Source organism: Pseudomonas sp. LB-090624 (assembly GCF_003205205.1).
GTDB lineage: Bacteria > Pseudomonadota > Gammaproteobacteria > Pseudomonadales > Pseudomonadaceae > Aquipseudomonas.
The window spans coordinates 56531-101360 of the sequence record NZ_QJRL01000021.1 but is presented as its reverse complement, the minus strand read 5'-3'; the positions used below and the strand labels follow the sequence as shown (position 1 = coordinate 101360).

Below are 44830 nucleotides of genomic sequence, written 5' to 3'. Positions count from 1 at the left end.
CCTCTACCGCCGTACCCTTACCAAGCCACCCCGCATGGCATGCGGTTGCGCAATGGCCGGGTGTGTTGGGCGTGGGGTTTAGGGTGTGGCAGAAATCGAGCGCCGCCCGCGCGGCGCATCGCGAGCTGCGCTCGCTCCTACATTTGTTTCGGGCCAGTCACGCCTGTGACAGGCGCGCGCGACCGCCTTGTTTTACGACGCGATATCGCGACATGCGCCCAGGCGTACGCGCGCAAATCCCCCAGAAATAACTGGCCAGAAACAACCGTAGGAGCGAGCGCAGCTCGCGATGCGCCGCGCGGGCGGCGCTCGATCTTCCACGCGACGCACCTCAACCGCCATACCCTTACGAAGCCACACCGCATGGCATGAGGTTGCGCAATGGCCGGGTATGTTTGGCTAGAAACCCGCCTCCAGACCCAGCAGGTCCTGCACCGTCTGCCGTCGGCGAATCATCCGCAGTGCGCCGTTCTCGATCAGAAACTCCGGCAGCAGCGGCCGGCTGTTGTAGTTCGACGACATAGACGCGCCGTAGGCCCCGGCATCGTGAATCACCAACAGGTCGCCCACCTGTGCCTGGGGCAGGTCCTGCGGGGTCAGCTCCTGGTCATCTTGCGTGAACACGTCACCCGATTCACACAACGGCCCTGCCACCACGGTCGGCTGCCTTGGGCGGTCCACCGGCTGGCCGTTGGCATCGAGCAGGGTCATGCCGTGGTAGGCACCGTACATCGCCGGGCGCATGAGGTCGTTGAAGCCGGCGTCAATCATGACGAAGGTATTGCGGCCCACTTGCTTCACGGCACGGACTTCGGCCACCAGGTAGCCCGACTCCGCCACCAGGAAGCGCCCGGGTTCGATCTCCATGCGCACCGGGTGGCCGAGCATCGCTTCGATCTCCTTGCGCGCCACCGCCCAGGTCTGCGCATAACGCTGCAGGTCGACCGGTTTGTCGGTGCTGCGGTAAGGGGTGGAAAGCCCGCCGCCGATGGAGAACGCCTCGATGTCCACGCCCAGGCGGCCGATCAGCTCGATCATCGAGCGGGCGACCTGTTCCAGGTGCTGGTAATCGACCCCGGAGCCAATGTGCATGTGCACGCCCACCAGGTGCAGGCCGTGGGCCTTGATGCACGCCAGCGCCTCGTCCAGCTCTTCGTGCCAGATGCCATGCTTGCTGTTTTCGCCGCCGGTATTGGTCTTGCGGCTGTGGCCATGGCCGAAGCCTGGGTTGATGCGGATCCACACGCGGTGGCCAGGGGAGCGTTCACCGAGCTGGCGCAGCATGTCGATGGAGCCGGCGTTGACTTCTATCTTCTCTGCCACCACCCGCTCCAGCGTGGAGCGGTCCAGGGCGTCGCAGGTCAGCACCACGCCGGCCGGATCACCCTCAACGCTGGCACCGGCCGCGAACGCCCGCTCCATCTCACCCAGCGATACCGCGTCCAGCACCAGGCCGTGGGCGCGCATCAGGCGCAGGACGTGCAGGTTGGGGTTGGCTTTCTGGGCGAAGCGCACGGTGTCGAACACCTTCAGTTGCGCGACGCGCGCGGCGATGGTGCTGGCATCGTAGGCCCACAGCGGCGAGCCGTGCTGGCGAACCGCCTCGGCCAGGAGGGTGAAGGGTGCAGTCATGGTGGCGCTACTCGTAAAAGGAAGACTACGAGAATGAGCTAAAGCAGCGATTCAGAAAAATAGCTTTTTTTCCGTGTGCCATTCATATCTGATATGGGGTATGTCGATCCTGGGGGTGTTGCCGTGAAACTGTCTGTCCGCCATATCGAAGTATTCCGCGCCATCATGGCAGCCGGTAGCGTCACAGGGGCGGCGCGCCTGTTGTTCACCTCGCAGCCCACCGTCAGCCGTGAGTTGGCCCGGTTGGAGCAAGTGACCGGGCTGAACCTGTTCGAACGCGAGGGCGGCCGCCTGGTGGCTACGGCCCAGGCATTGCTGTTGATCGAGGAGGTTGAGCGGGCCTATGTCGGGCTGGAGCGGATCGACCGTTTTGCCCAGGCCATTCGCAACTTCGAGCAGGGGCGGCTGGCCATTACCTGTTTGCCGCTGTTCTCGCAAACCCTGTTGCCCAAGGCTTGCCAGCGCTTTCACCAGCAGCACCGAGGGGTAAGCGTGAGCATTTTGGCGCAGGAATCGCCCTTGCTGGAGGAGTCGTTGGTTGCCCAGCAGCATGACTTGGGCTTGACCGAGGTCGAGCAGATTCCGCGCGGGGCTTATGGCGAACTGTTGTTCAGCGCCAACATGGTGTGCGTCCTGCCTGAAAACCACCCGTTGCAGGCCAAGGCCGAGCTGGAATTGGCTGATTTTCACGATATCGAGTTCATCAACCTGGCCAGCCTGGACACCTACCGACAACGCCTGGATCAGCACTTTCGTGCGGCCGGGGTTAACCGCCGCACGGTCATCGAAACCACCAGTGCCGCTTCGGTGTGCGCCATGGTCAGGCAAGGCCTGGGGGTGGCGATCATCAACCCGCTGAGCGGGCTGGAGGCGGCCCAGAGCGGGTTGCCGATCCGCAGGTTGCGGGTGTCGGTGCCGTACCAGGTCATGCTGATACGCCCCGACCACCGGCCGGCATCGGCAGCGGTCGAGCCGTTTTGCGAGGCGCTGCGGGTGCAGGCGCGGGCGATGCAGGCAGCGTTGATTTAAACCCTGGCAGGCTCTTTGTGGGGGCGGCGTTCAAAGCTCGCAGACCAAGGTTCCAGTACCGGCCAGGATGTTCTCCAGGGTTTCCTTCACTTCATCCATGTCACTCAGCTCGCTGGTCAGGTTGATTTCCAGTGCTTCATCCCCCTTCAGTGCGTCCCGGTCGCCGGCCGCCACTTCGATCAGCAGGCGCTTGGCGCTCAGGGTCACTTTAAGGCCATCTAGCGTCGACGGCTCGTCATCCAGCGTCAGGTCGACGGTGTCCTCGTCCGGGTAACGGGTAAGCAGGAACATCTGACCCTTGTCGCTGTGGCAGCACAGGGTCGCCATGTTGTCTTCCTCGTCATCGCAAGGGGTGGCGAACAGCAGGGCGGTGTCGATTTGCATGAGCAGGCTCGGATCAAAGGAAACGGAAGGGAATTCTGACAGTCTTGGCTACATGCATAAACGTAAAGTTACCCCCCCTTGACCGAAATTGTCGCAGCGCTGCAAGCCTTGATGACCGCTCAGTCGTTAAGCTTCGGCGAGCCCTGGGCGTGCCTGCGCACGTCAACGTCTGGTTTTTACCGTCCGCCTTGCCACGGGTTGGCTATTGTTGACCCGTAGATGGCGCACGCAGCGACGCTTCAACTATTACAAAGCCCAAGCGGAGTACCACAGATGGCGTTCTTCACCGCAGCCAGCAAAGCCGACTTCCAGCACCAACTGCAAGCGGCCCTGGCGCAGCACATCAGCGAACAGTCCCTGCCACAAGTGGCGCTGTTCGCCGAACAGTTCTTCGGCATCATCTCTCTGGACGAACTCACCCAGCGCAGGCTTTCCGACCTGGCCGGCTGCACCCTGTCAGCCTGGCGCATCATCGAACGCTTCGACCCCGAATACCCGCAAGTACGGGTGTACAACCCCGATTACGAACGCAACGGCTGGCAATCGACCCACACCGTGGTCGAAGTGCTGCACCATGACCTGCCGTTCCTGGTCGACTCGGTACGCACCGAGCTCAACCGCCGTGGCTACAGCATCCATACCCTGCAGACCACCGTGCTCAGTGTGCGCCGTGGTGCCAAGGGGGAGCTGCTGGAACTGCTGCCCAAGGGCAGCCAGGGCGAGGGGGTACAGCACGAGTCGCTGATGTACCTGGAGATCGACCGCTGCGCCAACGCCGCGGAACTTACCGTGCTGACCCGCGAGATCGAGCAGGTGCTGGCCGAGGTGCGCGTGGCGGTCGCCGACTTCGAACCGATGAAGGCCAAGCTGCGCGAAGTGGTGGCGCAAGTGGAACAGACAGCCTTCGGCCCGGCGCAACACGAAAAGGGCGAGGTGAAGGCCTTCCTCGAGTGGCTGCTGGACAACCATTTCACCTTCCTGGGCTATGAAGAATTCACCGTCAAGGGCGACGCCGGTGGTGGCCAGATGGTCTACGACGAGCAGTCGTTCCTCGGCCTGCCGCGCCGTCTGCGCGTGGGCCTGACCGCAGAAGAGCTGCGCATCGAAGACTACGCCGTGGCCTACCTCAACGAGCCGCTGCTGCTGTCGTTCGCCAAGGCTGCGTTACCGAGCCGTGTGCACCGCCCGGCCTACCCGGACTACGTGTCGATCCGCCAGCTGGACGCCGACGGCAAGGTCATCAAGGAACATCGCTTCATGGGCTTGTACACCTCGTCGGTGTACGGCGAAAGCGTGCATGCCATTCCGTATATCCGCGTGAAGGTGGCCGAAGTCGAGCGCCGCTCGGGCTTCGACCCCAAGGCCCACTTGGGCAAAGAGCTGGCCCAGGTGCTGGAAGTCCTGCCACGTGACGACCTGTTCCAGACCCCGATCGACGAGCTGTTCACCACGGTCATGGCGATTGTGCAGATCCAGGAACGCAACAAGATCCGCGTGTTCCTGCGCAAGGACCCGTACGGCCGCTTCTGCTACTGCCTGGCGTACGTGCCGCGGGAAATCTACTCCACCGAAGTGCGGCAGAAGATCCAGCACGTACTGATGGAGCGCCTGAAGGCCAGCGACTGCGAGTTCTGGACTTTCTTCTCCGAGTCGGTGCTGGCCCGTGTGCAGCTGATTTTGCGGGTCGACCCGAAAAACCGCATCGACATCGACCCGCAGCAGCTGGAACGTGAAGTGATCCAGGCCTGCCGCTCGTGGCAAGACGATTACTCGACGCTGGTGGTCGAGAACTTCGGTGAAGCGCAGGGCACCAACATCCTCGCCGATTTCCCCAAGGGCTTCCCGGCCGGCTACCGCGAGCGCTTTGCCGCCCACTCGGCGGTGGTCGACCTGCAGCACGTGCTGAACCTGTCGGAAAGCAAACCGCTGGCGATGAGCTTCTACCAGCCGCTGACCCAGGTGGGCGAGCGCATCCTGCACTGCAAGCTGTACCACGCCGACACTCCGCTGGCGTTGTCCGACGTGCTGCCGATCCTGGAAAACCTCGGCCTGCGTGTGCTGGGCGAGTTCCCGTACCGCCTGCGCCATGCCAATGGCCGCGAGTACTGGATCCACGACTTTGCGTTCACCTACAGCGAAGGCCTGAGCCTGGATATCCAGCAGCTCAACGACACCCTGCAGGACGCCTTCATCCACATTGTCCGTGGGGATGCCGAGAACGACGCTTTCAACCGCCTGGTGCTCACCGCCGGCCTGCCGTGGCGCGACGTGGCCCTGCTGCGTGCCTACGCGCGCTACCTGAAACAGATCCGTCTGGGCTTCGACCTGGGCTATATCGCCAGCACCCTGAACAACCACACCGGCATTGCCCGTGAGCTGACCCGGTTGTTCAAGACCCGCTTCTACCTGGCGCGCAAACTTACCCAGGACGACCTGGACGACAAGCAACTGCGCCTGGAACAGGCCATCCTCAGCGCCCTGGACGACGTGCAGGTGCTCAACGAAGACCGCATCCTGCGCCGCTACCTGGACCTGATCAAGGCCACCCTGCGCACCAACTTCTACCAGCCGGATGCCAATGGCCAGAACAAGTCGTACTTCAGCTTCAAGTTCAACCCCAAGCTGATCCCCGAGCTGCCCAAGCCGGTTCCCAAGTTCGAGATTTTCGTCTATTCGCCACGGGTCGAAGGCGTGCACCTGCGCTTTGGCAACGTTGCCCGTGGTGGCCTGCGCTGGTCCGACCGCGAAGAGGACTTCCGTACCGAGGTGCTGGGGCTGGTGAAAGCCCAGCAGGTGAAGAACTCGGTCATCGTACCGGTCGGCGCCAAGGGTGGTTTCCTGCCGCGTCGTCTGCCGTTGGGTGGCACCCGTGACGAGATCGCCGCTGAAGGCGTGGCGTGCTATCGCATCTTCATTTCCGGCCTGCTCGACATCACCGACAACCTGAAGGACGGCGGCGTGGTGCCGCCAGCCAACGTGGTGCGCCATGACGATGACGACCCGTACCTGGTGGTAGCGGCCGACAAAGGTACTGCGACCTTCTCCGACATCGCCAACGGCATCGCCATCGACTACGGTTTCTGGCTGGGCGATGCTTTTGCCTCCGGCGGTTCGGCCGGTTACGACCACAAGAAGATGGGCATTACCGCGCGCGGCGCCTGGGTCGGCGTGCAACGCCACTTCCGCGAACGCGGCATCAACGTGCAGGAGGACCCGATCAGCGTCATTGGCGTGGGCGACATGGCGGGCGACGTGTTCGGCAACGGCCTGCTGATGTCCGACAAGCTGCAGCTGGTGGCAGCCTTCAACCACCTGCATATCTTCATCGACCCCAACCCGGAGCCCGCTTCCAGCTTCGCTGAACGCAAGCGCCTGTTCGACTTGCCGCGCTCGGCCTGGAGCGACTACGACACCAGTATCATGTCCGAAGGCGGCGGGATCTTCCCGCGCAGTGCCAAGAGCATTGCCATCAGCCCGCAGATGAAAGAGCGCTTCGCCATCGAAGCCGACCGTTTGACCCCGACCGAGTTGCTCAATGCGCTGCTCAAGGCCCCGGTAGACCTGCTGTGGAACGGTGGCATCGGGACCTACGTCAAGGCCAGTACGGAGAGCCACGCCGATGTTGGCGACAAGGCCAACGATGCGTTGCGGGTCAACGGCAACGAACTGCGCTGCAAAGTGGTGGGTGAGGGCGGCAACCTGGGCATGACCCAGCTCGGTCGGGTCGAGTTCGGCCTGAACGGCGGCGCCACCAACACCGACTTCATCGACAACGCCGGGGGCGTGGACTGCTCCGACCACGAGGTCAACATCAAGATCCTGCTCAACGAAGTGGTGCAGGGTGGCGACATGACCGAGAAGCAGCGCAACCAGCTGCTCGGCAGCATGACCGACGAAGTGGGCGCCCTGGTGCTGGGCAACAACTACAAGCAGACCCAGGCACTGTCCCTGGCCGCCCGCCGCGCCCGTGAGCGGATTGCCGAGTACAAGCGCCTTATGGCCGACCTTGAAGCGCGTGGCAAGCTGGACCGCGCCATCGAGTTCCTGCCGTCCGAAGAGCAGCTTGCCGAGCGCTTGGCTGCCGGGCAGGGCCTGACCCGCGCCGAGCTGTCGGTGCTGATCTCGTACAGCAAGATCGACCTCAAGGAGCAACTGCTGAAGTCGCTGGTACCGGACGACGACTACCTGACCCGCGACATGGAAACCGCGTTCCCGCCGTCGCTGGTCAACAAGTTCGCCGAGGCCATGCGCCGTCACCGCCTGAAGCGCGAAATCGTCAGCACCCAGATCGCCAACGACCTGGTCAACAACATGGGTATCACCTTTGTCCAGCGCCTGAAAGAGTCGACTGGCATGAGCCCGGCCAATGTGGCCGGGGCCTACGTGATCGTGCGTGACATCTTCCACCTGCCGCACTGGTTCCGCCAGATCGAGGCGCTCGACTACCAGGTGCCGGCGGAAATCCAGCTGACCCTGATGGACGAGCTGATGCGCCTGGGCCGGCGGGCTACCCGTTGGTTCCTGCGCAGCCGCCGTAACGAGCAGGACGCTGGCCGTGACACGGCGCACTTCGGGCCGAAGATCGCGCAGTTGGGGCTCAAGCTCGACGAGCTGCTCGAAGGCCCAACCCGCGAACGCTGGATGGTGCGCTACCAAGGCTTCGTCGAGGCTGGGGTACCGGAGTTGCTGGCGCGCATGGTGGCCGGCACCAGTCACCTGTATACCCTGCTGCCGATCATCGAGGCGGCCGACGTCACCGGGCATGACCCGGCGCAGGTGGCCAAGGCGTTCTTCGCCGTGGGCAGCGCGCTGGACCTGACCTGGTACTTGCAGGAAATCAGTAACCTGCCGGTGGAAAACAACTGGCAGGCACTGGCTCGCGAAGCGTTCCGTGATGACATCGACCTGCAGCAGCGGGCCATCACCATCTCGGTACTGCAGATGGCCGATGCCCCGGAGGACATGGACGCCCGTGTCGCCCTTTGGGCCGAGCAGCATCGGGTGATGGTAGAGCGCTGGCGCGCCATGCTGGACGACCTGCGCAACGCCACCGGTACCGACTACGCGATGTACGCGGTCGCCAACCGCGAGCTGGTCGACCTGGCCATGAGCGGGCAGGCGGCGGTGGTACCGTCCTGAGCCTGGTGGTGAGGTAAAACAAAGCCCCGGCAGCAATGCCGGGGCTTTGTTTTTGTCTGGGCCCGTGAGGCCGGTACAGGCTTACTTGAACCGCCGCTCCACACCTTTCTCGACCAGGATCTTGGCGGAAATTTCTTCCACCGAAAAATGCGTGGAGTTGATGTTGGGGATGTTCTCCCGGCGGAACAGGCTCTCCACCTCGCGCACTTCGAACTCGCACTGGGCAAAGCTGGAATAACGGCTGTTGGGCTTGCGCTCGTGGCGGATGGCGGTCAGCCGGTCGGGGTCGATGGTCAGCCCGAACAGTTTGTTGTGGTGCTTTTTCAGCACTGCCGGTAACTGCAGGCGCTCCATGTCGTCTTCGGTGAGCGGGTAGTTGGCGGCGCGGATGCCGAACTGCATGGCCATGTACAGGCAGGTAGGGGTCTTGCCGCAGCGCGACACGCCCACCAGGATCAGGTCGGCCTTGTCGTAGTAGTGGGTACGTGCGCCGTCATCGTTATCAAGGGCAAAGTTGACCGCCTCAATGCGTTCCATGTAGTTGGAATTGCCGCCGATCGAGTGCGATTTGCCCACGGAATACGACGAATGGGCGGTCAATTCTTGCTCGAGCGGGGATAAAAACGAAGAAAAGATGTCGATCATGAAGCCGTTCGACGTCGCCAGGATTTCGCGGATGTCCTGGTTGACGATGGTGTCGAAGATGATCGGGCGCACCCCGTCACGCTCGGCCGCGGCGTTGATTTGCTGGACCATGGTCCGCGCCTTGTCTGGCGAATCGATGTAGGGGCGAGTGAATTTGTTGAACGGTATGCTCTCGAATTGCGCGAGCAGACTCTGGCCCAGGGTTTCGGCAGTGATACCGGTGCCGTCGGAGATGAAGAACGCGGTTCGTTTCATTTGCGATCTGGGCCTTAAGCTGATGACGATTCTTGGATATGATAGGTTCGGTTTGCCGAATGCGGCTGTTCGGCATTCTGCCACAATTGCAGACCCTATTTTCCAGGTACAGGCCACAAACGCCCGGCCAAGTCACCGAAGACAGGCGGGCGCCTTTTGAGCTTTTCCAACACAGTTAGTGGAGAGATCACCTTGGTAGAGTACGTAGTTTCCCTCGATAAGCTCGGCGTCCATGATGTGGAGCATGTGGGGGGCAAGAACGCATCCCTGGGCGAGATGATCAGCAACCTTGCCGGTGCTGGTGTATCGGTGCCGGGCGGCTTTGCCACTACGGCGCAGGCGTACCGCGATTTTCTCGAACAGAGTGGTCTGAACGACAAGATTCATGCCGCGCTCGATGCCCTCGACGTGGATGACATCAATGCCCTGACCAAGACTGGTGCGCAGATCCGCCAGTGGGTCATGGAAGCCGAATTCCCGCCACGCCTGGATTCGGAAATCCGAACCGCCTTCGCTGCGATGGCTGCCGGCAACGATAATATGGCCGTGGCCGTGCGCTCCTCGGCTACCGCCGAAGACCTGCCGGACGCCTCGTTCGCCGGCCAGCAGGAAACCTTCCTCAACATCCGTGGCGTCGACAACGTGATCCGCGCGGCCAAGGAAGTGTTCGCCTCGCTGTTCAACGATCGCGCCATCGCCTACCGCGTGCACCAGGGCTTCGACCACAAGCTGGTCGCCCTGTCCGCCGGCGTGCAGCGCATGGTCCGCTCCGAAACCGGCACCGCCGGCGTCATGTTCACCCTCGACACCGAGTCGGGCTTCCGTGACGTGGTGTTCATCACCGGCGCCTATGGCCTGGGCGAAACCGTGGTGCAGGGTGCGGTCAACCCTGACGAATTCTACGTGCACAAGAACACCTTGCAGGCCGGTCGCCCGGCCATCCTGCGCCGCAACCTGGGCAGCAAGGCGATCAAGATGGTCTATGGCGACGAAGCCAAGGCCGGTCGTTCGGTCAAGACCGTCGAAGTCGACCGCGCCGAGCGCGCACGCTTCTGCCTGACCGATGCCGAGGTCAGCGAACTGGCCAAGCAGGCCATGATCATCGAGCAGCACTACCAGCGTCCGATGGACATCGAGTGGGCCAAGGACGGTGACGACGGCAAGCTGTACATCGTCCAGGCCCGCCCTGAGACGGTGAAGAGCCGTTCCAGCGCCAATGTCATGGAACGCTACCTGCTGAAGGAAAAGGGCACCGTGCTGGTGGAAGGCCGTGCCATCGGCCAGCGTATCGGCGCCGGCAAGGTTCGCGTCATCAACGACGTATCGGAAATGGACAAGGTCCAGCCGGGCGACGTACTGGTTTCCGACATGACCGACCCGGACTGGGAGCCGGTGATGAAGCGCGCCAGCGCCATCGTCACCAACCGCGGCGGGCGTACCTGCCACGCGGCGATCATCGCCCGTGAGCTGGGCATTCCGGCCGTGGTCGGTTGCGGCAATGCCACCCAAGTGCTGAAGGATGGCCAGGGCGTGACCGTATCCTGCGCCGAAGGCGACACCGGCTTCATCTTCGAAGGTGAGCTGGGCTTCGACATCAAGCAGAACTCGGTCGATGCCATGCCCGAGCTACCGTTCAAGATCATGATGAACGTCGGCAACCCGGACCGCGCCTTCGATTTCGCCCAGCTGCCGAACGCCGGCGTGGGCCTGGCGCGCCTGGAATTCATCATCAACCGCATGATCGGCGTGCACCCCAAGGCACTGCTGAACTACGCGGGCCTGCCAGCCGACCTGAAAGACAGCGTCGACAAGCGCATTGCCGGCTACAACGACCCGGTTGGCTTCTATGTCGAGAAGCTGGTCGAGGGTATCAGCACCCTGGCGGCGGCCTTCTACCCGAAAAAGGTCATCGTGCGCCTGTCGGACTTCAAGTCCAACGAGTACGCCAACCTGATCGGCGGCAAGCTGTACGAGCCGGAAGAAGAAAACCCGATGCTGGGCTTCCGCGGTGCATCGCGCTACATCAGCGAATCGTTCCGTGACTGCTTCGAGCTGGAATGCCGTGCGCTCAAGCGTGTGCGCAACGAGATGGGCCTGACCAACGTCGAGATCATGGTGCCGTTCGTGCGTACCCTGGGCGAAGCCAGCCAGGTCGTCGACCTGCTTGCCGAAAACGGCCTGGCCCGCGGCGACAACGGTCTGCGCGTGATCATGATGTGCGAACTGCCGTCCAACGCCATTCTGGCCGAAGAGTTCCTTGAGTACTTCGACGGCTTCTCGATCGGCTCCAACGACCTGACCCAGCTGACCCTGGGCCTGGACCGCGACTCGGGCATCATCGCCCACCTGTTCGACGAGCGTAACCCTGCGGTGAAGAAGCTGCTGGCCAACGCCATTGCCGCGTGCAACAAGGCCGGCAAGTACATCGGCATCTGCGGCCAGGGCCCGTCGGACCACCCGGACCTGGCCAAGTGGCTGATGGAACAAGGCATCGAAAGCGTGTCGCTGAACCCGGACTCGGTGCTCGAAACCTGGTTCTTCCTGGCCGAAGGCCAAGGCGCGGCCTGACGCAATAAAACGCGGGGGGACGTCTGGCGTACCCCCGCCTGGTTTTTTCCAGGGCGAGCTCCAGCAATGGATCCCGCCCTTTTTTGTGCACCAAGCAACCTTATGCAAAGCAGCAGCACTCTATTTCCCGTGGCCTTGCTCAGTGCCGAGCGCCGCGGCGACCTCAGCGAAGACGTGTACCGGATCAAGGCCGGCAACGGCCCTGACCCCAGCGTCGAGCTGGCCGTGACCCGCCTGGGGCTGGCCGACCAGGGCGAGGCCCAAGGCGTGCCGGTCATTCTTCTGCACGGCAGCTTTTCCAACCGGCGCTTCTGGTATTCCCCCAAAGGCGTCGGCTTGGGTGCCTATCTGGCGCGGGCCGGTTTCGATGTATGGATCCCGGAAATGCGTGGCCACGGTCTGTCGCCGCGCAACCTTGCCTGGAAGCACAACAGTGTCGCTGCCTACGCCCGTGATGACTTGCCGCTGATCAACGCCTTCGTGCGCGAGCAATCGGGCCAGGCGCCGCACTGGGTGGGCCATTCGTTGGGTGGGACGACATTGGCGGCAGCGCTGGGTGGTGGCTTCCTGGAGCCGGGGCAAGTCGCCAGTGTGGCGCTGTTCGGCACCCAGATCAGCCGTGTGTACTGGCCGTTGAAAGTGCCCCCGCTGGCCTGGGGCGCGAAGCTGGTGCTCAAGCGGTGGGGGCAGATTTCTGGCCCGCGCTTCAAGCGTGGGCCCGAGGACGAACCGATTGGGCTGGCCCTGGAAAGCATGCGCTGGCATGGCCTGTTCGGGCGCTTTGGCGACAAGCAGAACGATTGGTGGGCAGGGCTGGCTGAAGTGGACGTACCGCTGTTGGCAGTGGCCGGTGCAGGGGACTTCCAGGACCCAGTGTGGGCTTGTCGAAAGCTGTTCGAGCAGTTGGGCGGCGCGCGCAAGCAATTCCTGCGGCTGGGTCGTGAAGAAGGTTTCGACGCCTTTGGGCACGTCGACATGCTGGTGAGCAAGGCCGCGCAGGTGCAGGTGTGGCCGTTGGTGCAGCGCTGGCTGCGCAACCCGCTGCTGCCGGTGCATGCGTCCACTGTGGCTGCAGAGCCTTTGCCAGCCAGTTGACCTTGCTTTGTCTGCACGGGCCGTTTCGCGGCCCCGCCTGCGAAACGGCCGATACAGGATGAAGACAAATGACTGCCCGGTCCCGGATGACTACGACAGGCTCCAAGGTGTAGCCTTGGCCGATACCCGCTTTCGTTGTGACTGACAGGAGCTTCCCATGCAGCATTACGTAACGCCCGACCTGTGCGACGCCTACCCGGACCTGGTACAAGTGCTGGAGCCGATGTTCAGCAATTTCGGCGGCCGTGATTCGTTCGGCGGCCAGATCGTCACCATCAAGTGCTTCGAAGACAACTCGCTGGTCAAGGAGCAGGTCGAACGCGATGGCAAGGGCAAGGTGCTGGTGGTCGATGGTGGTGGGTCGCTGCGCCGGGCGTTGCTCGGTGACATCCTCGCCGAAAAGGCCGCCAAAAATGGCTGGGAAGGCCTGGTGATCTACGGCTGCGTACGTGATGTCGATGTGCTGATCCAGACCGACGTTGGCGTGCAGGCGCTGGCCAGCCACCCGATGAAGACCGACAAGCGCGGCATTGGCGACCTCGATGTGGCAGTGACCTTCGCTGGCGTGACGTTCCGCCCGGGCGAGTATATCTATGCCGACAACAATGGCGTGCTGGTCTCGCCAAGCCCGCTGAAAATGCCGGAGTGATGCGCCACACGCGCTGATGGAGCTTTGATGTTCGAGGAAGACAACGCGCAGTGGGGGCTGGTGCATGCCCTGGTGCTCGATGGCAAAGGTGGCGCACGCTCGATTGCCCGTACCGAACTGGACGACCTGCAGCTGCAACCGGAGCAAAGCCTGTGGCTGCACTGGGATCGCAGCCATCCGCAAACCCGCACTTGGCTGTTGCATGACAGCGGCCTGAGCGAGTTCGCCTGCGAACTGCTGCTGGAGGAGAACACCCGACCACGCCTGCTGCCCATGGCGGACGAACAGTTGCTGCTGTTTTTGCGTGGGGTCAACCTCAATCCGGGCGCCGAGCCCGAAGACATGGTTTCGGTGCGAATCTTCGCCGAGGCACAGCGGGTTATCTCTTTGCGCCTGCGGCCGCTGCGCGCCAGTGATGAAGTGCTGCAGCAGCTGGAGCAGGGCAGGGGGCCAAAATCGGCATCTGAATTGTTGCTGTTGATGGGCGAGCTACTGACCGAAAAGGTTCAGGGGCTGGTCAGTGACCTGGCCGAACTGGTCGACCTGGAGGAAGAAAAGGTCGAATCCGACGAACGGTACACCCCGGAGCATGGCAGCCTGCAGCAGATCCGCCGCCGCGCCGCCGGCTTGCGCCGGTTCCTGGCGCCGCAACGGGAAATCTATGCCCAGTTGTCGCGCAGCAAATGGAGCTGGTTCGCCAATGCCGACGCCGATTACTGGAACGAGCTCAACAATAGCCTGATCCGCTACCTCGAGGAGCTGGAACTGACCCGGGAGCGCGCCGCACTGGTGCTGGAAAGCGAAGACCGCCGCCGCAGCGAGCGGATGAACCGCACCATGTACCGCTTCGGCATCATCACCTGCATCTTTTTGCCCATGAGCTTCATCACCGGGCTGCTGGGTATCAATGTCGGCGGCATCCCGGGGGCCGAAAACCCCTTGGGCTTCCTGTGTGCCTGCAGTGTGGTGCTGGGGTTGGAGGTGGGGCAGTGGTGGTTGTTCCGGCGGTTGCGATGGGGGGAGGTGGTCATTTTGAAACATTCGTCCCAACCCGGTGTGTGACCCATCGCCCGGCCATCTCGTCTCTCACTGACATTGCGCGAGGTGCCCATGCACGATCCGTTTGAAGAATCCCTGCGCGACCTGCTAAAGGCATCACCCTCCGGCAACGACCGGGACGACCGGGACGACGCCGCTTGCCTGGGTCGCGTACTGAAAACCGCCAACCGCCAGGTGGGTGCGGGCGATCTGTTCAGCCTGCTTGGCCGTTGGAGCCAGGCGCTGCTGATTGCCGTGAACAATGGCTCGGCGCATGTCGCGCCGGTGCGCCGACACTCTTCCCGCAACGCTGCCAACGGCAGCAAAGCAGATAAGGCCGATTGAATATGGAACTCGATCTCTGGACCCAGAGCCTGGTCACCGCGATGACCGCCCTTTGGACCAAGGTAGCGAACTTCATCCCCAACCTGTTCGGCGCGCTGGTCGTGGTGCTGCTCGGTTTCGTGGTGGCCAAGCTACTCGACACGCTGCTGTCCAAACTGCTGGCCAAGTTCGGCCTGGACCGCCTGATGGCCGGCACGGGCCTGACCAAAATGCTCGGCCGGGTTGGCATCCAGGTGCCGATCTCGACCTTGATCGGCAAGATCGTCTACTGGTTCGTGCTGCTCATCTTCCTCGTTTCGGCCGCTGAATCGCTCGGCCTGGAGCGGGTTTCGGCAACCCTCGACATGCTCGCCCTCTACCTGCCCAAGGTGTTCGGCGCAGCGCTGGTGCTGCTGGCCGGCGTGCTGCTGGCGCAGGTGGCCAACGGCCTGGTGCGCGGTGCTGCCGAAGGCATCGGCCTGGAGTATTCGGCGGGCCTTGGGCGGATCACCCAGGGTCTGGTGATCATCATCAGCATCTCGGTGGCCATCAGCCAGCTGGAGGTGAAAACCGACCTGTTGAACCACGTGATCGTGATCGGGCTGATTACCGTTGGTCTGGCCGTTGCCCTCGCCATGGGCCTTGGCAGCCGCGAGATCGCCGGGCAGATCCTGGCCGGCATCTACGTGCGCGAGCTGTTTCAGGTGGGCCAGCAAGTGCGGATTGGAGAGGTCGAAGGGCTGATCGAGGAAATCGGCACGGTAAAAACCACGCTGCTGACCGATGATGGCGAACTGGTGTCGCTGTCCAACCGCGAGTTGCTCGAGCAGCGTGTCAATAGCCGCTAACCGCTCAAAAGCTGTTAATGTATGCCGCCGCGAATTCGACCCACGGGGTCGCGCGGCGACATTGACCTGACTGTCGGCCAGATCCGTTTTGAATAAAGTTCATTCGCCGCCCATGCGTTATGACCCCCGCGAGCTCACCGATGAAGAGTTGGTGGCGCGTTCGCATGAGGAGCTGTACCACGTTACCCGCGCCTATGAGGAGCTCATGCGGCGCTACCAGCGGACCCTGTTCAACGTCTGTGCGCGTTATCTGGGGAACGACCGTGACGCGGACGATGTCTGTCAGGAAGTGATGCTGAAAGTGCTGTACGGGCTGAAGAACTTCGAGGGTAAATCCAAGTTCAAGACCTGGCTCTACAGCATCACCTACAACGAGTGCATTACCCAGTACCGCAAGGAGCGCCGTAAACGCCGGTTGATGGATGCCTTGAGTCTGGACCCTGTTGAAGAGGCGTCCGAAGACAAGGCCCCGAAACCGGAAGAAAAAGGCGGGCTGGACAAGTGGCTGGTGCATGTGAACCCGATTGACCGGGAAATTCTGGTGCTGCGTTTTGTCGCAGAACTGGAGTTTCAGGAAATTGCCGACATCATGCACATGGGCCTGAGCGCGACGAAAATGCGTTACAAGCGCGCGCTAGACAAGCTTCGGGAGAAATTTGCTGGCCTCGATGAAACTTAGTGGCGTGCAAATATCTCTAACGAATCGGCGAGTTCTGCTAGACTTGCCGTCGAGTTGTCCCCCTTGTTTGTGGTGGGACTGCTTAACTATCACCAGATGGGGATTTAACGGATGAAATTGAAAAACACCTTGGGCTTGGCCATTGGTTCGCTTGTAGCCGCCACTTCGATTGGCGCTATGGCACAAGGTCAAGGCGCCGTCGAGACTGAAATCTTCTACAAGAAGGAATTCTTCGACAGCCAGCGCGACTTCAAGAACGACGGCAACCTGTTCGGCGGTTCGATCGGTTACTTCCTGACCGACGACGTTGAACTGCGTCTGGGCTACGACGAAGTTCACAACGCTCGTGGCGAAGACGGCAAAAACATCAAGGGCTCGAACACCGCCCTGGACGCCGTTTACCACTTCAACAACCCGTACGACGCCATCCGTCCGTACGTTTCCGCTGGTTTCTCGCACCAGTCGCTGGGCCAGACCGGCCGTGGCGGTCGTGACCACTCCACCTTCGCCAACGTTGGCGCTGGCGCCAAGTGGTACATCACCGACATGTTCTACGCCCGTGCCGGCGTAGAAGCTCAGTACAACATCGACCAGGGCGACACCGAGTGGGCCCCAAGCGTTGGTGTTGGCCTGAACTTCGGCGGTAGCCCGAAGCAAGCCGAAGCCGCTCCAGCTCCAGTTGCTGAAGTCTGCTCCGACTCCGACAACGACGGTGTTTGCGACAACGTCGACAAGTGCCCTGACACCCCGGCCAACGTTACCGTTGACGCCGACGGCTGCCCGGCTGTTGCCGAAGTCGTTCGCGTTGAGCTGGACGTCAAGTTCGACTTCGACAAGTCGGTCGTCAAGCCAAACAGCTACGGCGACATCAAGAACCTGGCTGACTTCATGAAGCAGTACCCACAAACCACCACCGTGGTTGAAGGTCACACTGACTCCGTGGGCCCAGACGCTTACAACCAGAAGCTGTCCGAGCGTCGTGCCAACGCTGTCAAGCAGGTACTGACCCAGCAGTACGGCGTAGAATCCAGCCGTGTTGATTCGGTTGGCTACGGCGAAACCCGTCCGGTTGCTGACAACGCCACCGAAGAAGGTCGCGCTGTTAACCGTCGCGTTGAAGCGCAGGTTGAAGCTCAGTCCAAGTAATTGGCCTGATGTTTCACGAAAAACCCGGCTTCGGCCGGGTTTTTCTTTGCCTGGAATTTTCCGGCCTGCCCGCACCCTGCGGGTCGCGAAAGGGCAGCAACGCGGCCCCAGGTTTCAGCGTTGTTGCAACAGTTGCAGGGGCTGCTGCGCGGTCATTTCGCGATACAAGGCCGCTCCCACAGGTGTTGCAGCTACCTCGCCAATCACCAGAATTGCGGGGCTACGCAACCCAAACCCTCGCGCATCCTCGACCATCCCCCACACATCGCTCCTGCACTCGCGCTGTTGCGGCAACGAGGCATTCTCGATCATCGCCACCGGCGTCCCTGCCGCCATCCCGCCATCCAGCAACCCCTGGCGCACTTGCTCCAGCCGCGCCACCCCCATGTACACCACCAACGTCGTGCCAGCCTGGGCCAATGCTGCCCAGTTCAGCTCGCTGTCATCCTGGGTATGCGCCGTCACCAAGGTCACTCCTCGGCTCACACCCCGCGAGGTGAGGGAGATACCGCACTGCGTCGCCCCTGCCAGGCCAGCGGTGATGCCGTTGACCACTTCCACTTCGATACCATGCCCCTGCAACCACAGTGCTTCTTCACCGCCACGGCCAAAAATGCACGGGTCACCGCCCTTGAGCCTTACCACGCAACGGCCCTGCCGCGCATGGCGTAACATCAGGCGCTGGATGAACGCCTGCGGTGTCGAGCGGCAGCCACCGCGCTTGCCCACGGCAATCACGCGGGCCTGCGGGCAATGGCCCAGCACCGCCGGGTTGACCAAGTCGTCGATCATCACCACGGCAGCTTGCTGCAAAGCGCGCACGGCCTTGAGGGTGAGCAGTTCAGGGTCACCAGGGCCAGCACCGACCAGCCACACTTTTGCATTCATCAGGTTTTCCTCATCGGCAAGCTGCATTCAGCCCTTGAGCAGGGTGATTAGCAAAATCAGGTTTATCAGCAACGACAGCAGGGCCAGGGTGCGCCAGACCTTCAGCGGTTCGCGCTCCAGCAATGGTCGTGGCCGGCTGGTCAGTTCCTGGCGGTCGCCGCGTTCAAGCAGGAGCAACCAGTGTTCGGCGGTTTCGAAGCGCTGCGCCGGATCGGCTGCCACCGCCTGCTGCAGGTTGTGCTGCAACCATTCCGGCAGGTCTGGGCGGTAGCGTGAGGGGTTGATCGGCTGGCTGAAGCGCGGGCGCTGGAAGGCTTCCACTTCGCCATACGGGTAGTGCCCGGTCAGCAGCTGGTATAGCGTCACGCCCACGGCGTAAAGGTCCTGACGCGGGCTGGGTGGCTGGCCGTCGAATGCTTCCGGAGCGAGGTACGAGGGCGTACCGGGCAGATCGTGAAGCGGGTCCTCGGACAGGCCTGGACAATAGGCGAGGCCGAAGTCCAGCAGGCGCAGCTGACCATCGCGGCCAAGGTGCAGGTTGTCCGGCTTGATGTCGCGATGCAGCAGGTTGCGCCGATGCAGTACGCCGACTGCCTGCAGCAATTGCCGGGCGATCTCCAGCCACTGGGTGAGGGGCAACGGGCCGTTTTCGCCCAGCAGTGTGGCCAGGTCTTGCCCGGGGTATTGGCGCATCACGTAGTACAGGTGCTGGCGCTGACTGGCGGCGTGCACTTCTGGAAAGTGCCGGCCGGCAACGCGGCGCAGGAACCACTCTTCCAGCAACAGCCCCTGTGCAGCACCCGGCTCCTGCTCGCGCACGGTGGGCAAGGTCTTCAGCAACCAGGCCTGGTTCTGGCTGTCGCGCACCTGGTAGAGCAGGGACTGGCGGCTGTGGGCATGGCGTTTTTCAACCTGCCAACCGTCGATTAGCTGGCCCGGCCTTAGCGGGCCGGGTATCGGCCATTGCTGCAGCTGCGCGAGGGTATCGCCCAGGTTGGCGGTGCCCAGTTGCTCGACCTGCACCAGCAAGGCGCTGGCGTTGTCCTGGCTGCCATTGAGGTGGGCGCTGGCAACCAGCGTGTCGGCGGCCAATTGCAGGTCGGGCTGGTCGCGCAGCACGGCCTGGATGTGCTGGTCGCCCAAGCTGGCCCAGACACCGTCGCTAAGCAGCAGGAAGCACTCGCCCGGCTGCAGCTCGCCTTCCAGGTAATCCACCAGCAGGTGCTGGTCCAAGCCCAGCGCGCGCTTCAGCACATGCTGCATGCCTGGCTGGTCCCACACATGGTCCTCGCTCAGGCATTGCAGATGGCCGTCGTGCCAGCGGTACACGCGGCAGTCGCCGACATGGGCGAGGGTAAAGCGCCGGCCGCGCAGTACTAGCGCGCTGAGGGTGGTCAGCAACGGCTGGCCGCTGCCTTGGGCGCGCAGCCAGCGGTTCTGCGCCAGCAACAGGCGGTCAAGGGCCTGGGCCACGCTCCAGGTAGCTGGGGTGGCGTAGTAGTCCAGGGCCAGAGCCTGCAGGCTGGCCCGGGCCGCCAAGCCACCGTCGGCGCATTGGCTGACGCCATCGGCCAAGGCGAACAAGTAGCCCTTGCTGGCGGCCAGCTCCGGCGCCGGAGTCACCAGGCGCAAGGCATCCTGGTTTTCCGTGCGCGGCCCGGTAGCGCTGGCCTGGGCAAAGCTCAGTTGCAGGCTCATCAGCGTGCCTCAGACCCGTGCCGCAGTAACGGCAGCCGAGCCCCAGGTGGTGCGCCAGCGTTGTTTCACGCCGTGCAGTCCGAACCAGGCCAGCAGGCCCAGGCTGGCGAACAGCCACAGCCCCAGCTGGTAATCGCCGGTATGCTGCTTGATGGTGCCAAGCCCGGCTGCCAGCAGAAAGCCGCCGATGCCGCCGGCCATGCCGATCAACCCGGTCATCACGCCGATCTCCTGGCGGAAGCGCTGCGGCACCAACTGGAAGACCGCGCCATTGCCTGCGCCCAGGCCGAGCATGGCGCTGACGAACAGTGCCAATGCGGCAGCGGCGGACGGCAGGTTGAAGCCCACTGCAGCAATGCAGATGGCCGCCACGCTGTACATGCCCAGCAAAGTACGGATGCCACCGAAGCGGTCGGCCAGGGCGCCGCCGAGTGGGCGCATCAGGCTGCCGGCGAACACACAGGCAGCGGTGTAGTAGCCAGCGGTGACCGGGCTCAGGCCGTACTGGTCGCTGAAGTAGCCGGGCAAGGCGCTGGCCAGGCCGATGAAGCCACCGAAGGTGACGCTGTAGAAGAACATGAACCACCAGCTGTCGCGGTCGCCCAAGGCCTTGAGGTAGTCGGCCATGGCTTTTGGCTTGGGCCGTTGCGGGGCATTGCGCGCCAGCAGGGCGAAGACCACCAGCGCCAGCGACAGCGGGATCAGCGCGAAGCCGAACACGTTGTTCCAGCCGAAGCCCGCTGCCAATGCGGGCGCCAGCAAGGCGGCGAACACCGTACCGGAGTTGCCGGCGCCAGCGATACCCATCGCCTTGCCCTGGTGTTGCGGTGGGTACCACTGCGAGGCCAGTGGCAGCGACACGGCGAATGAGGCGCCGGCAAAGCCGAGGAATACCCCCAGCAGCAGCGCCTGTTCGTAGCTGTGCACGCCCAGATGCCATGCAGCGGCCAAGGCAACGATAACGATCACCTGGCCAATCAGGCCGGCGGTTTTGGGTGACAGACGGTCCACCAGTACGCCCATGGCGAAGCGCAGGATCGCCCCGGCCAGGATCGGCATCGCCACCATCAGGCCCCGTTGTTGTGCACTCAGTTGCAGGTCGGCGGCAATCTGCACCGCCAACGGGCCCAGCAGGTACCAGACCATGAAGCTGAGGTCGAAGTACAGGAACGCGGCGAACAGCGTGGGCACATGCCCGGATTTCCAGAAGCTGGTACTCATCGAACACCTCACTCGGCAATGCAACGGAACGAAAAAGACGCCGCCACCCGCTCCATGGTTGTGGAGGGGAGAGCGACGTCTTTGTCGGGATTAAGTGGGGCAACCGCCGTTGGCTACCGGTGAGATTTGTTCAGCAAGAGACGGGCCAACTGTTGGGAGGGTTTGTTCCGAGGTGCTCGGTGGCTGTTAAATCGAGCGCCGCCCGCGCGGCGCATCGCGAGCTGCGCTCGCTCCTACATTTGTTTCGGGCCAGTCACGCCTGTGGCAGGCGCGCGCGACCGCCTTGTTTGTGCGACGCAATATCGCGTCATGCGCCAAGGCGTACGCGCGCAAATCCCCCAGAAATAACTGGCCCGAAACAACCGTAGGAGCGAGCGCAGCTCGCGATGCGCCGCGCGGGCGGCGCTCGATCTGCCAGTCGCCAACAATTTCAGGCCCAGCGTATCAGCCGAGCATCTCGTGCATGGCAATGATCTGCTCGGCCACCTGGATGAGTTTCTGCTGCCGGCTCATGGCCTGGCGGCGCATCAGGGTGTAGGCCTGCTCTTCATTGCAGTCCTTCATTTTCATCAGCAAACCCTTGGCCTGCTCGATGCGTTTGCGTTCGGCCAGTTGCTGGTCGCGCGCCAGCAGTTGGGCTTTCAATGCCTGGTCGCTTTCAAAGCGGGCCATGGCCACATCCAGAATCGGCTGCAGCCGGGCAGCATGGATGCCTTCGACGATATAGGCGCTGACCCCGGCCTGAATCGCCTGGCGCATCACCCCCGGGTCGTGCTCGTCGGTGAACAGCACTATGGGTCGCGGCTGGTCACGGCTGACCAGTACCACTTGCTCCATCACATCGCGGTCCGGGGAATCGGTATCGATCAGCACCACGTCCGGACGCACCGTTTCGACACACGCGGGCAGGTCGATGGTCAGGCCTGGGGCTTCGGTGACCTCGAAGCCGGCCTCGATCAAGGCTGCCTTGAGGCGGCCGAGTTTGCTCTGGGTGTCGTCGATCAACAGTATGCGCAGCATGTTCGTCCCTCTCACAGGCCAACACGTGCATCGGGCCGCTCGCCCAGCGCATGCAGGCTGAAGCTGCGGGCATAATCGTAGGGGGCGCTGCCGTCCCAGCGGGTACCGTCGATCAGCAGGCTGCTGCGCATCGGCTGGTCGGGGCAGGTGACGCCCAGGCTGTGCGCCGCCTCGGTGTACAGCGCCAGTTGCTGGACCTGGCGCGCTACGCCAAGGTAGTCGGGGTCGTCGCGCAGCAGGCCCCAGCGGCGGAACTGGGTCATGAACCACATGCCGTCGGACAGGTACGGCAGGTTGACCCGGCCATGGTCGAACAGGCGCAGGGCATGTGGGTCTTGCCACTGGTTGCCGAGGCCATCGTGATAGTCGCCGAGCAGGCGCGGCTCGATGCTGCCCAGCGGGGTGTCCAGGTAGGCGCTGCCGCTCAGCAGCTGTGCAGTGCCGCGGCGGTTTTCCGGGCTTTGTTCGATGAAGCGACTGGCGGCGAGGACGGCCTTGATCAACGCGCGGGCGCTGTTGGGGTATTGCTCTGCAAAGGCTCGGGCACAGGCCAGGACCTTTTCCGGGTGGTCCGGCCAGATCGACTGGCTGGTGGCCAAGGTGAAACCTTGGCCTTTGGCCACCGCGTCGGCAGCCCAGGGCTCGCCGACGCAGAAACCGTCGATACGCCCGGCCTGGATGTGCGCGGCCATCTGGGCAGGCGGTACCACTACACTGTCGACGTCGCGCAGCGGGTGGATGCCCTGGCTGGCCAGCCAGTAATACAACCACATGGCGTGTGTGCCAGTGGGGAACGTCTGGGCGAATGTCAGTCGTGCGCCATGCTGGTGCACCAGCCGGGCCAGTGCTTCAGGGTTGGTCACGCCTTTGCGTTGCAGGGCCGGTGACAGGTTGATGGCCTGGGCGTTCTGGTTAAGCCCCATCAGTACTGCCATGTCGCTGGCGGCTACACCGCCAATGCCCAGGTGCACGGCGTAGACCAGGCCATACAAGCAGTGCGCGGCATCCAGCTCGCCACTGACCAGCTTGTCGCGCAGCCCGGCCCACGAGCCCTGGCGCTTGAGGTTGAGGGTAAGGCCGTGCTGCTGGGCGAAGCCCTGGGTGGCGGCAACCACCACCGAGGCGCAATCGGTCAGGGCCATGTAGCCGATGTTCAGGCTGGGTTTTTCCGGCGCGTCGCTGCCGTTGACCCAGGCCAGGGGCGTTGCTCGGGGTGCAGTGTTCACAAGGTTCCTCGCCCGTACTGATAAGGCTGTGGGGATGACTGGTGCAACCGATGTGCCAGCCGTACCACGATTTGCTGTCCTGCCAGCCCCGCGCTGGCTATAATCGCCCCCTCACTCACCCTGAGCCTTGCCCGCCCATGTATACCCTGGCCCGCCAGCTGCTGTTCAAGCTTTCCCCGGAAACGTCCCACGACCTGTCCCTGGACCTGATCGGCGCCGGTGGCCGTCTTGGCCTCAATGGCATGCTGTGCAAGCAACCGGCCGCCTTGCCGGTTTCGGTCATGGGCTTGAACTTCGCCAACCCGGTGGGCCTGGCCGCTGGCCTGGACAAGAACGGCGCGGCCATCGACGGGTTCGCCCAGCTGGGCTTCGGTTTTGTCGAAATCGGCACCGTCACCCCGCGTCCGCAACCGGGCAACCCAAAACCGCGGCTGTTCCGCCTGCCGGAAGCCACGGCCATCATCAACCGCATGGGTTTCAACAACCTGGGCGTCGATCACCTGCTTGGCCGTGTACGCGCTTCGCGCTACAACGGGGTACTGGGTATCAACATCGGCAAGAATTTCGACACCCCGGTCGAGCGCGCCGTCGATGATTACCTGATCTGCCTGGACAAGGTGTACACCGCGGCCAGCTACATCACCGTCAATGTCAGCTCGCCCAACACCCCTGGCCTGCGCAGCCTGCAGTTCGGCGACTCGCTCAAGCAACTGCTGGATGCCCTGGCCGAGCGCCGCGAGCAACTGGCCGCCACGCACGGCAAGCGCGTGCCGCTGGCAATCAAGATCGCACCGGACATGAGCGACGAAGAAACAGCCCTGGTGGCAGCCGCGCTGATGGCGTCGGGCATGGATGCGGTGATCGCCACCAACACCACGCTGGGCCGTGAGGGTGTCGAGGCATTGCCGCATGGTAGCGAGGCGGGCGGCCTGTCGGGCGCACCGGTGCTGGAAAAGAGCACCCATATCGTCAAGGTGCTGGCCGGCGAACTGGGCGGCAAGCTGCCGATCATTGCCGCAGGTGGCATCACCGAAGGCCGCCATGCTGCGCAGAAGATCGCGGCGGGTGCCAGCCTGGTACAGATTTATTCGGGCTTCATTTATAAAGGGCCGGCGCTGATTCGCGAGGCGGTGGACGCCATCGCTGCGATGCCGCGGTGACCTGACACGGCCCTTTCGCGGGCAACGCCGTTGCGGTTTGCCAAGGCATAAAAAAGGGCCCCTTCAAGGGGCCCCTGGGCCTTCGCCCGCCGCCCGGATAGGGCGTGCATGGTAAATCGAATTCAGTGTCCTCGATCAGCCAACGGCGTGATTTTCGTTGAGTCTATGGATGCCAGCGGTGCCAGTCATTCCGTCCCAGTTATCACCGCGACCTTCGCGCCAGCCGTTGATCCAGGCTTGGCGTACAGAAGGAAGATTGAAGGGGCAAAGTTCGCGGGATTTGCCGGTGACCCCGTATTGGTAGCCACGTGAATATGCTCTTTCCAACGGATCACGCTTAAGTCTTCTCATAGGGTGTTGCCCTCACTTGTTGACTGTAATGTCCCGTCGGCCTCTCCGAGGCCGGGCAGAGTCTTTCTGCCGGTTTGCGCTCGCTGCCGGCGTCGCGAGCTGAAGGTGCCGCCTCGTTGCGAAGCGGCCTGAGACCAGTTCTAACGAATGCGAGTCACGGTGTGAATGATCGATTTGTCATAAGGGCGTAACGTTTATGAGGGTGAGGGGATAAGTAAATAAATGCGACTCAACCTTGTTTGGCGTTGAGCCCGCTATGATCGGGGTTTGCCGATCTTTGACGTCATTTCGCCAGCGTGGCGTGTGGCTGACAGAATCAATTTGAAATGCGACGAAGGGTCACAGACGCCCGGGTATCGCGAGAATTTTTAGTACTGCCCGATGATCTAAGCTGTCTTTGCTGCTTGGATCGATCAGGCGGCCCGGCCCTTGGCCGCACACATGTGCTGTGAAGGGCCACCCGCATGCCTGTTGGAAAGGGGTGCGGGCAAACATCGCGGGGCGATGCGTCGCCCCGTCAGTCAAATAGCCAAAGGCTCTGGAATATTCATGTCGGACCGTTTCGAACTTTATCTCACCTGTCCCAAAGGCCTTGAAGGCCTGCTTGCCGAAGAGGCCAAGGGCCTTGGCCTTGACGAAGTGCGTGAGCACACCTCGGCCATTCGCGGCGCCGCCGACATGGAAACCGCCTACCGCTTGTGCGTCTGGTCACGTTTGGCCAACCGCGTGCTGCTGGTGCTCAAGCGCTTCTCGATGAAGAACGCCGACGACCTGTACGATGGCGTGCACGCGGTCGACTGGGCCGACCACCTGGCAGCCGATGGCACCCTGGCCGTGGAATTCAGCGGCCATGGCTCGGGCATCGATAACACCCATTTCGGTGCATTGAAGGTCAAGGACGCGATCGTCGACAAGCTGCGCAACCGTGAAGGCCTGCGCCCATCGGTTGAAAAAATCGACCCTGACGTGCGTGTGCACCTGCGCCTGGACCGTGGCGAGGCCATCCTTTCCCTTGACCTGTCCGGTCACAGCCTGCACCAGCGTGGCTATCGCCTGCAGCAAGGCGCCGCGCCGCTGAAGGAAAACCTCGCGGCAGCCGTGCTGATCCGCGCTGGCTGGCCGCGCATTGCCGCCGAAGGTGGCGCGCTGGCTGACCCCATGTGCGGTGTCGGTACCTTCCTGGTCGAAGCAGCCATGATCGCTGCTGATATCGCGCCCAACCTCAAGCGTGAACGCTGGGGCTTCAGTGCCTGGCTCGGCCATGTGCCGGCGCTGTGGCGCAAGGTGCACGACGAGGCACAGGCCCGCGCGCAGGCCGGCCTGGCCAAGCCACCGCTGTGGATCCGTGGCTACGAGGCTGACCCGCGGCTTATCCAGCCGGGCCGCAACAACGTCGAGCGTGCTGGCCTGGGCGACTGGGTCAAGATCTACCAGGGTGAAGTCAGCACCTTCGAGCCGCGCCCGGACCAGAACCAGAAAGGCCTGGTCATCAGCAACCCGCCCTACGGCGAGCGCCTGGGTGACGAAGCCAGCCTGCTGTACCTCTACCAGAACCTCGGCGAGCGCCTGCGCCAGGCCTGTATGGGCTGGGAGGCAGCGGTATTCACCGGCGCGCCGCAACTGGGCAAGCGCATGGGCATTCGCAGCCACAAGCAGTATGCGTTCTGGAACGGTGCCTTGCCGTGCAAGCTGCTGCTGTTCAAGGTGCAACCTGACCAGTTCGTGACCGGTGAGCGTCGCGAAGCGCAGGCTGAAAACGCTGAAACCCGCCAGCAGACGCCAGTGGCCAGCGAGCCGGCGCGCCTGTCGGAAGGGGCACAGATGTTTGCCAACCGGTTGCAGAAGAACCTCAAGCAACTGGGCAAGTGGGCTCGGCGCGAACAGGTTGATTGCTACCGCCTGTACGACGCCGACATGCCCGAATATGCACTGGCGGTCGACCTGTACCAGGATTGGGTACATGTGCAGGAATACGCAGCTCCCCGTTCGATCGACCCGGACAAGGCCCAGGCGCGTCTGCTCGACGCCCTGGCGGCCATTCCACAGGCCCTGGGTATTTCCCATCAGCGGGTCGTGCTCAAGCGTCGCGAGCGCCAGAGCGGCACCCGTCAGTACGAACGCCAGGCTACTGAAGGGTGCTTCCAGGAGGTGAACGAAGGCGGTGTCAAGCTGCTGGTCAATCTCACCGACTACCTTGATACCGGGCTGTTCCTGGATCATCGCCCGATGCGCATGCGCATCCAGCGCGAGGCTGCTGGCAAGCGCTTCCTCAACCTGTTCTGCTACACCGCCACGGCAACGGTGCATGCAGCCAAGGGCGGTGCCCGCAGCACCACCAGCGTCGACCTGTCGAAAACTTACCTGGACTGGGCGCGGCGCAACCTGGCACTGAATGGCTTCTCCGAGCGTAACCGGTTGGAGCAGGGCGATGTGATGGCCTGGCTGGAAGCCTGTCGCGAAAGCTACGAGATGATCTTCATCGACCCGCCGACTTTCTCCAACTCCAAGCGCATGGAAGGCGTGTTCGACGTACAGCGTGACCACGTGCAACTGCTGGACCTGGCCATGGCTCGCCTGGCCCCGGGGGGCGTGTTGTATTTCTCCAACAACTTCCGCAAGTTCCAGCTGGACGAGCACCTGACGGCGCGTTACGCCGTGGAGGAAATCACCGCCCAGACCCTGGATCCGGACTTCGCCCGCAACAGTCGCATCCATCGCGCCTGGCGTTTGCAACTGCGCTGAGGCGACGAGGTACATTGCGCGACTGATGGCCAATAGCTATAACTGAACGCAGGGCAAGATAATCCGCAGGACGCTGACGTGACGAGATGGGTGTATGTCGAAGTGTGGCGTGCGTGCGCGGTTACTTGGCCTGTGCACAGAGGCGGTGTCCGCCTGGGCGGTGGCGCTGGTCGCAGTGGTCGCGGGTGGCATGCTGACAGCCGTCCTGGCGCTTGCTGCACAGACCTTCTACAAGCAGCAGTTGCGCCAACGCTTCGAGCTGATGGCCAACGAGCGTTTCAGCCGTATTGCCGAACGCTTTGATGAACAGCAGCAGCGCCTGGACGGGCTGCGGCGGTTCTTCAGCTTCTCCAATGACATAACCCTGCGTGAGTTCGACGGCTATGCCCGACCCTTGCTGCAGCGCACCCTGGCCTATGCCTGGGCGCCGCGCGTCGAGGCGGCGCAGCGTGCCGAGTTCGAACGCCAGGCCAGCGCCCCTTCCGGCCCAGGCTATGTGGTCCGCGATCAGGACGAGCAAGGCCAGTGGCGACGCGCGCCGCTACGCGACCATTACTTTCCGGTGCTGTACAGCCAATCGGGCGAGCTGCCTGGGTTGCCGCATGGTATGGACCTGGCCGGCCAGGCCGTAGCTCAGGCGGCCCTTGCGCGGGCGCCGGGGCCGGGCAGCATGGCGTTATCCGAGCCGCTGGCCATGTTCGATACTCAGTCGGACGCGAGGGGCCTGCTGATGGTGGCACCGGTGTTTACCGATGCCAACCCGCAGGGCGACCTGGCGGGGTATGTGATGGCGTTGCTGAGCATGCGTGAGCTGGTCAGCGATGGCAAACCGCTGTCGGCTGAAGACCAGCTGGTGGTGCGCATTGTTGACCCGTCCGGGCTGCATGGGCCGCAAGTCATGTTCGATTCGCAGAACCAGGTCGCCCCGTTGCCGCTGTCCAGTCATCAGTTGTTGCACCTGGCCGACCGCCATTTTCAGCTGATTATCCGGCCAAGCAGGGCCTTCATGCAGGCCAACCCTTCCTCGGCGGTACTTGCGGTCGCGTTGCTGGGCGGGTTGTTGAGCCTGCTGCTCAGCGCGCTGCTCTACAGCCTGTTCAGCCAGCGTCAGCGTGCCCTGGCCCTGGTCGAACAGCGGACGGCCGAGCTGCGGGTCAGCGAGCAGTCGCTGCGTGGCACCCATAATCAGTTGCGCAGCGTGCTGGATGCCGCGACGCAGGTGGCGATCATCGCCACCAACCTCAAGGGTGAAGTCAGCACCTTCAACGCGGGTGCCGAACGCATGCTCGGTTACCCGGCCAGGGAGGCGATCGGCCGGTTGCGGCTCGAGCATCTGGTGCTACCCGATGAACTGAATGCGCGCGCCCATGCGTTGAGCCTCCACTATGGTCGGCCGATTGCCGGTGGCCAGGCCATGTTCGCCGAAACGGTCCAGGAGCAGGGTGCCGAACCGGGGGAGTGGACCTTGGTACGTGCCGACGGCAGCCAGCTGGTGGCCAACATGCTGGTCACTGCCATGCTCGACGAGCAAGGGTTGTGGGTTGGCTACCTGGCCATCTGCATCGACGTTACCGAGCGGCGGCGGGTGCATGAGGCGCTGGCGGCACGAGACCGTTTGCTGGAAAAACTCAGCGCCGAAGTACCGGGTGGCATCTATCAGTACCGTCTGGATGCCGATGGCCATTCGTGTTTCCCCTACGCCAGCATGGGCCTGTACGACATCTACGAAGTCGACCTGCAGCAGTTGCGCGAGGATGCCACGGTGGTGTTCGAGCGCATACACCCAGATGACCTGGACCGTGTACGCCGTTCGGTGCGCTACTCGGCCGAGCACCTGTCGCCTTGGCGTGAGGAGTATCGGGTCTGTCTGCCACGGGCGGGTTTACGCTGGGTACGCGGTGAGGCGACCCCGGAAGTGGGCGAGCAGGGCTGTACCCTGTGGCACGGCTACTTGACCGACATTTCCGACCTCAAGGGCGTGGAGGAAGATTTACGTACGCTGTCGGTAACCGACTCGCTGACCGGTATCCACAACCGTCGCTATTTCCAGGAGCGGCTGAAGATCGAGTTGGAGCGGGCACAGCGCGATGGCCTGGCGCTGGCGGTGATCATGCTCGACATCGATCACTTCAAGCGGATCAATGACCGCTTCGGTCATGCTGTCGGCGATCGGGTGCTGCGCAGCCTGTGTCAGCGTATTGGTCAGCGGCTACGGCGTACCGATGTGTTCTGCCGGTTGGGCGGGGAGGAGTTCATGGTGCTGTGCCCAGGCAGCGATGCCGAGCAGGCGCGGCTGTTGGCGCTGGAGTTGTGGCAAGGGGTGCGCAATGTGCCGGTTGAAGGCGTCGGCAAGGTCACGGCGAGTTTCGGTGTGGCTGGCTGGCGACCGGGTGAGGGCGCTGATGCCTTGCTGGTACGCGCCGATGCGGGCGTGTATGCGGCCAAGCAGGCCGGGCGAGACCGGGTGGAGGGGGAGTCGGTTTGAGAGCGGTCGGTTGCCAGTACCGGCCTTTTCACGGCTAAAGCCGCCCCCACAGGGCTTGCACGGTTTTGCAAGCGCTGCGATGCCTGTAGGGGCGGTTTTACCTGCGCACTGCAGTCAATTGGCTGCAGTACTGCCAGCCAGTTTCGGCTGGCGATACAGGTCCAGCAGCACCTGGTCCAGCACCTGCGAGGCACCCCACGGTTTCGGGTCGTTGAGGATCGCAGCCACCGCCCAGGTATGGCCGTTGCTGTCCCGGCTGAAGCCGGCAATCGCCCGCACGGTGTTCAGTGTGCCGGTCTTGATGTGCCCTTCACCGGCCATGGCGGTGCGCTTGAGGCGCTTGCGCATGGTACCGTCCATGCCCACCAGTGGCATCGAGCTCATGAACTCGGCCGCGTAAGGGCTCTTCCAGGCAGCCCGCAGCATCTCGGCCATTTCCCGGGTGCTGACCCGCTCGGCGCGCGACAGGCCAGAACCGTTTTCCATCACCAGGTGCGGCGCGGTAATGCCTTTCTTCGCCAGCCACTGGCGCACCACGCGCTGGGCAGCGCGGGCGTCGTCGCCATCGGCATCGGTGCGGAACTGTGCGCCAAGGCTCAGGAACAGCTGCTGGGCCATGGTGTTGTTGCTGTACTTGTTGATGTCGCGGATCACTTCGACCAGGTCCGGCGAGAACGCGCGGGCCAACAGGCGGGCACTCTTCGGCACGTTCTCGATGCGGTCAGCACCCTGGATGGTGCCGCCCAGTTCGTTCCAGATCGCTCGCACGGCACCGGCGGCGTAGGTCGGGTGGTCAAGCAGTGACAGGTAGGTCTGCGAATTGCAGCCGTCACCCAGTTGGCCGCTGACCGTTACGCTGATGCCATCGGCCTGGGGTACCGGGTTGTAGCGCACATCACCGCTGCACTGTTTCGACGCCACGGCTTTGACCTGGTTGTCGATGCGGATGCTGGCAATTGGCGGCTCGACCGCGACAGTGACTTTGCCGCCATCGTTGCGGGCCACGAAGCGCAAGGCCTTGAGGTTGACCAGCAGCGAGTCGGGCTTGACCAGGAACGGCTTGTTGACGTCGCCGCCATCATCGTTGAACTGCGGCAGGTTGGGTTGCACGAAGTGGCTACGGTCCAGCACCAGGTCACCGGTAACCGTGCGCACGCCATTGGCGCGCAGGTCACGCATGAGCAGCCAGAGCTTTTCCATGTTCAGTTTCGGGTCACCGCCACCTTTCAGGTACAGGTTGCCGTTGAGCACGCCGTTGCTCAGGGTACCGTCGGTGTAGAACTCGGTTTTCCACTGGAAGGTCGGGCCAAGCAGCTCAAGGGCGGCGTAGGTGGTGACCAGTTTCATGGTCGAGGCCGGGTTCACCGACACATCGGCATTGAACACGGTCGGGGTGCCAGGCCCGTCCAGCGGCAGCATCACCAGCGATAGCGCGGTGTCCTGCAACTTGTTGGCCTTGAGCGCCTGTTGAACCTTGGCAGGCAGGGTAGTGTTGACGGCGGCGGCATGGCTGGGCAAGGCGATTGGCAACAGCAGGCCGGCAAGAACGAAGGGACGAAGCGTTTTGATCATAATGGATAAATACCCTGCAGCGAGGGAAAAGGGCTTTGGGGCTGTAAGGAGATGATGGCCCCACGACGTAAAGAGTACGCATTATGCCCCAAGCGTGGCGACGATGCGCCACGTTCGACGGAAAAGACATCGCCAATAAAAAAGGCCACCTCAGTGAGGTGGCCTTTTGATCGATCAAGCCGGGCTGAGTATCACTCGGCCTTGTTGATCGGTTTTTCCGGGTACCAGGCGTCCAGCAGTGGGCTGACTTCGATTTTGGTCAGTTCGCTGCGGCCTTTGAGCCAGGCTTCAACGGCGGCGCGCTGTTCTTCGGTAACCGAGCCACGCTTGACCGAGCACACCAGGCCATAATCGTCACCGCCTACATAGTCCAGGCCGTTGGCATCCATGGCGTCTGCCAGGAACGCATCGAGGAAAGCATCGATTGCCTGGTCATCCAGATCTTCCTTGAATTCCAGGTTCAGCTCGAAGCCCAATTCCTGAAACTCGTCGACACACAGCTTTTTGCGCAGACGACGGGAGCGGTTTGTGGCCATGAAACAATCCTCTTAGGTAATAACGCCGCGCAGTCTACCAGTTAACACGTCTGGCTGCCTGCCTGAGTGCATGTGCTTGCATTCAGGTCCCTGGCCAGTGCCCGTTCGACCCGGCACATATGCCGGGCCAGTGCCTGGCGCAGTTGGCGTTGCTGTGCGGTGGTCAAATCGCTGGCCTGCAGCGCTTCGCAGGCCGCCATCAGGTACGGCGCGTCCAGCATGCGTGCGGCACTCAGCACCTTGTGCGCCTGCTCGGCAATGGCGCTGTCGCCTTGCTGCGGATGCAGTGCCATCAGGCTTTCCAGGTCGGCCCGCAGGCTTTGCTGCAAGGCTTGCAGGAAGCGCTGGCGGTCGCCAGGGTCTGGCCCGACCACTGCAGCCAAGCCGTCCAGCTGGTACAGCTTGCGCCGGAGGGGGGGCTGGTGGCGCGGGCGCACGCCAGCCAGACGCTGGCTCAGGGTGCTCAGGCTGATGGGCTTGAGCAGGCAGTCGTCCATGCCGGCGCTCAGGCACTTGCGGCGAACTTCTGGCTGGGCGTTGGCGGTGTAGCCAAGGATGGTGCAGCGCGGGCGCTTGCCATGGCGTTCTTCGGTACGGATGGCGGTCGCCAGCTGGTAACCGTTCATGTGCGGCATATTGCAGTCGAGCACCAGCACGTCGAAGTTGCCCGCCCGCCAGGTGGCCAAGCCCTCGCGGCCATCACGGGCGCTGGCGTGTTGCAGGCCCAGGTAGCCAAGCTGTTGCGCCATCAATTGCAGGTTGGCCGGGTGGTCATCGATCACCAGCACGTTGAGCCGTGGGTCGGGCACGTCGAGGTTTTCTAGCTGCGGGGCCGGCAGTGCCTCGGCGTCAACCCGTTGCAGAGGCATTTTCAGGCGCACTTGGGTGCCGACATCCTCCAGGCTCTTGATGCTCAGGCTGCCACCCATCATTTCGCACAGGTTGCGGCAGATCGCCAGGCCCAGCCCGGTGCCTGCACGGGCGCCCTGGCTATGGGGGTTGGCCTGGATGAACGGGTTGAACAGACGCTGCAGGTCGTCGGCGTGGATGCCGATGCCACTGTCACGCACCTCCAGCTCCAGGATTGCCGGTGTGCTGGTGCCGTCATCCAGCACACCGGCATGGATACGCACCTGGCCGTGTTCGGTGAATTTGATGGCATTGCTCACCAGGTTCGACAGCACCTGCTTGAAGCGCAGGGGATCGAGCAGCGCGTGGCAGCGTGCGGCGGGCGCGATCATCACTTCCAGTGCCAGGCCTTTCTGCCGCGCCTGGCCGTCGAAGATACGCCCCACCGATTCGATCAGGGCGGCCAGGTCGACCGCCTCAGGGGCCAGCGACAAGTGCCCGGACTCGATGCGCACGATATCGAGAATGTCGCCGATCAGGCCCAGCAGGTCCTTGGCCGAATGGTGCGCCAGCTCCAGCGCATTGCGGTCCACCCGGCCCTGGTCAGCCCGCTTGACCGCCAGTTCGAGCATGCCGATGACAGCGTTCATAGGGGTGCGTATTTCGTGGCTGATGGTGGCCAGGAAGGTGCTTTTGGCACGGTTGGCATCGTCGGCCTGCTGCTTGGCCTGACGCAGCTCCGTGACCAGCTGGCGACGGTCGCTGATATCGATCCAGCCACCAATGATGCCCTGCACCTCACCCAGCGAGTCGCGATACGGCAAAATCCAGTGGTAGATGGTCATGTCCCGGCCCCTGATGCGTAATGGCCGGTCCATGATCAGCGGCGAACCCTCAGCCATGACTTTCAGGTAGTCGGCCTGGATCTGCCGGCTTTGCGCGGGGGCGGCGAACAGGCTGGCTTCGAGCCGCTTGCCGATAACCTGATCGGAGCGGGCTTGCACGGCTTCCAGGTAGCTGTAGTTGCAACTTTGCAGGCGGCACTCGCGGTCCCGAACGTAAATCGGGTGAGGGGTGCCGTTGAGCAGGGCGCGCATGAACGCCAGCTGGTCGTTCAGCGCTCGTTCCGCTTGCTGGCGCTGGCGAATTTGCAGGCGCAGGCGCGCGTTCCAGAGCAAGGCCAGCAGCAACAGTACCGCCGTGCCAAGCACTACCTGCAGCGCAAGCCGCCGGTAACCCTGGCTTTTACTGTCCTCATGCAGGCTGAACCCGCGCCAGCGGTTGTTGATTACCCCCAGTTCTTCCGGCGAGATGCTCTGCAGAGCCTTGTCGAGGATCGATACCAGCGCCGGTGACGGGGCACTGGTGACCATGGCGTAGTTGGCAGGTTCGCTGCCTATCGCGGTGCGGATGACCAGTTCGGGGTTGCTGGACAAGGCATGGTTGGCATCGATCAAGGTGGTGATGACTGCATCGACGGCGCCGCTGTTGAGCAGCGCCATGGAGTAGAACGCGCTCTCGCTCTTGACCCAGCCGATTTGCGGATAATGCCGCGACAGCATGGTATCCATGGCGCTGTAGCGGGTAATGGCGATGCGATGCCCTTGTAACTGTTCGAGTGAACTCGAGGCCAGGTTGTCCTTGCGGCTGACCAGTACGTAGGTGCTTTCCAGGTAGGACCGGCTGATTTGCAGGTTTTCCTCGCCCTCGCCTGTGATGGCCAGTGCGGCGATGACATCGGCGCGGCCATCCTTCAGGCGGGCAATCATGTCGGCGATGCCAGTGGCACGCTGTACTTCGAAGCGCAGACCGGTGCGCAGGCGAATGAGTTCCAGCAGGTCGGCGGTGATGCCGCGAAAATGCCCCGAGCCGTCGAAATAGGATAACGGGGCCGCGGTATCATCGATGGCAACGCGCATTACCGGGTGATCCTGAAGCCACTGCTCCTCGCTTTTGCTCAGTCGCAGCTTGCGGTCGGTGAGCAGCAAGTCGCTGCCGGCGCTCCAGCGCTTGAAGATGCTGGCACGCAGGGTGGCGGGCTGGCTATCGAGGATGGTGTTCACCAACGCCCTCAGCAGGGTGTCCTGTTGGCGCAGGGCAAAGCCGAAACCGATGGCCTCGTGCTTGCCGAAGTTGGCCATGCGCAGCCGCGGCAGATGGCCACGGTTGAGCAGGTAGTGGGTAGAAATGGTGTCGCCGATGAACACGTCAGCCTGGCCGAATGCGACGGCATTGAGTGCCTGGCTGGAGGAACTGAAGGCCAACAGTTCGGCCTTCGGGTAGGCGCCGAGGACCTCCTCCTTGGGCAAATAGTGGTAAAGCATGCCCAAGCGCATACCGTCCAGGCCCGTGTCCAGCGGTCGGCTTTCGTCTTCGCGCGTCACCATCACCGGTTGGTCGATGGCATAGGGGTGCGACAGCGCCAGGCCGTCGCTGCTGGCCTCGTAGCCATTGGCGCTGCCCAGCAGGTCGATATCGCCGTGCCTGAGGGCCTCCACCGCGGCCTGGCGGCTGGAGAAGCGCAGCACCCGCACTGGCAATCGCAAGGCTTTGCCGATCAGGCTGGCGTACTCGGCGGTGAGGCCCTGGTAGTCACGGCCGCCACTGGTGATGTCGAAGGGGGGGTAATCGGGTGCCGAGGTACCCAGCACCAGCTCGTGCCGGTCTTCCAGCCATTGCTGTTGTTCGGCCGTTAGCACAGGCTTGACCGGCCGGGCGGAGGAGCGCGCCAGCAAGGCATAGGATGAGACTTCGGGTTGTGCTGCACGTGCCAGGCCGCTGAACAGCAGCAGGGCGAGCATGAGGCAGACGGCAGGGCGGGCCATGATCACCCTCAGACCAGTGCGTTGCGCTTGGCCATCTCGATCAGGTCGACCAGCGTATTGACCTGCAACTTGTGCATGAGGCGTTTTTTGTAGGTACTCACCGTCTTGCTGCTGAGGAACATGCCCTTGGCAATTTCCTTGTTGCTGCGGCCTTGGGCGAAAAGTTGCAGGACCATCAGTTCACGATCATTTACCTGGCGGAAAAGTTGCAGGTCGGTGTTGGTCACCTGGTTGTGCTTTATTGCCTGGCTGGGGAAGTAGTTATAACCGGCGAGGACGGCCTTGATTGCACTGAGCAGTTCACTCAGGTCTTCCTGCTTGCACACGTAACCGGCAGCGCCTGAATGCATGCAGCGCACGGCAAACAATGCCGGGGACTGTGCAGTCAGTACCAGAACCTTCATGGGCAGGGCCATGGCCTGGAAACGGGCGAGTACCTCCAGGCCGTCTAGCTTGGGGATGCTGATGTCGAGGATGACCAGGTCGGGGTTGCTCTCACGGATCATCTGCATGGCGTCCACACCGTTGTCCGACTCGCCGACAATCTTGTAGTTCTGGTTTTCCAGCAGCATACGGACGGCCAGGCGGATGACCGGGTGGTCGTCGACAATAAATATGGAATGCATGTTCAAATTCCCTGCGGTCGATGAGGGTGACAGCGCGCACCTTATCGCAGTTGGAAGTCGCCGGGCATGCGAGGAAGGGCTATAAGCCCCATATGGGAAATGGCTTACAAGATAAAACAAAACGGGCTACGAAATAGGCGCGTTCAACTCAATGTCAAAGTATGTTTGGTCACTTTTCATTGCATTTTATTCGTGCTGTTTAGTCACCCATCAACAAATGTAGGAAGTTTCCTGCAATGCGCGGTGCAGCGCCGGGCTGGGCCCAGGCTGCACCGGCGCGGTCAGGTGGGGGTGGAGCGCCCGGTCATTTCCCGGGCCATTTCACTGGCGTAGCTGTCGGTCATGCCGGCGATGAAGTCGATCATGCGCAAGAACGCGCTGTGCAGCGAGGCGTGCGGGTCTGGTGCATTGTTGCCGATCAGATCCAGTACCCGCCGGCTCTTGAACGATGGGGTGCGCCCGCCATGCTGTTCAAGCGCTGCACCGCAGAAGGTATTCAGCAAGATCTCCAGCGTGGTGTAGGCGCCGATCTCGTGCAGGGTCTTGCGCTTGTCCTGGAAGATCTTGTTGCGCGCTATGTCCTTGGCCTGCAGCACGCAGCGCTTGGCCGGGCCGTGCATGTGCTCGACCAGATCGCCCGCCAGTTGACCGGCCAGCAAGGCCTTTTGCTGTTCGACGAAGGCGTGGGCGGCGGCGTTGGTCAGGTGTTCGATGGCCTTGCCGCGCAGAATTGCCAGCTTGCGCCGACGGGAGTCGCGGGGGCCAAGCTGGCGGTAGGTTTCCGGCAGGTCGTCGCCGACAAGGTCGAGCAACAGCGCTTCGACTTCGGCGTATTCCAGCAGCTCCATCTCCAGGCCGTCTTCCAGGTCGATCAGCGCGTAGCAGATGTCATCGGCCGCCTCCATCAGGTACACCAGCGGGTGACGTGCCCAGCGTTGGGGCTCCAGTTGCGGCAGCCCGAGCTTGCGGGCGATCTGTTCAAGCAGGGGCAGTTCGCTCTGGTAGCTGCCGAATTTGTGCTTCTTGTAGCCCAAGGCATCGGCGTGACGGGCGCTCCAGGGGTACTTGAGGTAGGTGCCGAGGGTGGCGTAGGTCAGCCGGGTACCACCGTCGAACTGGTGATACTCCAGTTGGGTGAGGACGCGAAAGCCCTGGGCATTACCTTCGAAGTTGAGGAAGTCGGCTCGCTCGTCATCGCTCATGGCATCGAGCCAGCCACGTCCGGCTGCCTGCTGGAACCAGTGGCGGATCGCATCTTCGCCGGAGTGGCCGAACGGCGGGTTGCCGATGTCGTGGGCCAGGCAGGCTGACTGCACGATCATCCCCAGGTCACTGGGCGCACACCAATCCGGCAGGCTGTCGCGCAGGGTTTCACCGACGCGCATGCCCAGCGAACGCCCGACGCAGCTGACTTCCAGCGAATGGGTCAGGCGCGTGTGGATGTGGTCGTTGCTGGTAACCGGGTGCACTTGGGTCTTGCGCCCGAGACGGCGGAAGGCGCCGGAGAAGATGATGCGGTCGTGGTCTTTGTGGAAGGGGCTGCGCCCGAGTTCATCGGCGCTGTACAGCGCTTTGCCCAGGCGCTCGCGGGTAAGCAGGGTATGCCAGTCCAAGGCGCGGTCTCCTGTGGTTCGAGAGCAGCAGCATATCCTGTAGCAGCAGCCTTGTGCGGCGAAGCGGCCCGTTTATCGATACCGAGGTATCGTCGCGACAGGCGCCTTCGCGGCACAGGGCTGCTTCTGCCGGAAGTGCGCAGTGCTCAGGGGCGGCGGTTGCCTTGCAGATACAGGCGCACCAACGGCAGCAGGCTGCTGCCAAGGCGTACCAGACGCGCCAGATTGCCACTGCGCACCCCCTTGCCAGTGAGGAAACCCAGCGCCACCACTGCGCCGATCCCCCACAAGGGAGCATGCTTGATCCCTAGCCCATCCTGCAGCGAGTTGCCCATGCCACGCACACGGCGCAGCGGCTCCAGCATTTGTCCGGATTCGTGGCGGATTTCCTGGCGGTGCATCTCCATGCGCAGGCGTAGCAACGCCTTGCGCAGTTCGCGCGGGTTACGCGTGTTCGGCAGTTCTGGCAGGCTCATGGCAACAGGCGCTCCCGGTCCTTGGCAAGTTCTTCGAGGGTGGCGCCGAACGGCGACGACTCGTCGAACACCGCCGCCTTCAGGCGCAACCCGCAATACAGTGCGGCGATGCCATAAAACACGCACAGGCCGATGATGCCGGCGAGGCGATAGCTGTCCCACAGCAGTACCAGCAACAACCCGGACAGTGCGGTCAGCAGCAGCAGGGCGAACACCAGTGCCAATCCTGCGAACAGCAGCAGGCTCAGCGTACGGCCTTTCTGCTCCTGCAACTCGATGCCGAACAGTTCGATGTGGCTGTGCAGCAGCCCCAGCGCGGCAGCGCCCAGGCGCCTGCCCGAGGCGCTGGCGCCGTTGGCTTCATTCTCCATGGGAACCCCTTTTAGCGCCGGTTGGCCAGCAGGCCGATCAACAGGCCGACGCCAGCGGCGATGCCAATGGCTTGCCATGGGTTTTCCTGCACGTACTGTTCGGCATTGCCCAGCGCCGCCTGGCCACGATCGCGCAGTGAGTCCTGGGTCAGTTGCAGGCTTTCGCGGGCCTGGGCCAGGCGCTCGTGAATCTGCCCGCGCAGTTCGTCGGCCTGGTCACCGGCCAGGTTGGCGGTGTCGGCCAGTAGCTTCTCGGTGTCTCGCACCAAGGCCTGGAAGTCAGCCATCAATATCTCTTGCGCAGTCTTTGCCGATTTGCTGGCCATGGGCCTCTCCCTGTCAATGAGTGTTGGTGTTTCGAGTAACGGCATGCATGGAAGGTTCAAGTGGCGGCGCTGGTATGGGCCTTGCTAAGTCTTTGCCACGTTGCGGGGCGCCAGCGGCGGGTTTTGCGCCGATACAGGGCGCCAGCGCGGCCAATACCCATAAACCTTAACCCAATCCACGACAAACCCAAGAAAAAACCACGCAGGCCTCGCCCGGCTTACCGCAGCAGGGCAGGGGGTTGGCACCGATTCGGTGCAGGGATGCAGGTTCTTGAACTGTCCTGGTGCCTTTTTCAGCAGGTCTGCCTATTTCATGGAAAACATGCACAGCGCGATGGACTCCCTGGTCCACGGCTCCAATACCTTGTTCATTCTCATGGGCGCCATTCTGGTGCTGGCCATGCATGCCGGCTTCGCCTTTCTCGAAGTGGGCACGGTCCGCCACAAGAACCAGGTCAACGCCTTGTCGAAGATCCTCAGCGATTTTGCCATCTCGGCGCTGGTGTACTTCTTTATAGGCTACTGGATCGCCTACGGGGTCAACTTCTTCCAACCGGCCGCAACGTTGGCTGCCGATCATGGTTATGCACTGGTCAAGTGCTTCTTCCTGCTGACCTTTGCCGCAGCGATCCCGGCGATCATCTCCGGTGGCATTGCCGAGCGTGCGCGGTTCGTGCCGCAACTGTGTGCCACGGCGTTGATCGTGGCGTTCATCTACCCGTTCTTCGAGGGCGTGGTGTGGAACGGCAACCTGGGCGTGCAGGCCTGGCTGCAGGCGCGCTTTGGCGCGCCGTTCCATGACTTTGCCGGCTCCGTGGTGGTGCATGCCATGGGCGGCTGGCTGGCGCTGGCGGCGGTGCTACTGCTGGGCGCGCGCCGCGGGCGCTACCGCGATGGCCGGCTGGTGGCGTTTGCGCCCTCGAGCATTCCCTTCCTGGCCCTGGGCTCCTGGATCCTGATCATCGGCTGGTTCGGCTTCAACGTCATGAGCGCCCAGACCTTGCAGGGCGTCAGCGGCCTGGTGGCGATCAACTCGCTGCTGGCCATGGTTGGTGGCACTTTGTCGGCCCTGCTGGCCGGGCGCAATGACCCAGGCTTCCTGCACAATGGGCCGCTGGCCGGGCTGGTGGCGATCTGCGCCGGCTCCGACCTGATGCACCCGATTGGGGCGCTGGCCACGGGCCTGGTGGCGGGCGCCCTGTTCGTCTGGACGTTCACCGCGGCGCAGAACCGCTGGAAGATCGACGACGTGCTGGGTGTGTGGCCATTGCATGGGCTGTGCGGCGTATGGGGTGGGATTGCCTGCGGTATCTTCGGCCAGGTTGCACTCGGCGGCATGGGCGGTGTCAGCCTGGCCAGCCAGTTGCTGGGCAGCCTGATGGGCGTGGTGGTGGCACTGGCCGGCGGCTTTGCCGTGTATGGCACCATCCGTGCGCTGCATGGCCTGCGCTTGAGTCATGAACAGGAGTTTCAGGGGGCGGACCTGTCATTGCACCGCATCGGGGCCACCAGCCAGGATTGATCCAGGCCAGGTGCACGACGGGCGAGGTAGACCTAGAATAGGCTTCTCTGCATGCCAAACCGGACTTGCCCCATGCTGCCTGAATGCCAACTGTTCGGCACCCTCGGCTGCCACCTGTGCGAGGTGGCCGAGGCTGTGCTGATGCCTTTCGTCGATCATGGCCTGTTGGTAGAACTGGTCGATGTCGCCGAAGCCGACCACTTGTTCGACCGTTATGGCCTGATCATCCCGGTGCTGCGGCGCTGCGACACCGGTGCCGAACTGCATTGGCCGTTCGATGCCGAACAGGTGGTGACGTTCCTGGGGCAATGACAGTGGCAGGGGAGATGCAACCCTGCTCCATGGCGGTTGATGCGAGCTGATGATCAGGTGCCGGCGCACAGTTGCCGGTGTCCTTAGCCATCATCGGAACAGTCTGCCATGTTGATCACTCCACATTTCACGCTCGATGAAATGACCGTTTCCCAGCTTGCCGCCAGGGACGGGTTCGATAACATCCCCCCGCCTGACGCCAGGGCCAACCTGAAACTGCTGTGTTGTGCGCTGGAGCAGGTACGCGCATTGTTCGACGCGCCCATCATCGTCAGCAGCGGATACCGCAGCGATAAGGTCAACCGGCTGATCGGCGGTGCTTCGAACAGCCAGCATGTACATGGGCTGGCGGCGGACTTCACGGTGATCGAGGTCAGCCCGCGGGAAACCGTGCGGCGCATCAGCGAAAGCAGCGTGCCGTTCGATCAACTCATTCTCGAATTCGACAAGTGGGTGCACCTTTCCGTGGCGCGCGGCACGCCGCGGCGGCAGGTGCTGACCGTTCGCAAGGGCAGCGGCTACCTGACGGGGCTGCAATGAAGCGCATTGACGGCAACGAGGGGATGTTCGTATGCTGTATATAAATACAGTATCGAGGTAAAGCCATGCTCAACGTCGAGCAACTCAAGTACAGCGTCAACCGCATGCCCGCAGAACGGGTGGCCGACGCCGTTCTGGAACTGCGCCTCGAAGGTCTGGTAACCGATGACCGCACACCGTTCGGCAAAGTCCACTTCAATACCTGCTTCGCCGAGATTGAAGCCTTGTTCCAGCGGGCTGGTTATCACCGTGGGCTGGATGTGGTCGGTTACCAGGGGTTGCTCTACGCCCTGTACGACCCCGGCCGCTGGGAGCCGGTGCAGGTGCTGCGCTGGCTGAAGGAGCGCAGCGAGGCGCTGGCCCGGGCTGGTTGAGGGCGCGCGCTTGGGCGATAATGCGCGGCCGTGAACGTTTCGAGCCCTGCCATGACCACGCCTTTCGACCCCGCCCGCCAGCAAGCCAGTACGGTTTGCCTGCCACCTGGTAACTGGGCGACGGTGCTCGATTGCCTGTGTGATCATTTCAAGGCCATCGACCGCGCCCAATGGCTTGACCGCTTTGCCCGTGGCCGGGTGCTGGATGCCGAGGGGCGGGCGATTGCGGCCGAGTTGCCCTACAAGCGGGGCATGCGTTTGCACTACTTTCGCGAGGTACCGAACGAGCGGCCGATCCCGGTGCAGGAGGTAGTGCTGCATGTGGACGAGCACCTGGTGGTAGCCGACAAGCCGCATTTCCTGCCGGTGACGCCGACGGGTGAGTATGTCGAGCAGACCTTGCTGCGGCGCCTGATCCGTAGGCTGGATAACCCGCACCTGGTGCCGTTGCATCGCATTGACCGGCATACCGCCGGGCTTGTGCTGTTCTCCGCCAACCCAATCACGCGCAGCGCTTATCAGCGGCTATTCCCCGAGCGCCGTATCGACAAACGCTACCAGGCCATCGCTGCAGCCATGCCGCAGCATGCGTTTCCGCTGGTGCACAAAAGCCGCCTGGTACATGGCGAGCCGTTTTTCCGCATGCACGAGGTTGAGGGCGAGGCCAACAGTGAAACCCAGGCCGAGGTGCTGGAAAAGAACGGTGAGTTGTGGCGGTATGGGTTGTCGCCGGTGACCGGCAAGACCCATCAGTTGCGCGTGCACATGGCGGCGTTGGGGGCAGGAATCAGCAATGACCCGTTTTACCCGCAGTTGCTCCAGGAAGAGGATGACTACCAGCGGCCTTTGAAACTGCTGGCGCAGAGTCTGCGGTTCACCGATCCGCTGAATGGCGAAGAGCGCTATTTCGAGAGCCGTCTGAGCCTCGACTGGTAACCCCGGCAGGGTAGGTTGCGCGGTCCGCTGTAGACGCGGCCGCGCAATCCTGTCGTCAGCGGTTGAACCGCTCCACCAGTGAATACTGAGTGCCCGCCGTGCTGGTCAGCTCTTCGCTCAGCAGGGCCGAATGCTGCGCCTGTTCGGCGGTCTGGTCGGCCAGTTCGGCGATGGTGCTGATGTTGCGGCTGATCTCGTCAGCCACTGCGGTCTGTTCTTCGGTCGCGGCGGCAATCTGGGTGGCCATATCGGTGATGTTGGCTACCGCTTCGCTGATCCCCACCAGTGCCTCGTCAGCCTGCATCACCCGCTCGACACCTTCCTGCGCCTGACGGTGGCCGGTTTCCATGGTCAGCACGGCGTTGCTGGCGGTTTGCTGAAGCTTGGCGATCAGGCCGTGGATCTGCCCGGTGGATTCGGCCGTACGCTGGGCCAACTGGCGTACTTCATCGGCCACCACGGCAAAGCCACGCCCCATTTCCCCGGCACGCGCCGCTTCGATGGCCGCGTTCAGTGCCAGCAGGTTGGTCTGGTCGGCGATGCCCTTGATCACGTCGACCACACCACCAATTTCATCGCTGTCCTTGGCCAGTTGCGTGACCGTCTGGCCGGTTTCGCCTACTGCTGCCGACAGGCGCTCGATGGCCTCGCGGGTTTCCCCGGCAATCTGCCGACCCTGGCTGGTCAAGCGGTTTGCTTCCTGAGTGGCATCGGCAGTGCGCTGCACGTGGTTGGCGACTTCCTGGGTGGTGGCGGCCATCTGGTTGACGGCGGCTGCGACCTGCTCGGTCTCCACGCGCTGGCGCTCCAGCCCGGAGGAGCTCTTGTGTGCCAGTGCATCGGACTGGCGCGCCTGGTCGCTGAGGTGTTCGGCGCTGTCCTGCAGGCGGGTCAGGCAGGTCTTCATGCGTGCGTCCTGGCTAAGCATGGCCATTTCCAGGCGCGCCTGCACGCCACGGCTGTCAGTGTACATCTGCGCGATCAGCGGGTCGGAGGTGGTTTGTTCGGCCAGGCGCAACAGGCGCTTGAGGCCGCGCTGCTGCCAGCCCAGACCGAGCAGCCCCAGCGGTACCGAAAGTGCGGCAGCCAAGACAAAGCCCCAGGAATGGCCCAGCCAGTTGCCAATCAGGAAGCCTACCTGGCTGATGAGGATGAACGGCAGCCAGTCCTGCAGCACCGGCAGCCACTTGTCACGGCGCGGCACAGGCGGCTTGTTCTGGTTGATGCGCTGATACAGGGCTTCGGCGCGGCGAATCTGTTCGGCGGTCGGCTTGACTCGCACCGACTCGAAGCCGACCACTTGGTTGTTATCGAAGATTGGCGTGACGTAGGCGTTGACCCAATAATGGTCGCCGGACTTGCAGCGGTTCTTGACGATCCCCATCCACGGCTGGCCCTGCTTGAGGGTCTGCCACATGTGGGCGAACACCGCAGGCGGGACGTCGGGGTGGCGTACCAGGTTGTGGGCCGCGCCGATCAGTTCCTCGCGGGTGAAGCCACTGATATCGACGAAGTCATCGTTGCAGTAGGTGATCACGCCCTTGGCGTTGGTGGTGGAGATCAACCGCTGCTGAGCAGGGAAAGTCCGTTCTCGCTGGGTAATCGGCTGGTTGTTACGCATGGGGTGATAGTCCGCAGGGCTTTCGACAGGTATCGGCAAGCCACTGGTTTTATTGAATGATTATTTAACGTGGCTGCGTTTGGTTCGGCGCTGGAGCTCTGGCGCCTGT

Annotated in this window: 36 protein-coding genes; 18 read left to right on the top strand and 18 right to left on the bottom strand. The window is 62.9% G+C overall.

Going from position 1 to position 44830, the window contains the following annotated elements:
- Window positions 1–399 precede the first annotated feature (399 nt).
- On the bottom strand, window positions 400–1632 hold the full coding sequence (lysA, locus tag DMX11_RS18630) for a diaminopimelate decarboxylase (protein ID WP_110745843.1): 1233 nt from the start codon (window positions 1630–1632) through the stop codon (window positions 400–402).
- 123 nt (window positions 1633–1755) lie between these two features.
- On the opposite strand from lysA, the gene DMX11_RS18625 reads away from it, so the two are divergent.
- Window positions 1756–2661: a LysR family transcriptional regulator gene (locus DMX11_RS18625; RefSeq protein ID WP_110745842.1), complete on the top strand. Its 906-nt coding sequence runs from the start codon at window positions 1756–1758 to the stop codon at window positions 2659–2661.
- Window positions 2662–2691: 30 nt separating this feature from the next.
- Here the strand turns inward: DMX11_RS18625 and DMX11_RS18620 are convergent, their stop codons facing one another.
- A complete protein-coding gene (locus DMX11_RS18620) occupies window positions 2692–3045 on the bottom strand; it encodes a hypothetical protein (protein ID WP_110745841.1) in 354 nt (117 codons plus the stop codon).
- 273 nt (window positions 3046–3318) lie between these two features.
- Here DMX11_RS18620 and DMX11_RS18615 point away from each other — a divergent pair, with 273 nt between their 5' ends.
- Window positions 3319–8184, top strand: coding sequence for an NAD-glutamate dehydrogenase (locus DMX11_RS18615; RefSeq protein ID WP_110745840.1), 4866 nt, complete (start codon window positions 3319–3321; stop codon window positions 8182–8184).
- Window positions 8185–8265: 81 nt separating this feature from the next.
- On the opposite strand, the gene DMX11_RS18610 is transcribed toward DMX11_RS18615, so the two are convergent.
- A complete protein-coding gene (locus DMX11_RS18610; protein WP_012271263.1) occupies window positions 8266–9084 on the bottom strand; it encodes a pyruvate, water dikinase regulatory protein in 819 nt (272 codons plus the stop codon).
- Window positions 9085–9276: 192 nt separating this feature from the next.
- Here DMX11_RS18610 and ppsA point away from each other — a divergent pair, with 192 nt between their 5' ends.
- The 8 genes from ppsA (at window position 9277) to DMX11_RS18570 (ending at window position 17431) form a co-directional block, all read left to right on the top strand.
- The gene (ppsA, locus tag DMX11_RS18605) at window positions 9277–11652 is read left to right on the top strand and encodes a phosphoenolpyruvate synthase (protein ID WP_110745839.1); all 2376 of its coding nucleotides are present in this window, start codon (window positions 9277–9279) and stop codon (window positions 11650–11652) included.
- A gap of 102 nt (window positions 11653–11754) precedes the next feature.
- On the top strand, window positions 11755–12747 hold the full coding sequence (locus DMX11_RS18600) for an alpha/beta fold hydrolase (protein ID WP_256590636.1): 993 nt from the start codon (window positions 11755–11757) through the stop codon (window positions 12745–12747).
- A gap of 157 nt (window positions 12748–12904) precedes the next feature.
- On the top strand, window positions 12905–13396 hold the full coding sequence (gene rraA, locus DMX11_RS18595) for a ribonuclease E activity regulator RraA (RefSeq protein WP_110745837.1): 492 nt from the start codon (window positions 12905–12907) through the stop codon (window positions 13394–13396).
- A gap of 27 nt (window positions 13397–13423) precedes the next feature.
- A complete protein-coding gene (locus DMX11_RS18590; RefSeq protein WP_110745836.1) occupies window positions 13424–14458 on the top strand; it encodes a zinc transporter ZntB in 1035 nt (344 codons plus the stop codon).
- Window positions 14459–14506: 48 nt separating this feature from the next.
- Window positions 14507–14779: a hypothetical protein gene (locus tag DMX11_RS18585; protein ID WP_010953087.1), complete on the top strand. Its 273-nt coding sequence runs from the start codon at window positions 14507–14509 to the stop codon at window positions 14777–14779.
- A 2-nt stretch (window positions 14780–14781) separates the two neighbouring features.
- Window positions 14782–15606 (top strand): mechanosensitive ion channel domain-containing protein, encoded by an 825-nt coding sequence (locus DMX11_RS18580; RefSeq protein WP_110745835.1) that lies wholly within the window; start codon window positions 14782–14784, stop codon window positions 15604–15606.
- Between the two features lie 112 nt (window positions 15607–15718).
- Window positions 15719–16285 carry an RNA polymerase sigma factor SigX gene (gene sigX / locus DMX11_RS18575; RefSeq protein ID WP_003248665.1) on the top strand — a complete coding sequence of 189 codons (567 nt, stop codon included), beginning with the start codon at window positions 15719–15721 and terminating at the stop codon, window positions 16283–16285.
- Window positions 16286–16396: 111 nt separating this feature from the next.
- A complete protein-coding gene (locus DMX11_RS18570; RefSeq protein ID WP_110745834.1) occupies window positions 16397–17431 on the top strand; it encodes an OmpA family protein in 1035 nt (344 codons plus the stop codon).
- A 114-nt stretch (window positions 17432–17545) separates the two neighbouring features.
- Here DMX11_RS18570 and cobA read toward each other — a convergent pair whose 3' ends face one another.
- The 5 genes from cobA to DMX11_RS18545 all read right to left on the bottom strand — a co-directional run bounded on the left by cobA (window position 17546) and on the right by DMX11_RS18545 (window position 23484).
- Window positions 17546–18319 carry a uroporphyrinogen-III C-methyltransferase gene (cobA, locus tag DMX11_RS18565; protein ID WP_256590635.1) on the bottom strand — a complete coding sequence of 258 codons (774 nt, stop codon included), beginning with the start codon at window positions 18317–18319 and terminating at the stop codon, window positions 17546–17548.
- A 27-nt stretch (window positions 18320–18346) separates the two neighbouring features.
- Window positions 18347–20017, bottom strand: a complete 1671-nt coding sequence (locus DMX11_RS18560; RefSeq protein WP_110745833.1) for a bifunctional protein-serine/threonine kinase/phosphatase — start codon at window positions 20015–20017, stop codon at window positions 18347–18349.
- A gap of 9 nt (window positions 20018–20026) precedes the next feature.
- The gene (locus DMX11_RS18555) at window positions 20027–21238 is read right to left on the bottom strand and encodes a NarK/NasA family nitrate transporter (RefSeq protein WP_110745832.1); all 1212 of its coding nucleotides are present in this window, start codon (window positions 21236–21238) and stop codon (window positions 20027–20029) included.
- 444 nt (window positions 21239–21682) lie between these two features.
- Window positions 21683–22258 (bottom strand): ANTAR domain-containing response regulator, encoded by a 576-nt coding sequence (locus DMX11_RS18550; RefSeq protein WP_110745831.1) that lies wholly within the window; start codon window positions 22256–22258, stop codon window positions 21683–21685.
- A gap of 11 nt (window positions 22259–22269) precedes the next feature.
- Window positions 22270–23484, bottom strand: coding sequence for a CmpA/NrtA family ABC transporter substrate-binding protein (locus tag DMX11_RS18545; RefSeq protein ID WP_110745830.1), 1215 nt, complete (start codon window positions 23482–23484; stop codon window positions 22270–22272).
- A 137-nt stretch (window positions 23485–23621) separates the two neighbouring features.
- Between DMX11_RS18545 and DMX11_RS18540 the strand changes: the two genes are divergently transcribed.
- The gene (locus tag DMX11_RS18540) at window positions 23622–24644 is read left to right on the top strand and encodes a quinone-dependent dihydroorotate dehydrogenase (RefSeq protein ID WP_110745829.1); all 1023 of its coding nucleotides are present in this window, start codon (window positions 23622–23624) and stop codon (window positions 24642–24644) included.
- A gap of 135 nt (window positions 24645–24779) precedes the next feature.
- Here the strand turns inward: DMX11_RS18540 and rmf are convergent, their stop codons facing one another.
- Window positions 24780–24995: a ribosome modulation factor gene (rmf, locus tag DMX11_RS18535; RefSeq protein ID WP_003248687.1), complete on the bottom strand. Its 216-nt coding sequence runs from the start codon at window positions 24993–24995 to the stop codon at window positions 24780–24782.
- A gap of 549 nt (window positions 24996–25544) precedes the next feature.
- Here rmf and rlmKL point away from each other — a divergent pair.
- A complete protein-coding gene (gene rlmKL, locus DMX11_RS18530; protein ID WP_110745828.1) occupies window positions 25545–27737 on the top strand; it encodes a bifunctional 23S rRNA (guanine(2069)-N(7))-methyltransferase RlmK/23S rRNA (guanine(2445)-N(2))-methyltransferase RlmL in 2193 nt (730 codons plus the stop codon).
- 94 nt (window positions 27738–27831) lie between these two features.
- Entirely contained in the window at window positions 27832–30222 is a 2391-nt protein-coding gene (locus DMX11_RS18525; protein WP_110745827.1) for a diguanylate cyclase, read from the top strand.
- Between the two features lie 114 nt (window positions 30223–30336).
- Here DMX11_RS18525 and dacB read toward each other — a convergent pair whose 3' ends face one another.
- The 8 genes from dacB to DMX11_RS18485 all read right to left on the bottom strand — a co-directional run bounded on the left by dacB (window position 30337) and on the right by DMX11_RS18485 (window position 39416).
- Window positions 30337–31794, bottom strand: a complete 1458-nt coding sequence (dacB, locus tag DMX11_RS18520) for a D-alanyl-D-alanine carboxypeptidase/D-alanyl-D-alanine-endopeptidase (RefSeq protein WP_110745826.1) — start codon at window positions 31792–31794, stop codon at window positions 30337–30339.
- A gap of 191 nt (window positions 31795–31985) precedes the next feature.
- Window positions 31986–32330, bottom strand: coding sequence for a YggL family protein (locus tag DMX11_RS18515; RefSeq protein ID WP_110745825.1), 345 nt, complete (start codon window positions 32328–32330; stop codon window positions 31986–31988).
- A gap of 41 nt (window positions 32331–32371) precedes the next feature.
- Window positions 32372–36004: a transporter substrate-binding domain-containing protein gene (locus tag DMX11_RS18510; RefSeq protein WP_110745847.1), complete on the bottom strand. Its 3633-nt coding sequence runs from the start codon at window positions 36002–36004 to the stop codon at window positions 32372–32374.
- A gap of 8 nt (window positions 36005–36012) precedes the next feature.
- On the bottom strand, window positions 36013–36630 hold the full coding sequence (locus DMX11_RS18505) for a response regulator transcription factor (RefSeq protein WP_110745824.1): 618 nt from the start codon (window positions 36628–36630) through the stop codon (window positions 36013–36015).
- 281 nt (window positions 36631–36911) lie between these two features.
- Window positions 36912–38243, bottom strand: a complete 1332-nt coding sequence (locus DMX11_RS18500) for a deoxyguanosinetriphosphate triphosphohydrolase (RefSeq protein ID WP_110745823.1) — start codon at window positions 38241–38243, stop codon at window positions 36912–36914.
- Between the two features lie 146 nt (window positions 38244–38389).
- The gene (locus tag DMX11_RS18495) at window positions 38390–38719 is read right to left on the bottom strand and encodes a hypothetical protein (protein WP_110745822.1); all 330 of its coding nucleotides are present in this window, start codon (window positions 38717–38719) and stop codon (window positions 38390–38392) included.
- Complete coding sequence (locus DMX11_RS18490) at window positions 38716–39090, bottom strand: phage holin family protein (protein WP_110745821.1); 375 nt, start codon at window positions 39088–39090, stop codon at window positions 38716–38718. The genes DMX11_RS18495 and DMX11_RS18490 overlap by 4 nt, the downstream gene beginning before the upstream one ends.
- 11 nt (window positions 39091–39101) lie before the next feature.
- Window positions 39102–39416, bottom strand: coding sequence for a YqjD family protein (locus DMX11_RS18485; protein ID WP_110745820.1), 315 nt, complete (start codon window positions 39414–39416; stop codon window positions 39102–39104).
- 313 nt (window positions 39417–39729) lie between these two features.
- Between DMX11_RS18485 and DMX11_RS18480 the strand changes: the two genes are divergently transcribed.
- The 5 genes from DMX11_RS18480 (at window position 39730) to DMX11_RS18460 (ending at window position 43100) form a co-directional block, all read left to right on the top strand.
- Window positions 39730–40938, top strand: coding sequence for an ammonium transporter (locus DMX11_RS18480; protein WP_110745819.1), 1209 nt, complete (start codon window positions 39730–39732; stop codon window positions 40936–40938).
- A 72-nt stretch (window positions 40939–41010) separates the two neighbouring features.
- Window positions 41011–41250, top strand: a complete 240-nt coding sequence (locus DMX11_RS18475; protein WP_110745818.1) for a glutaredoxin family protein — start codon at window positions 41011–41013, stop codon at window positions 41248–41250.
- Between the two features lie 108 nt (window positions 41251–41358).
- Complete coding sequence (locus DMX11_RS18470; protein ID WP_110745817.1) at window positions 41359–41790, top strand: D-Ala-D-Ala carboxypeptidase family metallohydrolase; 432 nt, start codon at window positions 41359–41361, stop codon at window positions 41788–41790.
- Between the two features lie 65 nt (window positions 41791–41855).
- Window positions 41856–42164 (top strand): transcriptional regulator, encoded by a 309-nt coding sequence (locus DMX11_RS18465; protein ID WP_110745816.1) that lies wholly within the window; start codon window positions 41856–41858, stop codon window positions 42162–42164.
- Between the two features lie 51 nt (window positions 42165–42215).
- Window positions 42216–43100: a pseudouridine synthase gene (locus tag DMX11_RS18460; protein WP_110745815.1), complete on the top strand. Its 885-nt coding sequence runs from the start codon at window positions 42216–42218 to the stop codon at window positions 43098–43100.
- Between the two features lie 55 nt (window positions 43101–43155).
- Here the strand turns inward: DMX11_RS18460 and DMX11_RS18455 are convergent, their stop codons facing one another.
- On the bottom strand, window positions 43156–44721 hold the full coding sequence (locus tag DMX11_RS18455; protein ID WP_110745814.1) for a PAS domain-containing methyl-accepting chemotaxis protein: 1566 nt from the start codon (window positions 44719–44721) through the stop codon (window positions 43156–43158).
- Window positions 44722–44830: the final 109 nt, after the last annotated feature.

Excerpts from the sequence above, each read along its gene's own strand:
- rraA (WP_110745837.1), top strand. The coding sequence starts at position 12,905 with ATGCAGCATTACGTAACGCCCGACCTGTGCGACGCCTACCCGGACCTG.
- DMX11_RS18615 (WP_110745840.1), top strand. The coding sequence starts at position 3,319 with ATGGCGTTCTTCACCGCAGCCAGCAAAGCCGACTTCCAGCACCAACTG.
- DMX11_RS18490 (WP_110745821.1), bottom strand. The coding sequence starts at position 39,090 with ATGGAGAATGAAGCCAACGGCGCCAGCGCCTCGGGCAGGCGCCTGGGC.
- DMX11_RS18515 (WP_110745825.1), bottom strand. The coding sequence starts at position 32,330 with ATGGCCACAAACCGCTCCCGTCGTCTGCGCAAAAAGCTGTGTGTCGAC.
- dacB (WP_110745826.1), bottom strand. The coding sequence starts at position 31,794 with ATGATCAAAACGCTTCGTCCCTTCGTTCTTGCCGGCCTGCTGTTGCCA.
- DMX11_RS18495 (WP_110745822.1), bottom strand. The coding sequence starts at position 38,719 with ATGAGCCTGCCAGAACTGCCGAACACGCGTAACCCGCGCGAACTGCGC.
- DMX11_RS18540 (WP_110745829.1), top strand. The coding sequence starts at position 23,622 with ATGTATACCCTGGCCCGCCAGCTGCTGTTCAAGCTTTCCCCGGAAACG.
- DMX11_RS18570 (WP_110745834.1), top strand. The coding sequence starts at position 16,397 with ATGAAATTGAAAAACACCTTGGGCTTGGCCATTGGTTCGCTTGTAGCC.
- lysA (WP_110745843.1), bottom strand. The coding sequence starts at position 1,632 with ATGACTGCACCCTTCACCCTCCTGGCCGAGGCGGTTCGCCAGCACGGC.
- DMX11_RS18475 (WP_110745818.1), top strand. The coding sequence starts at position 41,011 with ATGCTGCCTGAATGCCAACTGTTCGGCACCCTCGGCTGCCACCTGTGC.
- DMX11_RS18460 (WP_110745815.1), top strand. The coding sequence starts at position 42,216 with ATGACCACGCCTTTCGACCCCGCCCGCCAGCAAGCCAGTACGGTTTGC.
- DMX11_RS18470 (WP_110745817.1), top strand. The coding sequence starts at position 41,359 with ATGTTGATCACTCCACATTTCACGCTCGATGAAATGACCGTTTCCCAG.
- DMX11_RS18485 (WP_110745820.1), bottom strand. The coding sequence starts at position 39,416 with ATGGCCAGCAAATCGGCAAAGACTGCGCAAGAGATATTGATGGCTGAC.
- DMX11_RS18555 (WP_110745832.1), bottom strand. The coding sequence starts at position 21,238 with ATGAGTACCAGCTTCTGGAAATCCGGGCATGTGCCCACGCTGTTCGCC.
- DMX11_RS18590 (WP_110745836.1), top strand. The coding sequence starts at position 13,424 with ATGTTCGAGGAAGACAACGCGCAGTGGGGGCTGGTGCATGCCCTGGTG.
- DMX11_RS18525 (WP_110745827.1), top strand. The coding sequence starts at position 27,832 with ATGTCGAAGTGTGGCGTGCGTGCGCGGTTACTTGGCCTGTGCACAGAG.
- rlmKL (WP_110745828.1), top strand. The coding sequence starts at position 25,545 with ATGTCGGACCGTTTCGAACTTTATCTCACCTGTCCCAAAGGCCTTGAA.
- DMX11_RS18610 (WP_012271263.1), bottom strand. The coding sequence starts at position 9,084 with ATGAAACGAACCGCGTTCTTCATCTCCGACGGCACCGGTATCACTGCC.
- rmf (WP_003248687.1), bottom strand. The coding sequence starts at position 24,995 with ATGAGAAGACTTAAGCGTGATCCGTTGGAAAGAGCATATTCACGTGGC.
- DMX11_RS18550 (WP_110745831.1), bottom strand. The coding sequence starts at position 22,258 with ATGCTGCGCATACTGTTGATCGACGACACCCAGAGCAAACTCGGCCGC.
- DMX11_RS18455 (WP_110745814.1), bottom strand. The coding sequence starts at position 44,721 with ATGCGTAACAACCAGCCGATTACCCAGCGAGAACGGACTTTCCCTGCT.
- DMX11_RS18510 (WP_110745847.1), bottom strand. The coding sequence starts at position 36,004 with ATGGCCCGCCCTGCCGTCTGCCTCATGCTCGCCCTGCTGCTGTTCAGC.
- DMX11_RS18465 (WP_110745816.1), top strand. The coding sequence starts at position 41,856 with ATGCTCAACGTCGAGCAACTCAAGTACAGCGTCAACCGCATGCCCGCA.
- DMX11_RS18505 (WP_110745824.1), bottom strand. The coding sequence starts at position 36,630 with ATGCATTCCATATTTATTGTCGACGACCACCCGGTCATCCGCCTGGCC.
- DMX11_RS18480 (WP_110745819.1), top strand. The coding sequence starts at position 39,730 with ATGGAAAACATGCACAGCGCGATGGACTCCCTGGTCCACGGCTCCAAT.
- DMX11_RS18585 (WP_010953087.1), top strand. The coding sequence starts at position 14,507 with ATGCACGATCCGTTTGAAGAATCCCTGCGCGACCTGCTAAAGGCATCA.
- DMX11_RS18620 (WP_110745841.1), bottom strand. The coding sequence starts at position 3,045 with ATGCAAATCGACACCGCCCTGCTGTTCGCCACCCCTTGCGATGACGAG.
- DMX11_RS18560 (WP_110745833.1), bottom strand. The coding sequence starts at position 20,017 with ATGAGCCTGCAACTGAGCTTTGCCCAGGCCAGCGCTACCGGGCCGCGC.
- cobA (WP_256590635.1), bottom strand. The coding sequence starts at position 18,319 with ATGAATGCAAAAGTGTGGCTGGTCGGTGCTGGCCCTGGTGACCCTGAA.
- sigX (WP_003248665.1), top strand. The coding sequence starts at position 15,719 with ATGCGTTATGACCCCCGCGAGCTCACCGATGAAGAGTTGGTGGCGCGT.
- DMX11_RS18600 (WP_256590636.1), top strand. The coding sequence starts at position 11,755 with ATGCAAAGCAGCAGCACTCTATTTCCCGTGGCCTTGCTCAGTGCCGAG.
- DMX11_RS18580 (WP_110745835.1), top strand. The coding sequence starts at position 14,782 with ATGGAACTCGATCTCTGGACCCAGAGCCTGGTCACCGCGATGACCGCC.